Genomic DNA, 40,947 nt, shown 5'->3' on the forward strand with positions numbered 1-40,947 from the left:
GGAGGACGAAGTCCTCGCTAAAGCTTGACGAMTGCTGCGCAGCCGGACGCAGCCTCGCAGGCTCGGCAGCTGCTACAGGGGTGAATCAGGARTCRCGGCGCAGATCCGGYGGAATTTTTGCAGAGGATTGAAACAGAGGATTGATTGGGGGGGGGTGTTGTAGCAGCTGCCGAGCCCGCGAGGCTGCGTTCGAGGACGAAGTCCTCGCTAAAGCTTGACGACTGCTGCGCAGCCGGACGCAGCCTCGCAAGCTCGGCAGCTGCTACAGGGGTGAATCAGGAATCGCGGCGCAGATCCGGTGGAATCGGCAAATCATCCTTGAGCGGCTCAGGCCGCTTGCCTTGGCCCGCACGGTGCTGGCGGATCTGGTAGACGTAAGCCAACACCTGAGCGACTGCCAGATACAACCCACCGGGAATTTCCTGCTCCAGCTCAGTGGAGTAATAGATCGAACGCGCCAGCGATGGCGATTCGAGCAGCAGCACGTCATTGGCCACGGCGATCTCACGGATTTTCAAGGCCAGGAAATCACTACCCTTGGCCAACAACACCGGCGCGCTGCCTTTGTCGGGGTCGTATTTGAGGGCGACGGCATAGTGCGTCGGGTTGGTGATGACCACGTCAGCCTCGGGAATCGCCGCCATCATCCGCCGCTGCGACATATCGCGCTGCAACTGGCGAATGCGCTGTTTGACCTCGGGGCGCCCTTCCTGATCCTTGTGCTCGTCGCGTACTTCCTGCTTGGTCATCAGCAGTTTCTTGTGGCTCTCCCACAGCTGCACCGGCACGTCGACGGCGGCGATGATGATCAGCCCGCAGGCCATCCACAAGGTGCTCCAGCCGACCACTTGCAGGCTGTGAATGATCGCCATCTCCAACGGCTCGTGCGCGATTCGCATCAAGTCGTCGATGTCGGAAGACAATACCGCCAGCGCAACGAACAGCACGATCAGAAACTTCGCCAACGCCTTGAGCAGCTCGACGATAGCTTTGGCCGAGAACATTCGCTTGAGTCCCGCACCGGGGTTCATGCGACTGAATTTCGGCGCCATCGAGCCCGCCGCGAACATCCAGCCACCGAGTGAAATCGGGCCGATCAACGCGGCCAGCAGCAAGGTAATCATCACCGGCTGAATCGCCACCAACGCCATTTGGCCCGAATGCATCAGGAAAATGCCCATGTTGCGCTGATCCAGAATCACTTCTCGCGAGAGCGTGAAGTTCATGCGCATCAGCTCCATCATCTCCTGCGCAAGGGCACCGCCGAAAATCAGCAGCGCGCCTGCGCCGGCAAGCATGATCGCCAGGGTGTTGAGTTCCTTGGAGCGCGCGATCTCGCCCTTGTCCCGGGAGTCCTTTTTGCGTTTCTCCGTGGGGTCTTCTGTTTTGTCCTGACCGCTTTCGCTCTCAGCCATGACTCAGCGCGCCCGTGCCAGTTCGCGTAAAAACTGCAAGGCCTCGGACGCCAGCGGCTGATACTGATTGATGATGTCCGCCAGCCCGACCCAGACGATAAACAGCCCGAGCACCAGGGTCAGCGGGAAACCGATAGAGAAAATGTTCAACTGCGGCGCGGCCCGGGTCATCACGCCAAACGCAATGTTGACCACCAACAGCGCCGTGATTGCCGGCAGCACCAGCAACAATGCGGCACCCAGCACCCAGCCGAGCTTGCCGGCCAGCTCCCAGAAATGATTGACCATCAACCCGCTACCGACCGGCATGGTGGTGAAGCTTTCAGTGAGGACCTCGAAAACCACCAAATGCCCGTTCATGGACAGAAATAGCAGCGTCACCAGCATGGTGAAGAACTGCCCGATCACCGCCACGGAAACGCCGTTGGTGGGGTCGACCATCGAAGCGAAGCCCATGCCCATCTGAATGGAGACGATCTGCCCGGCGACCACGAAGGCCTGAAAGAACAGCTGCAAGGAAAAGCCCAGCACYGCGCCAATCAGGATCTGCTCGGCAATCAGCAACAGCGCACTCAAGTCCAGCGCATTGACCGGTGGCATCGGCGGCAGGCCCGGCGCAATCACTACGGTGATCGCCAGCGCGAAGTACAAACGCACGCGCTTGGGCACCAGGGTCGTGCCGAACACTGGCATGACCATCAGCAACGCGCCGATGCGAAACAGCGGCAACATGAACGTCGCCACCCAGGTACTGATCTGGGTGTCGGTCAGCTGCAACAGCGACGGCATGATTTAGCCGATGACCTGAGGAATACTGCCGTACAGCTGCAGGATGTATTCCATGAACGTCTGCACCAGCCACGGGCCAGCAACGATCAGTGTCACCAACATGACCAGCAGGCGCGGCAGGAAGCTCAGGGTCTGTTCGTTGATCTGCGTGGCGGCCTGGAACATCGCCACCAACAGGCCGACCAACAGGCTGGGAATCACCAGCACGGCGACCATCATGGTGGTCAGCCACAGCGCTTCGCGAAAAATGTCTACCGCCACTTCCGGCGTCATGGCGACACACCGCCGAAGCTGCTCGCCAATGTACCGATGATCAACGCCCAGCCATCCACCAGCACGAACAGCATGATCTTGAACGGCAGGGAAATGATCAGGGGCGAGAGCATCATCATGCCCATCGCCATCAGCACACTGGCGACGACCAGGTCGATGATCAGAAACGGAATGAAGATCATGAAGCCGATCTGGAACGCGGTTTTCAGTTCGGAGGTGACAAACGCCGGGACCAGGATGGTCAGCGGCGCCTGATCCGGCGAGGCGATGTCGGTTCGCTTGGACAGGCGCATGAACAGTTCAAGATCGCTGCTGCGCGTCTGCGCCAGCATGAAGTCCTTGATCGGCACTTGAGCCTTGGCGACGGCATCCTGAGCGGTGAGTTTTTCCGCCAGATACGGTTGCAAGGCGTCCTGATTCACCCGGTCAAACACCGGCGCCATGATGAACAGCGTCAGAAACAGCGCCATGCCCGTGAGGATCTGGTTCGACGGCGTCTGCTGCAGGCCCAGGGCCTGACGCAGGATCGAGAAGACGATGATGATCCGGGTGAAACTGGTCATCAGCATGACGAACGCCGGGATGAAACTCAGCGCCGTCATGATCAGCAGGATTTGCAGGCTGACCGAATATTCCTGAGCGCCATCGGCATTGGTGCCCAGAGTGATCGCCGGGATCGACAACGGATCGGCGGCGAACGCCAGCGGCGCGGCCAGCATCAGGGCCAGCGTCAAGACGATGCGTAACGCACCCATTACTTCTTATCCTTCTGATCCTTGCCGAGCATCTCCAAAAGACGCTGAGCAAACTCCGGAGTCGCTTTTTCGGTCGCGCCCGGCACTTGCACCGGCTCCTTGAGCACATGCAGCGCGGTGATGGAGCCTGGGCTAAGGCCGAGCAAGATCTGCTCGTTGCCGACCTGCACCAGCATCAAACGGTCGCGAGGGCCCAGCGCACGGGAGCCGATCAGTTCTATCACCTGCCCTTTGCCGGCCGGCCCGGCCTGTTGGACCCGACGCAACAGCCAGGCGAGGAAGAAGATCAACCCCAGCACCAGCAGCAAGCCGAACACCAACTGCGTCAATTGCCCGGCCACACCACTGCTGACCGCCGGCGCGGCAGCCGCAGTAGCGGTCGCTATCGGCTCGGCAGCCAGCACACTGAACGGCATCGACAGCACAACCCCCAGAACCTTTTTCACTTAGCGCAGCTTCTTGATGCGTTCGCTTGGGCTGATCACGTCGGTCAGGCGGATGCCGAACTTCTCGTTGACCACCACCACTTCGCCATGAGCGATCAGCGTACCGTTGACCAGCACGTCCAACGGCTCCCCGGCCAGACGATCCAGCTCGATCACCGACCCCTGGTTGAGTTGCAGCAGGTTACGGATGTTGATGTCAGTGCTTCCCACTTCCATCGAAATCGATACCGGGATATCGAGGATCACATCCAGGTTCGGACCTTCCAGGCTGACCGGTTGGTTGCTTTTCGCCACGCTGCCGAACTCTTCCATCGGCAGACGGTTGGAGGACGAGCGAGCGCTATCGGCCGCCAGCAAGGCATCGATATCGTCCTGATCGGCGTTACCGCTTTCTTCCAGGGCAGCAGCCCATTCATCTGCCAGTGCCTGGTCGTCCTGAGCGTTCATATCGTCGTTCATCATTTGTCCTCGGCGGGCAACTATTCAATCAAGAGCAGTCAGTTAAAAGGGAGGTGGAGCGCCGGTCAGCGGCGCTCGATCGGCTCGATCACTTGCAACGCGAGGTTGCCTTTGTGCGAGCCCATCTTGACCTTGAAGGCAGGCACGCCGTTGGCGCGCATGATCAATTCTTCCGGCATCTCGACCGGAATAATGTCCCCCGGCTGCATGTGCAGAATGTCGCGCAGGCGCAACTGGCGACGGGCAACCGTGGCACTGATCGGCACGTCGACGTCCAGCACGTCCTGACGCAGGGCGTTGACCCAGCGCTCGTCCTGATCGTCGAGGTCCGACTGGAAACCGGCGTCGAGCATTTCACGCACAGGCTCGATCATCGAGTACGGCATGGTCACGTGCAGGTCACCGCCACCGCCATCGAGTTCGATGTGGAACGTGGACACCACAACGGCTTCGCTCGGGCCGACGATGTTGGCCATGGCCGGGTTCACTTCCGAGTTGATGTACTCGAAGTTCACTTCCATGATCGCCTGCCAGGCTTCCTTCAAATCGACGAAGGCCTGCTCCAGCACCATGCGCACAACACGCAGTTCGGTGGGGGTGAATTCACGCCCCTCGATCTTGGCGTGACGGCCGTCGCCGCCGAAGAAGTTGTCCACCAGCTTGAACACCAGCTTGGCGTCGAGGATGAACAGCGCGGTACCGCGCAATGGTTTGATCTTCACCAGATTGAGGCTGGTCGGAACATACAGCGAGTGCACGTATTCGCCGAACTTCATCACCTGCACACCACCGACGGCAACGTCCGCCGAGCGACGCAGCAGGTTGAACATGCTGATGCGGGTGTAACGGGCAAAACGCTCGTTGATCATCTCCAGGGTCGGCATGCGCCCACGGACGATGCGATCCTGGCTGGTCAGGTCATAGCTTTTGACGCTGCCGGGTTCAGCAACGTTATCGGTCTCTACCAGACCATCGTCGACACCATGCAACAGCGCATCGATCTCATCCTGGGATAGCAGGTCCTGCACGGCCATGTCGGGTTCCTACTGCAGTACGAAATTAGTGAATAGCAACTGTTCGATCACCACTTTGCCGAGCTCTTTCTGCGCCACTTCCTGCACGCTGGCCGTGGCCCTCTGACGCAACATTTCCTGGCCAATCGGCGTGGCCAAGGTGGTGAAATCCTGACCGGAGAACAGCATGACCAGGTTGTTGCGGATCACTGGCATGTGCACTTTGAGTGCTTCCAGATCGGCCTGATCGCGGCCCTGCAGGGTGATGCTCACCTGCATGTAGCGCTGACGGCCATTCTGGTTGAAGTTGGCCACGAAGGCCGGGGCCATAGGTTCGAAAATCGCGGGCTGCTTGACGACCACTGCGGCTTGCGCGGGTGCAGGTTTGCTCTGGGCGTTATGCATGAAGAACCAGGTTGCCCCCACAGACGTGCCGATCGCCAGCAGCAAGGCCACCACGATCAAAATGATCAGCTTGAGCTTGCCTTTGCTAGCGGGGTCTTTTACTGCTGCTTCGCTCTTCGCCATGCCAATAATCCGTCACTATTCGGGTTTTCACAGTCGCACGGCAAGGCAAGAGCAAGTGTTATGCCAGAAGTGTCGGGAGGGTGTTGGACGAGGACTTACGGGGCATTACAGAACAATTGTGGGAGCTAGCCTGGAATTTGAGCATGCGATAAATCTGCCCCCGGAAAAAGGGACCGCTTCACGCTCCAACGGGGGCAAGCCCCCTCACCACAAAGGCTCGCTCCCACAGGGGGTTTTGCGTTTTATCAGGCGTAGTAGTCGACCGCGCTGGAGCCGATCACGCTGGTAGCGGTTTCTGCCACTTCAGCCACAGTCGGCGCGAGGCCTTCATCCATCGAGTCGACGCGACCACCACTGGCGCCGGCACGACCACCCTGCCCCTGTTGCGCCTGATCCTGCCCCTGTCCTTGCCAGCCGCGAGACTGATCGGACACGTTGACGTCGACCTGCCCCATGCCCTGCTGCGTGAACATGTCACGCAAGCGATGCATTTGGCTGTCCAGCGCTTCGCGAACGCTTGGATGGGCACTCAGGAAGGTGACTTGGGTCTGCTGGTCCGGAACCATGTTCACCCGAATGTCGAGGCGCCCCAGCTCGGCCGGTTGCAACTGGATATCGGCCGCCTTGAGGTTGGCGCTGGAGAGGTACATGACGCGGTTGACCACTTCTTCGGTCCAGCCACTCTGATGCATGGCGATCGGCTGATTCACCGGCAACGCGTTGGCCGTTTTAGGTGTGGCCGCTTGAGTCAAAGCCGCCAGACGGTTGGCGAAGTCATCGACACGAGTATCACTGCTGGCGGATTTCAGGTCTTTCAGGCCGTCATCGATCAGACCGCTGAACGCGTTCTCGCCACCTTGGCTGGTGCTGTCTTTGTCGACTTGTACCTCGAGCATACTCGCCATGCCGGCGGCAAAGTTCTGCGCCGAGGACGGTTCGCCGTCAGCCTGGATCGGGGACGCTTTTGGCTGGGCCTGGCTGGAAGCAGAAACGTGACCACTTTGCTCCATGGCCAAACGCACGGCTGGCAGTGCATCGAGCGGATCGGCTTCAGGATCGAAATCACTGTCGGTGATTGCAGTGGCTTGCGCAGAAGCTGGAGCTGAAGGCACCGCTTCCTCCGGTTGCGCTGCTGCTATCAAGGCTGGGTCAAGAGGCGGATCCATTGGGGTGGTATCGATCGCCGGCGTCTCGCTGATATCCGGCGCAACCTCGACCGGCGCCGGTTTTTCGGCGGGCAAGGAATTGCCGCTATCGGCAATTGCAGGTTCTGGGGCGGCAGCGCTATCGCTAATGACGTCGGATTTTGCGGTGTCTTGCACTCCGGCGTCAGTTGTCTTAGCCCCCAACTTATTCCCGCCCACAGCAGGCTTTTCCTGAGCCTGATTGGCATAAACCGCAGCGAAGCCGGAAGCCTTGCCCCGAGGCTCAACAGCCACCGACGGGGTATTGGCGGAGGCGGCAAGCGTCTTGGCCGCTGGATTGGCCTGAAGAAGTGAATTGGGGGTAACGGGCATAAAACGGTCTCCGCTGCACTGGGATCTGGGCACAGTTGAGTGAGTTGATTGCAAGGGTCGGGCCAGCATGGCCAAAATGGTGTTAACAACACCGAATTGTCAGATTACTCGGAGAGAGAGCGCTGTCTTTCTGCCTCATAAAGCGGTCGGATGATAGCGAATTCGCTGTCGATTTTTTTAACCAGTTTTTCAATGTCCGCCAATTTTCTTTCCTTGGCGCATTGCTCCAGTTCATGGCACAGCTCAGCCAAGCGAGCGGCGCCCATATTACTGCTGCTGCCCTTGAAACTATGGGCCGCATTCATGAGTTGAACGGCATCTTCGGCCTTTCGCAAGACGCACAATCGCTCTTCGGAATCGGACAGGAAGGTATCCAGCAATACGGGATACTCATTTCCCATGACCTCTTGCAGCATGGTCAGCAGATCGCGGTCCAGATGTATGTCAGCCACTTGCTCGCTCCCTGATCAAGAATGCGTGGATTATGCCAGAGCCTCCCAGAAAAACTCCACGCGCGCACTGCGCCCCTCGTCAGACCAGCTCGCATTCCGGCCCAACTGGCGGATGAGGTTGATACCACGGCCCGACAGACGAACCCCATCAAGCGGTCGCTCCAGCACCCGTGCCACGTCAAAACCACTGCCACTGTCTTCAACCCCGACAATCAGACAACCGCCCTTGCCTTCTGGCATGACCTGCAAATGCACCCGCACATACCCGTTCTGCAGTGCATCCAGCCGCTCATTGCGCTGAAGATAATAGCGCGCAAAGCCTGCGGCATCGCGCTTGAGGCTTGAATCCAGACCCAGCACRCCGTGTTCCAGCGCATTGGAATACAGCTCGGCGAGCACACTGTAGAGCGCGCTGCTTTGAGCCCGCAACCCGTGAACCTCAAGCAGTAGCTGCAACAGGTAGGGCAGCGGATTGAAACGCTTGAGGGTCGCGGCGCGGAATTCAAAACTGGCCGACCAGTCCAGCGGGCAGGATTGGCCGCTGTCGGAGTACACCAGCGCAGGCGGGCTCAATTGCGCCGCCTCCAGCAGACTGACCTCGACCATGCTCACGTCGTCGCGGGCTTCGCCACCAAAATCCCGCAAGGCCCGCTCGATTTCTTCGAACAGTGAGTCTGGCTGACGATTGGCCGCAAACACCTGATGCAACCGCTCCACGCCAAACAATTGTTCGTCACCATCACACGTGTCGATGACCCCGTCGGAAAGCAGGAACACTCGATCCCCGACAGCCATCGGGAACACTTCAGTACGATCGTCGAAGGTTTGCGGGCTCAACACGCCCAAGGGCAGGTGACGCGCTGTCAGCGGCTTGCGTTCATCCGTGGCGATGGTGTGCAGATAGCCATCCGGCATTCCGCCATTCCAGACCTCCACCGAGCGCCGCTGAAAGCTCAAACACAGCAAGGTGGCACAGCAGAACATGTCCACCGGCAGGATGCGTTTGAGCTTGGCGTTCATCTCTCGCAGGGTTTCAGGCAAGCCGTAGCCCTTGGCCGTCATGCCGTAGAAAACTTCCGCCAATGGCATGGCGCCCACGGCCGCTGGCAAACCATGGCCGGTGAAATCCCCCAACAACACGTGCATGTCGCCGGCCGGGGTGAAGGCAGCCAACAACAGATCACCATTGAACAGCGCATAAGGCGATTGCAGGTAGCGGATGTTCGGCGCACTCAGACAGCCGGAGTGCGCAACCTTGTCGAACACCGCCTTGGCCACTCGCTGCTCATTGAGCAAGTATTCGTGATGCTTGGCGATCAGGTCACGCTGCTGCAGCACGGTGGCTTGCAAGCGGCGCAAGCGATCCATCGCCTTGATCTTGGCCGCCAGAATCACCGGGTTGTAGGGCTTTGCCAGAAAGTCGTCACCGCCAGCCTCCAGGCACCGGGCCAGCGCTTCGCTTTCGCTGAGCGAGGTCAGGAAGATGATCGGCACCAAGGTTTCACCGGCCAGCAACTTGATCTGCCGCGCGGCCTCGAAACCGTCCATCACCGGCATCATGGCGTCCATCAGCACCAGGTGGGGGCGTTGCTGAAGAAACGACTCGACCGCCTCGACACCATTGGCGGCGGTCAGCACTTCATGGCCCTGGCGGCGGACGATATGCGACAGCAGCATGCGATCAGCCGCACTGTCTTCGGCGATGAGTATCGTCAGGGATTCGAGTGACGGCATACCGGTCAACTGATGTCGAACAGCTTGTCGAAATTGGAAATGGCGAGGATATTCCTCACGTCCAGACTGCAGTTGACCACGCGAATATCGGAATCGTCGCCACCGGCGTGATCCCGCAGCAGGAGCAACATGCCCAACGCCGAGCTGTCGAGGTAGGTCGCTTCTTTCAAGTCGACGATGACCGGCGAGAGCTCCTTATCACCGTAAGACTCACGAAATTCCTGGTGCTTGGCGTAATCGAATCGTCCCTTTACCGAAATCGTAAGTATTTTCCCGTCCAGGGATAGTTCTGCTTTGACTGTCATTTAACGGCTTCCTTGTCATAGGCTAGCGTGCTGCACAAGGTTTAGCACTTGGCAGGGATAGGAGCAAGACTGGTAAGTTGCGGGGTCTTCGAGTGCGCCTCGCGGGCAAGCCACGCGAAGTACGATGACACGAAACCTGACTCAATACGCATCATGCCTGGGCAAGCGCTGCGACAACTCATCCAGCAATTTCTGTTCGCGCTTGTCTTCCAACCGCTGCGCTTCATCCCGGTAACGCTGTACCAGTTTTCGCAAGCCTTCAACCCGCGCGAACGCCTGTTGCCAGGTGTCGCGCGCCTTGTTCAGGTTGTTCTGGTGCCAATTCAGGCTCTGTCGTTGCTGATCGATGGCCGTGCCCAGTTGTGCGAGAAAGCCCTGATACCCCAATAACCACTGACCTGAAACGCCACTGCTACCGCGCACGATCCATTGTTCCTGGTATTCGAGGCGGAAGGCTTCAAGGTCGGCGAGCTTGCTTTGCGCCACTCGCACCTGGCCCTGAAAATGCCCGAGGCGCAGGACCGCGGTTTTCTCGGCCTTTTCGGCCATGTCCACCACCGGCGCCAGGCGCGCAGCTCGACTGACGGCCATGTCGATTAGCCGCCCGCTGCCGGAGCGAAGATCGAAGCAAGATGGTTGACGCTGGCGCCCATGCCGATGTTGTCGTTCAACCCCTGGCGCAGGTAAGCGACCATGGCCGGCTGGAGGGAAATCGCGGTGTCGGTATCACRATCACCGCCCGGTACATAAGCACCGACGCTGATCAAATCGCGACTCTGCTGATAGCGTGACCAGTACTGCTTGAACATCTGCGCGCGGGCCATGTGTTCCGGGCTGACCACCGACGGCATGACCCGGCTGATGGACGCTTCGATATCGATGGCCGGGTAATGCCCCTCTTCAGCCAGTCGACGGGACAACACGATGTGCCCGTCGAGCACCCCGCGCGCGGCATCGGCAATCGGGTCCTGCTGATCATCACCTTCGGACAACACGGTGTAGAACGCCGTGATCGAACCTCCGCCCTTCTCGGCATTACCGGCGCGCTCCACCAGTTTTGGCAACTTGGCGAATACCGACGGCGGATAGCCCTTGGTGGCTGGCGGCTCGCCGATGGCCAGGGCGATTTCGCGCTGGGCCTGGGCAAAACGAGTCAGGGAATCCATGAGCAACAGGACGTTCTTGCCCTTGTCGCGAAAATACTCGGCGATGCGCGTGCAATACATCGCCGCGCGCAGACGCATCAGCGGCGCATCGTCCGCCGGCGACGCCACGACCACGGAACGCTTGAGCCCTTCTTCACCGAGGCTGTGCTCGATGAATTCCTTGACTTCGCGACCCCGCTCACCGATCAGCCCGACGACGATAATGTCGGCCTCGGTGAAGCGCGTCATCATGCCCAGCAGCACCGATTTACCCACACCGGTACCGGCGAACAGCCCGAGCCGCTGGCCACGTCCGACCGTCAACAATCCATTGATGGTGCGAATACCCACATCCAGCGGTTCGCTGATCGGTTCACGCTTGAGCGGGTTGATGGTGGGACCGTCCATCGACACCCAGTCTTCGGCTTTCATCCCGCCTTTGCCGTCCAGCGCACGACCGGCGCCATCGAGCACCCGACCCAGCATGCTCATGCCCATCGGCAAGCGACCGGTATCGGCCAGCGGAACCACACGGGCACCGGGCGCAATGCCAGCAACGCTGCCGACAGGCATCAGAAAGATTTTGCTGCCGGAGAAACCCATGACCTCGGCTTCGACCTGCACCGGGTGATAGCTGTCGTCGTTGATGACGATGCAGCGGCTGCCCATGGCAGCGCGCAAGCCTTCGGCTTCGAGGGTCAGGCCGACCATGCGCAACAAGCGGCCTTCCAGAACCGGCGCGCCGGCAAGCTGCGTGACCTCGGCGTATCCGCTCAGGCGCTTGGCGAAACTGGTGCGATCAAGGCGCATCCGGGTCATCCGATTGCACTTCGATCGGAGTCACAGCGGGCATTTCGGCGACCGGCAGGTCAAGGTGCAGATCCGCTGCGGACGGGTGCAATGCCTGATCGTGCAACTGATCGAGCAGCTTGACCATGACTTGGGCGACGCGGGTTTCGACGGTGGCGTCGATGCGGCTGTGTTCCGTTTCAACCCGGCAACCGCCGGGCAACAACGACTCGTCTTCGACGATGCGCCAGGTTTCTTCATGGCGTTCGCGCAACGCTTTGATTTGTTCGAAGTCCTGCGGATTGATGTACAAGCGCACATTGCCCGCGCCGAGCGGCAGGAGTTTGAGCGCTTCACGCATGACGTGTTCGATCTGCGTCGAGTCGATGACCAGTTCGCGCTGGATCACTTGTCTGGTGATGTGCTGCACGAGGTCAACCATGGACCTTTCAATGAAAGTGTCCTGCTCCGCGATAGGCTCGAACAGGTTGGCCATCAGTTGCTCAAGACCGGCAATCCTTGGCGTCAGCGCCGCTTTGGCTTCCTGACGAAGCTTGAGCGTGGTGCTGTGAAAACCTTCTTTCTCGCCCACGGCGAAGCCTTCGTTGTAGGCCTCCTGGCGAATCGCTTCGAGCTCTTCGAGGGTCAGCGGCTGGACTTCATCCAGCGGCACTTCTTCCATCTGCGGTGGCTCGGGTTCAGGTTCAGGCTCGGGCTCTGGCACAAAAGGGTCGAAACTGGGCAGCGCCCAGACGTCGAAAGCGGCAACTTGATTGCCGCGAATCAGGTCGGTCTGGGACTCATCATGTTTAGACGACATAGTGACCTTAGATCATCTCTTCGCCGCCCTTCCCGCCGAGAACGATTTCTCCGGCTTCGGCCATACGGCGGGCAATGGTGAGGATTTCTTTCTGCGCGGTTTCCACATCGCTGACGCGCACCGGGCCTTTGGCCTCGAGGTCGTCGCGCAACAATTCGGCCGCCCGTTTGGACATGTTCTTGAAGATCTTCTCTTTGACACTTTCGTCCGACCCCTTGAGGGCCAACACCAGCACGTCGGAGGACACTTCGCGCAGCAGCGCCTGAATCCCGCGGTCGTCGACATCGGACAGGTTGTTGAACACGAACATGAGGTCTTCGATCTGGCCGGACAGGTCTTCGTCGACTTCGCGGATCGAGTCCATCAGCTGTCCTTCGATCGAGCTGTCGAGGAAGTTCATGATGTCGGCCGCGCGCTTGATACCACCCAGGTTGGTGCGCGAGGCATTCGAATTACCGGAGAACTGCTTCTCGAGAATCTGGTTGAGCTCCTTCAAGGCCGCTGGCTGAACGGTGTTCAGCGAGGACACCCGCAGAATAATGTCCAGTCGAACCTTGTGGTCGAAGTTAGCGAGTACTTCACCGGCTTGATCCGGGTCGAGATACGCCACCACGATCGCCTGGATCTGTGGGTGCTCATAACGGATCACGTCGGCGACGGCGCGCGGCTCCATCCACTTCAGGCTGTCGAGGCCACTGGTGTTGCCACCCAGCAGGATGCGGTCGATCAGGCCGTTGGCCTTGTCTTCACCCAATGCCTGGATGAGCATTTTGCGCACGTAGTCGTCGGAGCCAATGCCCAGGCTGGTCTGGTCGCCGACGATGTCGACGAACTCTCTCATGACCTGCTCGACTTGCTCGCGGTGCACATTACCCATCTGGGCCATCGCTACGCCCACGCGCTGGACCTCTTTAGGCCCCATGTGACGCAATACCTGGGCAGCATCGGTCGAACCGAGGGACAGCAGCAGAATCGCGGCTTTGTCGACCTTGGACAGTTTGGCGGCAACGGCTCGGTTATCACTCATCTGCGTTAATCCACTCTTTCACAACCTGGGCCACGCGACCCGGGTCTTCTGCCACCAGACTCTTGATTGCATTCAACTGTGCGTCATAGCCTTCGCTCGGGCTTGGCAACAGGATGCTTTGCGGGCCGCCAAGGCTGACGCGGTCGTTGGCCAGTTCGCCGTCCAGGCCGCCCATGCCACCCAACTCGACGTCGCTGCCGACCAGCTGTTTGTCTTTGCCGCCACCGGTGATGTTGTTGAGCACCGGACGCAGCACGCCGAACACCAGCACCAGGATGAACAAGACACCCAGCAATTGCTTGACGATGTCCCAGAACCACGGCTGCGAGTAGAACGGAATATCGGCAATCACTTCACCGCGTTCTGCGGAGAACGGCATGTTGATCACGCTGACGCTGTCGCCACGACTGGCATCGAAACCGACCGCGTCCTGCACCAGGCGGGTGAAGCGCGCCAATTCATCGGCAGTCCACGGCGCGCGGGTAGTTTCGCCGTTGGCGGCGTTAATCTTGACCTGATCGTCCACCACCACTGACACCGACAGTCGATTGAGTCGGCCCTGCTGTTGCTTGGTGTGGCTGATGGAACGGTCGAGTTCGAAGTTCTTGGTGGATTGCTGACGCTTGTCTGCCGGGTATGGCGCCAGCATCGGCTGACCGGTGGCAGGGTCCATGATTTGTTGACCGTTGGCATCAATCAATGGCTGACCTGGCTGCACCATGCCGGCCGGCGCGGCAGTGCCACCGGTGGATTGCGGTGCCGAGGCTGGCGACGGCGGCTGGTTGCTCAAGGCACCCGGCACACCTTGCGGGCCATTGCTGGCGGTGCGTTGTTCGTTGACCGACTGCTCGCTGCGCAACGCCGGTTGATCCGGGTTGAACTGCTCGGAGGTCGACTCGACGGCGCTGAAGTCGATGTCGGCAGATACTTCGGCTTTATAGCGATCGTTACCCAGCACCGGTTGCAGGATGTTGTGCACCCGCTGGGTCAGCATGGATTCCATGCGGCGGCTGTAATCGAATTGCTTGCCGGCCATGGTCAGTTCGGAGTTTTCCGCCTGATCCGACAGCAAGTTGCCCTTCTGGTCGACGACGGTGATCTGCGATTTGCTCAGTTCAGGAACACTGGTCGCGACCAGGTTGATGATCGCTATCACCTGGCCCGGTTCCAGCGAACGACCGGAATACAGTTCAATCAGAACCGAAGCGCTGGGCTTGCGTTCGTCACGCACGAACACCGAACTTTTCGGAATGGCCAGGTGCACGCGGGCACCCTTGACGTTGTTCAGGCTGGAAATGGTACGCGCCAGTTCGCCTTCGAGGCCGCGACGATAACGGGTCGCTTCCATGAATTGGCTGGTCCCGAGGCCTTGGTCCTTGTCGAGGATTTCAAAGCCGATGTTGCCGTCGCTGGGAGTGACACCAGCCGCTGCGAGCTTCAGTCGCGCGCGAGACAAATCATCGGCCTTGACCAGCAATGCGCCCGAGTTCGGTTCAACGGTGTAAGGAATATCAGCGGAGGCCAGGGTCTCCATGACCTGCTTGGCGTCCATACCGGCAAGGCTGCCATACAGAGGCCGGTAGTCCGGCTGCTGGGACCACAACACCACGGCAAAACCAATCGCCACGCTCGCAGCCAGGCCAACCAACAGGCCCACTTGGCGCAACATGGTCATCTCGGAGAGGTTTTCCAGGAAGGACAACCCAAACAGCGGCGGTTTGCCGTCTATTGAAGTGACCTTCGCCGGAATGTTATCGGCGCCTGCTTCTGCCATGACTCAATTCGTCCTTAAACCGGCATCTGCATGATGTCTTGGTAAGCCTGAACCAGCTTGTTACGCACTTGCGTCAACGCCTGGAAAGAGACACTGGCCTTCTGCGAGGAAATCATGACGTCGGTCAGGTCGACACCGCTCTTGCCGATCTCGAAAGCACTGGMCAATTGAGTGGACGCCTGCTGAGTGTCGTTCACTTTATTGACGGCTTGACCAAGCATGTCGGAAAAGCTGCTGCCACCCAGCTCAGGGACAGCGGCAGTCGATTTAGGCGCAGACATGGCATCCATTTGCATGGAACGCATATCCAGCATCAACCGATTAAATTCAATACCTTGGCTCATGATCTACTCTCGTTGGCGACCCGCATTTTTTTGACACTCACTCGGCGGGTAGTGAGGTGTTAGCAACAAGGGTGCCAGCTCTGTCATAGCTCGGAACAAAAGCCCTCCCCAGTTCTGTCCATAACGCACTATGTAGCAGCTGGCGAAGCCTGCGTCCGGCTGCGCAGCAGACGTAAAACCTGAGTACTCGGTTTTTCTGAAATACCGCATTGATGGATTTTACGACTGCTGTGCAGCCGGACGCAGGCTTCGCCAGCTGCTACAGGGATCAGGTGGAGAATAGATAGGCTTCCACGTCCATTCCGGCGTCGCGCATTTGCGCCAGCTTGTAGCGCAAGGTGCGCGGGCTTATGCCCAGTCGCTCGGCAGTTTCCTTGCGACGGCCGCGCTCGGCACGCAAGGTATCGATGATCATCTGGAATTCGCGACGCCGCAGGTCATCGCCCAGAGCGCCAGCCGATTCAGCGTCAACTTCGACGGCGCGTACCGGCGCGGCTACCAATGTCGGCAACGGCGCACACGCCACCGGTCCGGACAGACAGAAATCCTGCGGTTGGATCAAGCCACCTTGCTGCAGGATCAAAGCGCGCTGGATCGCATTGTCCAGTTCACGCACATTGCCCGGCCATGGGTAACCGATCAGGCACGCCCGCGCCTCGGGAGACAGTCGCGCCGCTGCATGCTTCATTTTATTGACGTGCTTGGCCAACAACCGCTCGGCCAGCGGCAGGATGTCGGCCGTGCGCTCGCGCAGCGGACGCCAGGCCAGCGGAAACACCGACAGTCGATAGTAAAGGTCTTCACGAAAACGCCCCGCTGACACTTCGCCAGCCAGATCGCGGTTGGTGGTGGCCACGACCCGAATGTCCAGCGTGATCGTTTTACGTGCGCCCACCCGCTCGACTTCACGCTCCTGCAAAACGCGCAGCAACTTGGCCTGGAGACCGAGGGGCATTTCGGAGATTTCGTCGAGCAGAATCGTGCCGCCGTTGGCTTGTTCGAACTTGCCGGCCTGCGCTGAAATGGCGCCGGTGAACGAACCCTTTTCGTGACCGAACAACGTGGCTTCAAGCATGTTGTCGGGGATCGCTGCGCAGTTGATTGCAATAAACGGCTGACTGGCGCGATGGGAATGCTGGTGAATGTAGCGCGCCAATACTTCTTTGCCGGTACCGGACTCGCCCGAGATCAATACCGTGGAATCACTGCGTGCCACTCTGGCGGCCAACTCCAGCAATTGCGCGCTGGCCGGTTCGAACGCGATCGGCCCTTCGCCCTCGACCGTGCCGAGACTGCCCAACGCGTGACGCGCCACCAAATCAAGCAAAGCCTTGGGTTCGAACGGCTTGACCAGATAATCCGCCGCACCCTGGCGCATCGCATCAACCGCCCGCTCGACTGCACCATGGGCCGTCATCAGCAACACCGGCAATTGCGGCTGACGCGCCCGCAATAATCCGAGCAATTGGTGCCCGTCCATGCCAGGCATATTGACGTCACTGATCACCAGACTGAACGCCTCGACGGCCACCACCGCCAACGCATCCTCTGCCGAACCGACCGCCTTGAAGTCGTGGCCCGCCAACATCAGCGTATCGGCCAATGCTTCGCGTAGCGCGCGGTCATCCTCGACCAGTAAAACCTTGATTCCCATGCCGTTCATTCCGCTCCCTGGGTACTGGGCTTTTCACTCGAAAAAAGCGGCAGAACCACTTGCGCACACGTGCCGCGACCCGGTCGCGAGCGCAGCTGCAATTCGCCCTGATGCGCACGCGCCACTGCCTTGACTACGGTCAGACCCAAGCCGGTCCCGGTGGTTTTGGTGGTGAAAAACGGCTCACCCAGACGCGCCAGCACGTGACGATCGATGCCACTGCCGCTGTCGCTGACGCACACGCGCARGGTGTTATCACGGGTGTAAAAGTGAACCTTCAAGCGGACATTACCGGCACTCGCCTGAATCGCATTCTCGATCAGATTCAGGATCGCCCCGACCAGCGTGTCGCGATTACACAGCAACTCGCCAGCGTGACTGTCGCACTGCCAACGCATTGGTAGGTCTTGAACATGCGTCAGTGCGGCCGCTTGCAGCGACTGCATCAGCTGTTTCGGCGTGATGCGGTCGGTCAGCGGCAGCTCGCCGCGAGCGAACACCAGCATGTCGCGAACCTGATGTTCCAACTCATGCAAACGCTCTTTCAGGCGACCGGCAAAACGCYGCTGCGTGGCGACTGGCAGCTCTTGCTCAGTCAAGTGACTGGCATAAAGCAAAGCAGCCGACAACGGCGTACGAATCTGATGAGCCAGCGAGGCGACCATACGACCCAGGGAAGACAAGCGTTCATGACGGGCCAGCTGATCTTGCAAGTGACGAGTTTCAGTCAGGTCGGTCAGCAGCACCAACTGCCCCGGTTCAGCGTCCAGCGAACGAGTGGCAATCGACAGACGCCGACTGTCCTTGAGTGAGACTTCGTGACCGTCGTCTTTGCGAGGCGCGAAGCAACGGGCGATGACCTGGCGCCAGAGCTCACCTTCGAGCGGCAGACCGAGCAACTCGCACGCCGCCGGGTTGGCTTCGCGCACAATGCCTTGGGCATCGATAACGATGACGCCGCCAGGTAATAGATCGAGGAGATTTTGCAGACGATTAGCCAGGCGTTCTTTTTCCGCCAGCTCTTGCATGCGTTGAGCGCTGACCACCGCCAACTCACCCTTGAGCTCGCTCACCCGGGCTTCAAGCAGACTGTAGGAATCGGTCAATTGGCTCGACATCTGACTGAACAGCGCAAACGCCTGCTCAAGACCAAGCCGGCTTGCCTGCTCTACGGACGACGGCTGTCCCGAAGCGTCAGGGACAGGAGACAACTGGGCGGCTTGGGGCATTGTGTTCTCTCGCTTGGCTGACCGTCAGTTAAACGGAACGTTGCGAGAGACTTAGCAATACCCGTGCCTAAAAAAAACTGCCCAAAAATGAAGAACTTGAAAAACAGGCGTCAATCATCTGCCTGTTCATCACCGTCGCGACGGCTCATGCCGTACTTGCGCATCTTCTCCACCAGCGTGGTGCGTCGAATACGCAGGCGTTCAGCAGCGCGCGCCACAATGCCATTGGCATCATCCAGCGCTTGCTGAATCAGGCCCTGCTCCAGACCACCGAGGTAGTCCTTCAGGTCCAGGCCCTCCGGGGGCAGCATGGCAGTGGTGGTGAAGTCCTGGGCGTGCCCATTGATGGCCACCCGCTCTTCAAGATCACTGCGCAGGCTGTCGGCCAACTGCTCATCTTCGTCATCGACGTAGCGGAATTTCTTCGGCAACTCGACGACACCGATTACACCATAGGGGTGCATGATCGCCATGCGCTCCACCAGGTTGGCGAGTTCCCGAACGTTGCCCGGCCATCCGTGACGGCACAGCGACATGATCGCGGCGGAGTTGAAACGGATCGAACCGCGCTTCTCGTGCTCCATGCGCGAGATCAACTCATTCATCAGCAACGGGATGTCTTCGACACGTTCGCGCAGGGGTGCCATCTCGATCGGGAATACGTTCAGGCGGTAGTACAAGTCTTCGCGGAACGTGCCGACCTCGATCATGCTTTCGAGATTCTTGTGGGTCGCCGCTATGATGCGCACGTCGACGCTTTGAGTCTTGTTACTGCCCACGCGCTCGAAAGTACGTTCCTGCAGGACACGCAGCAACTTGACCTGCATCGGCAGCGGCATGTCGCCGATTTCATCAAGAAACAGGGTACCGCCGTTGGCCAGCTCGAAACGCCCGGCACGGCTGGTGATCGCCCCGGTGAAGGCGCCCTTCTCGTGACCGAACAATTCGCTTTCCAGCAACTCGGCCGGGATCGCCCCGCAGTTGACCGGAACGAACGGCGCGTCGCGACGCCTGGAGTGATAGTGYAGGTTGCGCGCAACCACTTCCTTGCCGGTGCCGGACTCGCCAAGGATCAGTACGCTGGCGTCTGTATCGGCCACTTGCTGCATCATCTGACGGACGTGTTGAATCGCCCGGCTGGTGCCGACAAGGCTGCGGAACAGATTGGGCTCACGGTGACGACCGCGCTCACGGGCCTGGTCATACATCTCGCGATAGACCTGGGCACGGTGCAGGGAGTCGAGCAGTTTGCTGTAGCTGGGAGGCATTTCGAGGGTCGACAGCACACGACGACGCTGGTCTTCAGGCAAGTCAACGGAAGAATTATCGCCCATTAACAAAACCGGAAGGAACTCATCCCAGGTTGCGAGTGTCTTTAGCAAGCCCATAAGTGCGCCAGGAGCATTGACYGTCCCGATGAGGACACAGATCACTTCACGACTTGAAGACAAAGAGCCGACAGCCTGCTGCCAGTCATGGCTACCACAGGGTAAATTTTCCTCACCGAGAAAATTTAAAATCACCGCCAAATCGCGGCGGCGGACGCTATCGTCATCAATCAGCAGAATTTTGGTTTCACGCCACATGCAATAGCAACTTCCCTAGTCAACCCAATGCCCAAAATGCTGGGGCAAGCTAAACGCTTGCAGGCCTGAAATGCCTGAAGACGACTGAAATCTGGAACCAGCCATAGTTAAGTCAAAAAACCGTGCACAGTCAAATTTATGGCGCACTATCGTTGGATTAACTGAGGATTATTAACCGAACAGATGGTAAACCTTTGCGGCGCTCTTCGCATGATTGATCTGAGCCATTTCGTTGACTATCGCCTGACGCTCGCCCATCGTCGCGTTCAGTAACTCCTTATAGACGGCTAGCAACCCTTCCAGATTAGTCCGCAACGCTTCTTCGTCGACAGGCGCCTCGCTTAGCACCTCGTCAACGCACTCACGACAGGCCACATCCAGTACGCCAATGGCGTCCCAGTTGCGCGCCGCCAAGGCGTCGACCAAGGCTTCACGGGTTTCTTCGATCCGCTGCAGTGCTTGACTCATGGCGCTCTCCTCAAGCTATCCGGCTTGTTGATCGGCAATCGCATCCCAGCCGCTTTTGACCGTAACCAACAACCCCATCACTTCGTCGATGATTTTCGGATCATTGCGCACATTGGCAGTTGTCAGGCTTTGAACCATATAGGCGTAGAGGCTATCGAGGCGTTGAAGGGATTCATCTTCCTTGGCCTTCTCTGGATCTATACCTTCGCGCAACCCACCAATGATATCGACGGCCTTGCCGATCATCAGGCCCTTTTGCGCAATGTCACCACGATCCAGAGCACCTCTGGCCTGGGCCATGCGGTCAAGACCGCCTTCCATCAGCATTTGCACCAGACGATGAGGGCTCGCCTCGGATATCTGCGCATGGGAGTTGACCTTCTGATACTGACGAAGGGCTTTCATTGGGTTCATGTTTCTACCTCGTTCTCGCTCAAATAGTAGTGGGTATCGACGCCTATCTGTTATGTCGACCCCGTCACAAAAAACTTTAGAACCCCAATACCCCATCACGACGACCCGGAGCACGTTCAGAACAGACCACGCCCTGAATATTAATCATCTTTTCTATTGTTCATGGCATTAAGCGTGGTCATTACGCTGGAGCTGGTGGCGTTGAGTTGGGCAACCAAGGTATCCATTGCGTTGTACTTGGCAGAAAGCGTGGTAGTGAGCGATTCGATACGCCGATCGAGCGCTTCCTGCTGATCGGTCAAGTCGGTCAATTTTGCGTTCAGACTGGTGGCTCGCGAGGCCAGGATCCCCGCCGTTCCCGCATAGGCATCAGTGGCCTTGGTCATACGCTTGATCAGGCCATTATCACCCGTGAAGACCTTGGCGATATCTGCGGGGTTTTTGGCAACAGCCTTGTCCCACTTGGCACTGTCAAGCTCGAGCAAACCGGTGGTTTGTATGGTATTGATGCCCATCTGCGAGAGCATGGTCACACTGCCGGAGCCTGAACTTCTAACCAGCTCGTTACGCACCGATGTCACCAGCGCCCGCATGGAGGCATCCCCCGTCAGCGCAGCCCCTTTAGTGGTACTGGCATCTCCGCTCGAACTCACCTTGGTCTGGGTGTTAATTGCCGTCATCAGGGCGTTATAGGCGCTGACAAACGACTGCACCGAAGTCTTCAAAGTGTCGGAATTGGTCCCCACAGTGAGCGTCGATTTGCCCACGGTGAGCAGTTCCATATTGACGCCACTGACCGCCGACGTAACGGTATTACTGGTCGATTCCAGCGCAAAACCATCAATAGTGTATTTGGCGTTCTGCGCCGCAGGACCCGGCGTAGAATTTGTTGCCAGGGCCGAGTCGCCTCCCAGAGTAATGTCAGTGCCTGCGCCAGTGGTCTGAGAACTGATCACCAGACGCGAACCCTTGGCGTCGGTCAGAATGTTGGCGCTGATACCCTTGGAGTTGAGCTGGGCATTGATGGCATCTCGCGACTGTTGCAGCGTCGCTCCTGCTGCAATGCTGACGTTGTATTCAGTGAGTGACTGAGTAATTTTCAGCGTTTGCGTTTCAGAACTGGTGTTGACGCTCGAAGAGGCGCCACCAACAAAAACATCCGACGTCACTTTGGAGGACGTCGCCAGTTGCGTCACGTCCAGGGCATATTTGCCGGCGGAAGCGGTGGCGTCCACAGTGGTCTTGATGACCTTTTCATCAGAAGAAGTACCGGACAAACCATTGAAGGCCGATGCCATGTTTAATTTGGCAATGGCAGAACGGTAGGTATCCAGCGCATTTTTGATCATGCCGACGGCTGAAATCTGGGTCGTTGTAGTCGACTGCTGGGTAGTGATCTGCGTCTGTTTCGGGGCCTTTTCCGCGTTGATCAAGGCCTTGACGATCGACTGCGTATCAACACCGGAACCAATACCACTGACCGTTGAACTCGCCATCGCTTTTCTCCTTTATCGGTGGCTGCCACTTTCTTGACGAATCAGGCGCCAAGTGCCAACAGCAACAAAACTCGTGCCAGCTTCRAGCCTTGCCATCAAACAGCAGGTTGCTGGCATCGCTCAAACTCTGGGCCAACTTCAAGGCCGCTTCCGAGGGAAGCTGCCGGACCACTTCGCCACTGTCCGTGGCAATGACCTTGACCACGACCAGACCGGTCGAATCATCGATCGTAAAATTCAGTTGACGCTGTGTGGAGGTTACAAATTCCTGAATATCCTTGACCGCTTTTTCCAGCTCAGCCCGCTGAGGCTCCGAGACCTTGTCAACTGGCCGGACAGCGGGAACTTCCGGGGTGTTGCCGGCAGGTTTACCCTGAATGGCAACGGCGGGGTAAGACAGGTTCAGTTTGACACTCATGTCCATGCTGACGACCTCCCATAATCAAAAAAACGGAAGGGCATGTCGCCACGCCATTCCGTCATTCAGCTGACGCCGGAATTACTGAAGCAGTTTCAGTACCGAGGACGACAGTTGGTTGGCCTGGGACAGGATCGCGGTGGACGCCTGTTGCAGGGTTTGTTGCTTGCTCAGCTCAGCGGTTTCAGCGGCGAAGTCAGCATCCTGTACACGGCTACGGGCTGCGGTGGAGTTTTCCGAGATGGACTGCAGGTTGGCTACGGTGCTGTCGAAACGGTTTTGTACGGCACCCAGTTGCGAGCGCTGGGAGTCGAGATCTTGCATTGCACCGTCCAGTACCTGGATGGCTTGTTGAGCGCTAGCGCCATCCAGAATATTCAAGTTGGCGACGGTGCTTTCCATCTGCACAGCAGAAGTGGTGCCAGCCTTCAGACCCAATGCAAGTAAGCCACTACCGCTGCTGCCATCGGCAATGGTGATGTCTTGATCGGCGAACAGGGACAGGCCACTGCTGCCGTTAGTAGTCACTTTGCTGGCAGACACACCGGTGCTGGCGGCATTGATGCTGGCAGCGATGCTGTCCATATCGTCGCCTTTCTTGAATTTGACTTCGACGCCGTTCAGGGTCACCGAAGTGTCAGCTTGCAGGCCGGCTTTAGTTGTACCGGCATTCAGACCCAGTGCAGCCAGTGCGCCAGCGCCGGTTGTACCGGCGCCATTGTCCAGCTTGATGTTTTTGCTGTCGGCAGAGGTCAGCACCAGACGACCGTTGTCATTCTTGGCAGTAACGCCAGTCAGAGCAGTACCTTCGCCAGTAGCACCTGCACCGTTGTTGTTGATATTTTTGACAACAGCGTCCAGGTCATCGCCTTGGGCGAAGTTGAAAATAGTGCCGTTGATATCGATCTTGGCCGCGGCAGCCAGACCAGTGGTCTGAGGAGCGATGGCAACGGTGCCTGCTGTCAGCCCCAGACCGGTAAGCGTACCGGCAGTACCAGAGATGGCGAAACCAGCAGCGGAGTTCAGTTTCAGCTGACCGGTAGCGTTATCAACCGATGCGCTGACGCCAGTGGTACCGCTCTGAGCGTTAACCTTGTCAATGACGGAAGACAGGGTGTCAGTCGTAGTCAGGGCGATGTTTGTCGAACCGAGGGTCAAGTTACCAGCGGTAGACAGGGTGCCATCGCGCAGGTTCGCGGTCGCTGCACCGGTCTTGGACAACTGCGCACCACCAGCTTCTGCGAGACCCAGTTTGGCGCTCAAGAGGTCATCAGTAGCTGCGTCAACGGTGAAGGCTTGAGTACCATCCAGCTTCAGCGCACCAGTGGCGCTGTCGATGCTGGCGGTAACGCCAGTTTTCGCGGTTTCAATGTTGATCTTGGTGACAACATCAGACAGCTTGTCAGCTGCCGCTGCAACGATTGTAGTAGTGGAGGTACCAACGTTGAGAACCAGGTTACCTGCAGCGGCACCAATGGTTGGCGCGTTGAATACGCCCGCAGCTGCGACACCCACTGCCGTTGCAGAAGTGCTGCCTGCGTTGTTGGTACCGAACTTGCCGGCCGCACCGGTCACGCTCGCCTGCAGGGTAGCTAGGCCGCCAACAGCGCTAGCTTCGTTATAGCTGCCCTTCATAGCAGTGGAGCTAACGTCTTTCATGCCAAACGAAATGCTTTCGTTCGAGTTCGCGCCCACTTGGAAGCTACCGCCGGAGAAGGAGCCATCCAGCAGGTTACGACCACCGAAGGTGGTGGTATTGGCGATACGGGTCAGTTCGCCGGACAGCGCGGTGAATTCCTGCTGCATGGAGGTACGGTCGTCATCGCTGTTCGAACCGTTGGCCGATTGCAGGGCCAGTTCACGCATACGCTGCATGATGTTACCGGAGGTCGCCATGGCGCCTTCAGCGGTTTGCGCGATGGAGATACCGTCGTTGGCGTTCTTGACCGCAACGCTCAAGCCCTTGATCTGAGTGGTCAGACGGTTGGAGATCTGCAGGCCGGCGGCGTCGTCTTTGGCGCTGTTGATTTTCAGGCCGGAAGACAGGCGACCCATTGTGGTGCCCAGGGCATCGGAAGCCTTGTTCAGGTTTTTCTGAACCGAAAGAGAGGTAATGTTGGTATTAACGGTTAACGACATGACGAATTCCTCGTGGGTTGGGTGCTGCGGCTTCCGGCCCTGGCAACCGCCGGGTGTGGCCTAGAGAACCTTCGTAATAGTTATCGTCGTGAACGCAGGTTGCTTGAGGGCTTTTTTTGATTTTTTTTACTAGCACCGTGCCACCCCTCGGATTTCAAGGCGTTGAATCCCCACCCGCAAAACGCAAAACGCCCATGACCTTTCGGCCATGGGCGTTTTTTAGGCGTTATTAAAACTGGCGGATCAGCGGCGATGGATAATCGCCGAACCCCAAGACAAACCTACGCCGAAACCACTGATCGCGACCCGTCTCCAGGTTGAGTCGAACATGTGCTTTTCCAGCAGCAGCGGAATGCTCGAAGACACGGTGTTGCCGGTCTCGACCATGTCCTTGACGAACTTCTCCGGCTCGTCTTCGAAACGCCGCGCCACGGCGTCGACGATGGCCGCACTGCCCTGGTGAATGCAGAAGGCATCGATGTCCCGGGATGTGAGATCGGACTCCTCGAGCAACTGATGCAGATGCGCCGGCACTTTGAGCAGGGCAAAGTTGAATACCTGCCGGCCGTTCATGAAGAACACACCATCCGTCACCTTCAGATGGGGAGCGCCGGAACCATCGGTGCCAAACTTGGCTTTATCCAGCTTCCAGACGGCGTCTTCGCTCATCCAGGTCGCGGTGGCAGCGTCGCCAAACAACATGGTGGTGTTGCGGTCTTCGGGGTCGACGATTTTCGAGTAAGGGTCGGCGGTCACCAACAGGCCGTTTTTCAGCCCGGCTGCTTCCATGAAGCCCTTCAGGGCATAGATGCCGTATACATAACCGGAACAGCCCAGGGAAATGTCGAAGGCCGCAACAGTCGTCGGCAGACCCAGCTTGTCCTGAACGATGGCCGACGTGTGGGGCAGCCCTTCTTCATCGCCGTTCTGGGTCACAACAATCAGCGCATCGATGGATTCGCGTTTGAGCTCAGGGTTGTTGGCGAACAACGCATTGACCGCCTCGACACACAGGTCGGAGGTTTCCTGGGCCGCATCCTTGCGCGGCAGGAACGCCGAACCGATTTTCCCGAGGATGAACTCTTCATCCTTCTCGAACTTCGCGCCCTGAACATAGTTATCCAGCCCGCTCGCTGGCACGTAGCTGGCAATGCTTTTTATGCCAATCATTGTGGCTTCCCAATACTCAATAGCTGGAGATCACCGCTCGCAAGACCGAGAGGTATGACAATACTGGATTTCACCGAGCGAAAAAATACGGCGCAGACGCTCCAGAACCCTGAAAACACGCCCGGCAAGGGTCGACCCCCTGCCCATCCTTTTTTACACAATACAGTGAAGATGCGCTTTATGACTCTCAAGTCACGCATTATGAGTGGCTTGCATTAAACGTCCAGCCACAAACAAGCGATCCAGCGCACATTGGCAGACAAAAAAGTCGACGGAGAGAAAATCTGACGTAACGGACAAACCAGACAGTGCCGATATCGTAGATACCGGCACTCAGGGGATCAGAGCTTGTTGAACAGGCTCAACTGGGCAATTTTCACGAAAGCCAATTGCGAGGCTTGTAGCAGCGATTGCTGGAACGCCAGGTCGATCGAGGCCGTTGCGACATCGGTATCGCCGATTGCGGACTGCGTACTGGTGTTCACCAAGCCCATGCTGACGTTCTCGGCGCTCTGGATGTCGATGGCGTTCAATCGCGCACCTATCCCTCCACGAACGTTGTCCACCCGCTCACTGGCATTGGACAGGTTGCCGATCGCCGCATTCACCGCATCTTTTAGTTTGATTTGTGCCAGATCATTGCCATCGGACGGAGTTTCCAACACTTGGCGCAGCTGACTCAGGGTATCCAGAGCACTTTGCGTCTGGTGGCTGCTGGCACCCACCACGAACTGATCGTCTGGCCCGGGCGCACCGGTGAAATCAAGTGTCACTCCCGCCACGGTGATCGAACCACCCGCGTACGAGCCATCAGCAATCGACTTGCTGTCTGAACCCATCGGCTGGGCATACACCTTGTAACTGGTGGCGTCGGTAAATTTGATGACCACGCCACTATTGGGGAACCCGCTGACATAAGCGGCCTGGTCAGTGACACCGGAGCCGGTGATCTGAGCGGTCGATCCATTGCTCGGCGTCCGTGAGGTATTGAAGCTGTCAGGCTTGGTACCCAGTGAGAAAATATGGTCCTTGACCTCTTCGTCAGGGGTCATCGCCAGGTTGGTCACGGGATCAACGGGCGCCTTGAGTCGCAAGGCGATATCGAAGTCCACCCCCCGCAGACTGATGGTCGAACCACCCTCTTTACTTGAGTCGAAAGTACCGTTACCCGACACCTCGGCGGTGATGTCGTTACCATCCTTGTCCGCGAGAGTGAAGTGAGTACTGTCTACGAACTTCAGCTCGTAGGGTTCACCCGTGGCAAAGTTTTTGGTGTAAGCCGCTCCCGAAGCCAATATTCCGGCAGATACCGAGACAGTCCCGTCATTGGGTTTCGACGGATCGAGGATCGCCTGAGTCCGCCCCGAGTTGACCGCCGATTCAAGGACACTTTTACCAGTGTCGTTGGTGGCGATGGACAAGGTGTCCGATACCTGCAGACTCAACTGGGTATCGTCACCCTGATAGCTGTAGGTGCCGTCATTGTTACGCACATAGGGGGGCGTCGAGGTTTTCGAACCGGCGAACAAGTAGTTGCCTGCCGAGTCCTTGCTGTTCAGCAACCCTAATACCTGCTGTTCAATCTCGCCGATTTCGCTGGCGATGGATTTTCGATCAGCATCACTGTAACCACCATTACCCGCCTGAAGCGCCAACTCGCGAGCACGCTGCAGCGCGGTATTAACGCTATCCAACACGCTTTCTTCATTGGCCAGCGTATTTTTCATACTGCCCATATTGGCACTGTACTGCCCCAACATGTCCTTCTGCTGCTGCAACATCAGCAACTGCGCAGCACCAACAGGATCATCACCGGCACTCTGAATCCGCACGCCGGAAGTGATCTGCTCCTGAGTCTTCACAATCGAGGAGAAGTTGTTCTGGTACTTGGCCGCACTTGTCTCAAAGTACTGGGCTGTAGAAATTCGCATCGTCGAAGACTCCCTTAAAGACTGTTGATCAGCGTGCTGAACGTTTCTTGCGCGGCCTTGATGATCTGCGACGACGCGGTGTAGTACTGCTGGAACTTGACCAGGTCGGCGGCCTCATCGTCCAGGTTGACCTGGGAAACCGAGGCGACCTCCGATTTGGCGCGAGACAGAATCGCCCCGGTGGCGGAGCTGTCGCCCAAGGCCTGGCTGGCTTTAGCGCCCACCTGTTCGACCAGACGACTGTAGGCGGTGGTCATGCTCATGCCGGCGTTGCCACCGGTCACGCCCACGGTTGCCTTGGTCTGCAAACCCAACAGTTCGTTGGCGTTGCGGTTGTCTTTCTTGCCATCGACGTTGAACGCGACTTCGTATTTGTCATTCTTCGAAGGCGAGCCGCTGACCGTCGTGTTGAACGAAAACGATTTGCCGGCGATCGGTGCGCCGGACGCGTCAAGCATCGGAACGTTGATCGTCAGGTCATTGCTCTGGCCTGGCACGATGGTGCCCGTGCCGATGCTCTGCCCTTTGGAGTCGAACACTTCATAGGCTTGGCTGCCACCCACCGCCTCTTTGAAGGCGAGTGTCACCGGCATGGAGTTCTTGATGCCCGCTTGCCGGTCGGCCAGGTCGGCACCGCCATAGATATCCATCGGAATGGACAGCGCCGGAGCGGTCAACGTACCGGTTCCACCATTGCTCGTACTGCTGTTGGCAACCAGTGGCCCGGCAAAGGCAAGCTTGTTCGAGTCGGTCATCTGAGTGGTGATGGCACTCGCGGCCCCACGGGTCGGGATCACTTTGAAGGAGTCACCCGCCTGCAGACCGCCACCATTGAGATCCAGCTTGAAGCCATCGATTTCTGCCGCCGGGGTCAGGCCGAAAGAGCCCATGTCCTTGCCGTCGGAACGCTTGACGGTGTACTTGTCCGCCGCAGTAAACGTCACCGCGTAATCGAAGGTGGTCAGTGCACTGGAGTTGGTGATGGTGACGTCAAGATTGCCCGAACCGGCACTGTTGTTCGACGACGCCAGGCTGCGCTGGCTGATCGCAGTGGCGCTGTTGATATTGGAGAACAGTGAAGCACCAAATTCGCCATTGGCGTCGAGTCCCTGGCCCAACTGGCTATTGATCTTGTCAGCCACCACCAGGGCGGTGCGGCCCAGGTCATTCATTGCCGGCACCAGCACGTCTTCGCGATAACGCAGCAGGCCTCCGATCTTGCCGCCACTTATGACCGAGGTTGCGTCAATGGCGCCAGACGACGAGTTGACCACGATACTCAACTGGCTCTTGTCGATCCCCGTTCGGACAGTGGAAAGCGTATTCGACGTGTTGCCCATTACCAACGACTGACCGCTGCCCAGGGAGACGTTGTAACTGCCATTCTGGTCCTGGACCGTCACCCCGACCAACTCGTTGAGCGTACGAACGGCTTCGTTTCGAGCATCAAGCAGGTTGCTCGGACCGCTGCCCGTTGAACTGCTGGCCTGGGAAATCTGCTGGTTCAACGATGCGATCGACGACGTCAGCTGATTGACCTTGTCGGTCAGCGTCGTCAACTGACTGTTGATCCCTTCGCTCTGCTGTTGCATCTGCGACGAGAGGGCGTTGAATCGGTTGCTCAAGGTTTGCGCGTTRGTCAGCAGCAACTGCCGGGAAGCGGTGTCACTCGGAGTGCCTGCGGACGTTTGAACCGCAGCGAAGAAGCTGCTCAACACCGCGCTGATTCCCGTGGTCTTGTCGGAAAAGAGCTTGTCGAGCGGATTGACCTGCTCAAGGTAGGCATTGGCATCGCTATTGAGCGATGTGCTGGTTTGCAATTGATTATCGAGATAAGCGTTATAGACCCGACGCACATCGGCCAAGGTCGTACCGCTGCCGATAAATACACCGCCACTCAGGTGCGACGCATTGCTACCCTGAATGGTTTGCTGTCGTGAGTAGCCGGCCGTGTTGGCGTTGGCAATGTTGTTGCCGACAGTCGCCAACGACACCTGACTGGCGTTAAGCCCGGACATTCCGATGTTGAGCAAACTCATGGTTCAAACCTTATAAATTCGTTGGAGCGCCCGCCGCAGCGTAGTTTTGGTAACTCGTCATCTGCTTGGCTATCTGCGAGATCTTGCTTGCGTAATCCGGGTCGGTTGCATAACCGGCCTTCTGCAACTCGCGTACAAACTGTTCTGGGTTATCGGCAGACTTCACGACATCTTGATAGCGATTATTGGTTTGCAGCAAAGTCACCAGGTCATGGAAGCTGTCTTTGTACGAGTCATAGGAACGGAACTCGGCCGTCTCCTTGACCATCTCGCCATTCCTGAACTCACTGGTGATTGCCCGCGCTGAATCACCCTGCCAACTGCTGCCGGCCTTGATGCCGAACAGGTTGTGGCTACTGCTGCCATCCTGGGCGCGCATGACCGATTTACCMCAACCGGTTTCCAGGGCGGCCTGAGCCACCAGGTAACGCGGATCGACGCCAATGCGCTCGGCCGCTTCCTTGGCCATCGGCAGCATGGTGTTGACAAATTCGTCGGCGGAACCGAAGGCTTTCTTCGGCGGTGCCAAAGGAATCTGCGCCATCGCACGGCCGTAGATCTGCAGACGTCCGCTGGATTTGGTGTCGGTTTGTGTGGCCAGCCAATCGCCGTTGAACAGCGGACCGGCACCGGTCGCTACCGCCGGCGTCGTGGTGCTTCGCTCGGGCAACAGGGGTTTGCTGGCGGTCGCGGCGGTCTTGGCCGAAGGCACCAGACCGGCGAGCAAGCGATCCGCCAGTTTCGGCGGCAAGGCCAGACGGCGCTGGTTGATCAGCGCCATGTCATTGTGATGCGTGCCCTCGCCTGTCGGCGCTTTCACCGAACGCGATGCCCATAACGGACGCTGGCCATTGAGCCGCGACAGCGGCCCCTCGGTGGCCACAGTGCCTGCCGCGATCGGCGTCGACACTGCCGCTTTCGCCGCTTCCTGCTTGGCGGCAGACAGGGCCGCCGCTTCACCGGGCGCCAGCGGTTTGTTCTTCGACATCTGGCGCATCAGCACGTCCGCCAGACCAATACCACCGCCTTCGCGGGACATGGAAACGGCCAACTGCTGGTCGTACATTTCCTGGTATTGCTTGGCTGCCGGGGTGTTGAGCGGGTTGTCCTGGCCCAGCGCTTCAGTGGCCGAACGCATGGACTTGAGCATCTCTCCAAGGAACAGCGATTCGAACTCCTGCGCCACCTTGCGCATGTTGCCGTCGCTGTCCTTGTCGCCCACCTTGAGCTGGTTCAAGCGATTCAAGTCCGAATAGGAACCGGAGTCGCTGCTGCTGACCAGACCGCTCTTGCGCATATCCATGACGGTCGCCCTTAGATCACGATCAGGTCGGCTTGCAATGCGCCAGCCTGTTTCAACGCTTCGAGGATCGCCATCAAGTCACCCGGCGCCGCGCCGACCTGGTTCACCGCACGGACGATTTCGTCGAGGGTGGTGCCCGGGCCGAACTTGAACATAGGCTTGGCTTCCTGCTCCGCGTTTACCCGCGAGCGCGGCACCACGGCCGTCTGACCGTTGGAAAAAGCGCCAGGCTGGCTGACAATCGGGTCTTCGGTAATCGTCACGGTCAGGCTGCCGTGAGTCACTGCGGCTGGCGAAACCTTGACGTTCTGGCCAATCACGATGGTGCCGGTGCGCGAATTTATGATGACTTTCGCCACCGCCTGACCCGGATCGACTTCAAGGTTTTCCAGGATCGACAGGTAGTCGACGCGCTGGCTTGGATCAAGGGGGGCGCTGACGCGAATCGAACCACCATCGATGGCCTGGGCAACGCCTGGGCCCAGCAGGTTGTTGATCTTGTCGACGATGCGCTTGGCGGTGGTGAAGTCTGACCGGTTGAGGTTCAGCGTCAGGCTATTGCCCTGGTTGAAACCACTCGGCACTGAACGCTCGACCGACGCACCACCGGGGATACGACCTGCCGACGGAACGTTGACGGTGATCTTCGAACCGTCACGCCCTTCCGCATCAAAACCGCCCACCACCAGGTTGCCCTGAGCGATGGCGTAGACGTTGCCGTCGATACCTTTGAGCGGCGTCAGCAACAAGGTGCCGCCGCGCAAGCTCTTGGAGTTACCGATGGAAGAGACGGTGATATCGACCTGCTGGCCCGGCTTGGCAAACGCTGGCAGTTCCGCACTGATCGATACCGCGGCAACGTTCTTCAGCTGCACGTTGCCCGAGTTCGGCGGCACCTTGATGCCGAACTGCGAGAGCATGTTGTTGAAGGTCTGCAGAGTGAAAGGCGTCTGCGTCGTCTGGTCACCCGTGCCATTAAGCCCGACCACCAGACCGTAGCCGATCAATTGGTTGGTGCGCACGCCGGAAATACTGGCGATATCCTTCAGCCGCTCAGCCTGCGCGTTAAACGCGGCGGACAGCATCAAGGCGCCCACCATCAGGTGTTTGAAATTCAACGTAGCCACCTAGAAAGGAAACAGCGGGCTGAGGAAGAAACGGTCGAACCAGCCTGGCTGACTCGCATCGGCAAACGAACCGGTGCCCGAGTAGGTGATGCGTGCATCGGCAACACGGGTCGACGAAACAGTGTTGTCGGTCGATATGTCATCGGAGCGCACCAGCCCGGCAATCCGCACCAGCTCATCGCCGGTGTTGAGGGTCATCCATTTCTCGCCACGTACCGCGATGATGCCGTTGGGCAATACATCCGCGACGGTGACCGTGATCGAGCCGACGAGGGTGTTGCCCTGGGCTGCCTTGCTGTCGCCCTTGGTCGCGCGGTCGCCTTCATAGGCGGCGTCCAGGCTCAGGTCGCCACTGCCAAACGGATTGTTGGTGCTTGGGGTGGTGCCGAACAACGAGGTCAGGCCGATGCTGGCCTTGCTGTTCTTGCCAATTTGCGAGTTGGCGTTTTTGCTGGCCTGGGTCTTCTCGTTCAGGGTAATGGTGATGATGTCACCCACCCGGAACGCCTTGCGGTCGGTGTACAGGTTCTGTTCAAAACCGGCCTGGTAAATCGAGCCATTGTTCGCGGCCGCCGGCAACGGCGTGCGCGGCAACACCGGCGCGTAATAAGGGTCATTGGGCTTGGGCGTCGTGGGGACGCAGCCCGCGAGCACAACAGCCCCACTCAGTGCCAGAACAGATACAAAGCGATTCATGACCCTACCTCACGGTGTTGCAGGCGACCTCATGGCCGCCACATAGACTTGATTACAGATTCTGCGTTACGAACGAGAGCATCTGGTCGGCAGTGGAGATCACCTTGGAGTTCATCTCGTAAGCGCGCTGAGTGGTGATCATGTTGACCATCTCTTCAACGGTGCTGACGTTGGACGTTTCCAGGGTGGCCTGCAGCGTGGTACCGAAACCGTTCAGGCCCGGTGTACCGACTTGCGGTGCACCGCTGGCCGCGGTTTCCAGGAACAGGTTGTTGCCCACGGCTTGCAGACCGGCCGGGTTGATGAAGTCAGCGGTTTGCAGATTGCCGATCACCTGGCTGGCCGGGTTACCCGCAACGGTGATGGACACGGTGCCGTCACGACCGACCGTGAAGCTCTGTGCTTCATTGGGAATAACGATGGCCGGCTCCAGGGCGAAGCCACTGGCGGTGACGACCTGACCGTTGGAGTCGAGGTGGAACGTACCGTCACGGGTGTAAGACGTGGTGCCGTCCGGCTGCAGAATCTGGAAGAAACCGCGACCGTCGATGGCCATGTCCAACGGCTGCTCGGTGGTTTGCAGGCTGCCGGCGGTGAAGTTTTTCTGGGTGCCGACGATGCGCACACCGGTACCCACTTGCAGACCCGTCGGCAGTTCGCTGTCCTGGGTCGACTGGGCGCCCGGCTGGCGTTTGATCTGATAGAGCAAGTCCTGGAACTCGGCGCGGTCACGTTTGAAACCCGTGGTCGACACGTTGGCCAGGTTGTTGGAAATGGTGGTCAGGTTAGTGTCCTGGGCGGACAGACCTGTTTTGGCAACCCATAGAGCCGGAAGCATTCGATTCTCCTCGTGCGCCTGTTTTACGGCGCGACGTTCTGGTAATTAGCTGATCTGCAAGACCCGAGCCATGGCCTGGTCATCGTCTTTGGCGGTGTTCATCATCTTGATGTGCAGTTCGAACTGCTTGGCCAGCGCCAGCACCGAGGTCATTTCTTCCACAGCGTTGACGTTGCTCGACTCCAGGAACCCGGACACCAGTTTGACGCCGGAGTCGGCTTGCGCCGGCTTGCCGTCCTTGGTGTGGATCGAACCGTCGAGGCCTTTGGTCATGTTCCTCAGGTCAGGGTTGACCAGCTTGATGCGGTCGACTTCAGCCATCACGCGCGGGCCTTCGCCCATCGCACGGATGCTGATGGTGCCGTCCTCACCCACTTCGATTTTCTGCTCCGGCGGCACGGCGATGGGTCCGCCGTTGCCCATCACCGGCATGCCGTTGCCGGCACGCAGCACACCCAGGGCGTCCACGTTCAGGCTGCCAGTGCGTACGTAGCTTTCTGTGCCATCGGGGGTCTGCACGGCGATCCAACCGTTGCCTTGCACAGCGACATCGAGGTCGCGACCGGTTTCAACCATCGAACCAGGGGAGAAATCGGTGGCCGGGCGCTCGGTCATGGCAAACGCACGCGCCGGAAAGCTGTCACCAAACACCGGCATCGAACGGGCCTGTTCCAGGTCCTTTTGAAAACCGTTGGTGGAGATGTTTGCCAGGTTGTTGGCATGAGCCTTCTGCGCCAGTGCATTCTGGCTGGCGCCGGTCATTGCCACATAAAGGTACTTGTCCACGCTCTTTCCTCTGCATGCCGGACGTTTGCCGCCCACCGCTGTACGGTTGAGCGTCAAGCAATTTGCAGACCAACTTGCGGGCAGAGGTTTCAAGCCCTTTAAACACTGGACTTGGGGGTTATCGCAGAGGAATGAAGGATTGTGTCAAAGTCGAAAAACCGGCGCGGTTATGCCGCTTGACGGCAACACGCTGGAAGGCCGGGCCGGGATCGGCTACCAGCCTTTGACCCCGCTCATGTCAGGCAACTTGTGGGCGATGCCCTTATGGCAGTCGATACAGGTGGCCTGCCCGCTGGCCAGTGCCGTGGAGTGCATATTGGCGGCGCGTTTGCCCTGACGGGTAAAGTCCATGAATTCAAAATTATGGCAATTGCGGCACTCTCGGGAGTCGTTTGCCTTGAGCCGCCCCCATTCGTGTTCGGCCAGTTCACGCCGCATACCGAGAAACTTTTCACGGGTATCGATCGTTCCGAACACCTTGCCCCACACCTCTTTGGAAGCCTGCATCTTGCGGGCAATCTTGTGCGTCCACTCATGCGGAACGTGGCAGTCCGGACAAGTGGCGCGTACGCCGGAGCGATTGGTGTAGTGAATGGTGTCCTGCAACTCGACAAACACGTTGTCGCGCATTTCATGGCAGGAAATGCAGAACTTCTCGGTATTGGTCGCCTCCAGCGCGGTGTTGAAACCACCCCAGAAAATCACCCCGGCGATGAACCCGCCGAGCGTCAGAAAGCCCAGGCTGTAATGCACGCTGGGGCGACGCAGAATGCCCCAATAGTCTTTGAGCAGCGCACGCAAGGATTTCATGGCCTCTCCTTAAGGTTTCTGCTGGCCGTTGATTTCGTCTTGCAGCACCTGGTCAATGTTCTTGAAGTTGTTGCCCACCAGAGGCTTTACGTCTTTCTGTGGCACGTGACACTGCGTGCAGAAATACCGACGCGGCGAAATAGCGGCCAGCGCCTGACCATCACGGTCCATGTAGTGGGTGATGCTGATCATCGGCGCCTGAGTACGTGCGCTATTGGCTCGACTGTGACAGGACAGGCATTTATTACTGTTCTTGTCGATCTGATACCCGCGAATACTGTGCGGGATGGTGGGCGGCTGTTCCGGATAATTGCGCTCGCGCTTGAGGTCCTTGTTCTCGTCATCAGCCATCGGCGGTGCCGGAAACTCCTGGGTCAAGGTCCCTCCGGGTCGCYGGCCATCCGGCGCTGGAGCATCGAGCGGGTAATCGGGCTGCGCCGCGAATGCCAGTGGCATCCACAGCAACAGAGCCGCAAGCAAAGACAGCGAATGACTCTTCATCTGAGCGCTCCTTATGCCGTCTTGATCAACTCAATCCTGATCGCACATTTTTTATAATCAGTCTGCTTGGAGATGGGATCCGTCGCATCGAGTGTGACCTTGTTGATCAACTTGTTGGCATCGAAGAACGGCACAAAGACCAAGCCTTGTGGTGGTTTGTTACGCCCTCGGGTTTCGATGCGCGCACGCATCTCACCGCGTCGACTGATCAGTTTCACTTCGCTGCCTCGACGGGCATTCAAGGCTTGGGCATCGGCCGGGTGCATGTAGACCAACGCGTCAGGGACTGCCTTATGAAGTTCCTCGACACGCTGAGTCATCGACCCGGTGTGCCAGTGTTCTAGCACTCGTCCGGTGCTCAACCAGAATGGGAACTCCGCGTCGGGGGATTCCGCCGGGGGCTCATAGGGCAGCGCGAAGATAATCGCCTTCTTGTCGGGGTAACCGTAGAACTGCACACCGCTGCCCTTCTCCACGTAAGGGTCATAGCCTTCGCGGAAACGCCAGCGGGTTTCCTTGCCCTCGACCACGGGCCATCGCAATCCACGCTCGGTGTGATAGAGATCGAACGGGGCGAGGTCATGACCGTGTCCACGGCCAAATTGGGCATATTCTTCGAACAGTCCTTTTTGCAGGTAAAAACCAAAATCCCGGGCCTCGTCGTTTTTGTAGCCTGCCGCCATCTGATCAAGCGGAAATTGATCGACCTGTCCGTTCTTGAACAACACCTCGTACAGGGTTTTGCCCTTGTACTGCGGTGAGGCAGACAATAATTCCTCGGACCAGACCTCATCGGTTTTAAAGCGCTTGGAAAACTCGACCAGTTGCCAGAGATCCGACTTGGCGTCACCCGGTGCCGAAACCAATTGGTGCCAGAACTGCGTACGTCGTTCCGCGTTGCCGTAAGCCCCCTCTTTCTCGACCCACATCGCGGTGGGCAGAATCAGATCGGCCGCTTGGGCCGAGACGGTGGGATACACATCCGAGACAATCACGAAGTTCTCGGGGTTGCGCCAACCCGGCAGCACTTCCTGCATGATGTTGGGGCCGGCCTGCATGTTGTTGCTGGCCATCGTCCAATACACATTGAGCACGCCGTCCTTGAGCATCCGGCTCTGCTGCACGGCATGGAACCCGACTTTTTCATTGATGGTGCCCGGCGGCAATTTCCAGATTTTCTCCGCCGTGGCGCGATGCTTGGGATTGGTGACCACCAGATCAGCGGGCAAGCGATGGGAGAACGTTCCCACTTCGCGCGCCGTGCCGCAGGCCGAGGGCTGGCCCGTCAGGGAAAAAGGACTGTTGCCCGGCTCGCTGATTTTTCCGGTCAGCAGGTGGATGTTGTAAATCAGGTTATTCGCCCAGACGCCCCGCGTGTGCTGGTTAAAGCCCATGGTCCAGAAGGAAACCACCTTGCGCTTCGGGTCGGCATACAGCTCAGCCAAGGCCTTGAGACGCTCGGCCGGCACGCCGGTTTCCTTGGCGGTGCGCTCAAGGGTGTAAGGTTTTACGAATGCCGCGAATTGCTCAAAGTCGATGTCACTCCAGGTGTTCGCCTTGGCCGCATTTTGGGCCTTCATCTCCAGCGGGTTATCGGAACGCAGGCCGTAGCCGATGTCATCCGTACCTTTGGCAAACTTGGTGTGTTTGCTGACAAAGTCTTTGTTGACCGAGCCGCTTTCAATGATGTGGTTGGCAATGTAGTTAAGGATGAACAGGTCTGTCTGTGGCTTGAACACCATGGGAATGTCGGCCAACTCAAAACTGCGATGCTCGAACGTCGACAGTACGGCGACCTTGACGTTGGGCTGACTCAATCGGCGATCCGCCACCCGACTCCAAAGTATCGGGTGCATCTCCGCCATGTTTGAACCCCACAGCACGAACGCATCGGTGACTTCTATATCGTCATAACACCCCATCGGCTCATCCATACCGAACGTGCGCATAAAGCCCATGACCGCCGAGGCCATGCAATGACGCGCATTGGGGTCAATGTTATTGGAGCGAAATCCAGCCTTCATCAACTTGTTGGCCGCGTACCCTTCCCAGACGGTCCACTGACCTGATCCGAACATGGCGATGGACTCGGACCCTTTGTTTTTTATCGCTTCCTTGAACTTCAACTCCATGACATCAAACGCCTGATCCCAGGACACCGGTTGAAACTCGCCTTGCTTGTCATACTGCCCATTGGTCATGCGCAATAGCGGTTGGGTCAGGCGATCAACGCCGTACATAATCTTCGACAAGAAGTAGCCTTTGACGCAGTTCAGCCCGCGATTGACCTCGGCTTTCACATCACCATGAGTGGCGACCACCCGATTGTCCTTGGTCGCTACCATGACGCTGCACCCGGTACCGCAAAATCGACAAGGTGCTTTATTCCAGTCCAGGGCCACCCGGTCTTCTTCGGTGATCAGGTTGCTGGCGGATGTAAACACCGGGAGCCCCGCCGCCGCTGCGGCGATCCCGGCAGCCTGGGCTTTGACAAACTCGCGTCGAGTCATAGGCATGTGCTTTCTCCCGTCACATCGAGAATCTCGTGATAAACGAGGGCGGCATTGAGCACGCCCGGCAAGCCGTTGATCTCACTGATGCGTTGGGAAATCTCACTTTCTTCCTCCATCTCCAGCACTACCACCAGCTTGCCGGCGGAACTTTCCTGGTGCAGTTCAACGCCTTCGAGCAAGCGCAAGTTGGCTTTCACTGCCTCGAACAATTCAGGGTGGGCAAGCACCACCAGGCTGGCAATATGCAGCGTCTTTTCCATGACCCGTACTCCCCGTCTTTTGCTAAAGATGGACAACGATCAATGAGGTGAACCAGGAGGGCCGAGCAGCATTTGCAGAAACCAGACAAAGAAACCGTAACCACCCACTATCGACACCGACAGCAGTGGGAAGAGAACGACAATCAGGAAAAAGAACAGACGGGTTTCTTTGCGCGCTTGCTGGGTAGTGTCATCCGCTGATGGCATGGTTATCGCTCCTGCCAAACTTTGAGCTTCAGCCTAGATGACTTGCTTGGCGAAATCCATGATTCAGATCAACGGCGGGGTGGTAGCGCTTCAATTAACATTTCGAAGCGCCGGAGAATGATTAACAATAACTTACCATTCTTGTTTATCAGATCAGTTAACGCTCAAGTTTTGCCAATTTCATAGTCACGCAACTTGTTGGCAATAGTGGTGTGAGAGACCCCCAAGCGCTTACCCAGCAACCGACTGCTGGAATGCTCGGAATACAACCGCTCCAACACTGCTTTCTCGAAACGCCCGACGATTTCGTCGAGCCCGCCCTCCAGCGAAAAATCGCCAAGCGGCTGACGCACACCGTATTCCGGCAGACGAATATGTTCGGCCTTGACCGTCCCGCCCTCACACAATGAAACCGCCTGGAACAACACGTTTTCCAATTGCCGGACATTGCCCGGCCAGTTGTAATGACTGAGCCGTTCCATCGCCGCCGGCGCCAGTTTCGGCAACGGGCAACCGATCTGCCGACTGGCTTGATCGAGGAAGTGCTCCACCAACGGCGTCAAACCATCGAGGCATTCACGCAGTGGCGGAATGTGCAGCGAAAGTACGTTCAACCGGTGATACAAATCCTGGCGAAACTCGCCACGCGCGCATAGTTCGGACAAGTCCACCTGGGTCGCGCAGATCACCCGCACATCCAGATAAACCTCTTCATCGCTGCCTACACGACGGAAGCAACCGTCCTGCAGAAAGCGCAGCAATTTCACCTGCAAGCGCGGGCTCATTTCCCCCACGCCATCGAGAAACAGCGTACCGCCCGCCGTCAGCTCCAGCAGCCCCAACTTACCTTCAGCGCGCGCACCTTCGAAGGCGCCGGGGCCGTAGCCGAACAACTCGGTCTCAGCCATCGACTCCGGCAAGCCAGCGCAGTTGAGTGCCATCAATGGAGATTGCCCGCGCGGGCTGGCCAAGTGACAGGCGCGCGCCAGCAACTCTTTACCGGTGCCGGTTTCGCCTTCGATCAAAAGCGGAGCATCCAGCGGCGCCATGCGCCGGGCTTCGCGCACCACCGCAGCCATCACTTTCGAGCTTTGGAAAATGCTGTCGAACCCGCGCAGCTCCTGCTTGCGCACGTTGTAGATGCGCTCACCCACCCGGTCGGCGCGGTGCAGCGTCAGTACCGCACCGGCCATGGCTTCGCTGTCGTCATGCTCCGATTGCAGCGGCGCGATGTCGGCCAGAAACACGTCGCCCTTGACCTTGACCCGCAGCCCGTTGATGCGCGACTTGTTGGCCCGCACCAGTTCCGGCAAATCGAAATCCTCGGCGTAACGCGACAGCGGAATCCCCGGCACCTCATCCACCCGTACCCCGAGCAACTGCGCCGCCGCCCGATTTGCCGCGACGATGGAGCCGCCCATGTCGATCGACAACACCGGAAACTCCAAGGCGCCGAGCAAGGCATTGAGCTCCATGTGCCGACGCTCGCTGGGCATCAGCCCTACACGCTTGACGCCAAATACCCCGGCAATCGATTCGAACTTCGGTCGCAGGGCCTGGAACTGAATGTTGATCAGGTTCGGGCAATGCAGGTAGATCGCATTGCCATGCTCACCGCCGACCTCGCCACGGGCGACGTTGATCCCGTATTCCACCAGCAAGTTGAGAATGTCGCGCAGGATACCGATGCGGTTCTGGCAGTGGACTTTGATACGCATATAAATGGCCCGAAAAACGATAAATGAGGTCAATGCCTGTGTGCACTCACTGTAGGAGC

At 58.3% G+C, this 40,947-nt stretch carries 39 protein-coding genes and 1 pseudogene; all 40 read right to left on the reverse strand.

Features of this window, described 5'->3' with window-relative positions; all coding sequences use genetic code 11:
* Window positions 1–275: 275 nt before the first annotated feature.
* Window positions 276–1,415, reverse strand: coding sequence for a flagellar biosynthesis protein FlhB (flhB, locus tag AC1DRJ_RS02270; RefSeq protein WP_477800626.1), 1,140 nt, complete (start codon window positions 1,413–1,415; stop codon window positions 276–278).
* Between the two features lie 3 nt (window positions 1,416–1,418).
* Window positions 1,419–2,204 carry a flagellar biosynthetic protein FliR gene (gene fliR / locus AC1DRJ_RS02275; RefSeq protein WP_477800627.1) on the reverse strand — a complete coding sequence of 262 codons (786 nt, stop codon included), beginning with the start codon at window positions 2,202–2,204 and terminating at the stop codon, window positions 1,419–1,421.
* A 3-nt stretch (window positions 2,205–2,207) separates the two neighbouring features.
* A complete protein-coding gene (gene fliQ, locus AC1DRJ_RS02280) occupies window positions 2,208–2,477 on the reverse strand; it encodes a flagellar biosynthesis protein FliQ (RefSeq protein ID WP_007948918.1) in 270 nt (89 codons plus the stop codon).
* A complete protein-coding gene (gene fliP / locus AC1DRJ_RS02285; RefSeq protein ID WP_007948917.1) occupies window positions 2,474–3,232 on the reverse strand; it encodes a flagellar type III secretion system pore protein FliP in 759 nt (252 codons plus the stop codon). The genes fliQ and fliP overlap by 4 nt, the downstream gene beginning before the upstream one ends.
* Window positions 3,232–3,678, reverse strand: coding sequence for a flagellar biosynthetic protein FliO (gene fliO, locus AC1DRJ_RS02290; RefSeq protein ID WP_477800628.1), 447 nt, complete (start codon window positions 3,676–3,678; stop codon window positions 3,232–3,234). The genes fliP and fliO overlap by 1 nt, the downstream gene beginning before the upstream one ends.
* Complete coding sequence (fliN, locus tag AC1DRJ_RS02295) at window positions 3,679–4,137, reverse strand: flagellar motor switch protein FliN (protein WP_477800659.1); 459 nt, start codon at window positions 4,135–4,137, stop codon at window positions 3,679–3,681.
* Window positions 4,138–4,202: 65 nt separating this feature from the next.
* Window positions 4,203–5,171, reverse strand: a complete 969-nt coding sequence (fliM, locus tag AC1DRJ_RS02300; protein ID WP_477800629.1) for a flagellar motor switch protein FliM — start codon at window positions 5,169–5,171, stop codon at window positions 4,203–4,205.
* Window positions 5,172–5,180: 9 nt separating this feature from the next.
* Window positions 5,181–5,678: a flagellar basal body-associated protein FliL gene (gene fliL / locus AC1DRJ_RS02305; RefSeq protein ID WP_477800630.1), complete on the reverse strand. Its 498-nt coding sequence runs from the start codon at window positions 5,676–5,678 to the stop codon at window positions 5,181–5,183.
* A gap of 245 nt (window positions 5,679–5,923) precedes the next feature.
* The gene (locus AC1DRJ_RS02310; RefSeq protein WP_477800631.1) at window positions 5,924–7,195 is read right to left on the reverse strand and encodes a flagellar hook-length control protein FliK; all 1,272 of its coding nucleotides are present in this window, start codon (window positions 7,193–7,195) and stop codon (window positions 5,924–5,926) included.
* A gap of 104 nt (window positions 7,196–7,299) precedes the next feature.
* Complete coding sequence (locus AC1DRJ_RS02315) at window positions 7,300–7,647, reverse strand: Hpt domain-containing protein (protein ID WP_477800632.1); 348 nt, start codon at window positions 7,645–7,647, stop codon at window positions 7,300–7,302.
* Between the two features lie 30 nt (window positions 7,648–7,677).
* Window positions 7,678–9,381 carry an ATP-binding SpoIIE family protein phosphatase gene (locus AC1DRJ_RS02320; protein WP_477800633.1) on the reverse strand — a complete coding sequence of 568 codons (1,704 nt, stop codon included), beginning with the start codon at window positions 9,379–9,381 and terminating at the stop codon, window positions 7,678–7,680.
* Between the two features lie 5 nt (window positions 9,382–9,386).
* On the reverse strand, window positions 9,387–9,686 hold the full coding sequence (locus AC1DRJ_RS02325; protein ID WP_477800634.1) for an STAS domain-containing protein: 300 nt from the start codon (window positions 9,684–9,686) through the stop codon (window positions 9,387–9,389).
* A gap of 141 nt (window positions 9,687–9,827) precedes the next feature.
* Window positions 9,828–10,277: a flagellar export protein FliJ gene (gene fliJ, locus AC1DRJ_RS02330; protein WP_477800635.1), complete on the reverse strand. Its 450-nt coding sequence runs from the start codon at window positions 10,275–10,277 to the stop codon at window positions 9,828–9,830.
* A 5-nt stretch (window positions 10,278–10,282) separates the two neighbouring features.
* Window positions 10,283–11,641, reverse strand: coding sequence for a flagellar protein export ATPase FliI (gene fliI / locus AC1DRJ_RS02335; RefSeq protein ID WP_477800636.1), 1,359 nt, complete (start codon window positions 11,639–11,641; stop codon window positions 10,283–10,285).
* Window positions 11,631–12,440, reverse strand: coding sequence for a flagellar assembly protein FliH (fliH, locus tag AC1DRJ_RS02340; protein WP_477800637.1), 810 nt, complete (start codon window positions 12,438–12,440; stop codon window positions 11,631–11,633). Before fliH ends, fliI begins: the two co-directional genes overlap by 11 nt.
* A 7-nt stretch (window positions 12,441–12,447) precedes the next feature.
* The gene (gene fliG, locus AC1DRJ_RS02345) at window positions 12,448–13,467 is read right to left on the reverse strand and encodes a flagellar motor switch protein FliG (RefSeq protein WP_477800638.1); all 1,020 of its coding nucleotides are present in this window, start codon (window positions 13,465–13,467) and stop codon (window positions 12,448–12,450) included.
* Window positions 13,460–15,241 carry a flagellar basal-body MS-ring/collar protein FliF gene (gene fliF, locus AC1DRJ_RS02350; RefSeq protein WP_477800639.1) on the reverse strand — a complete coding sequence of 594 codons (1,782 nt, stop codon included), beginning with the start codon at window positions 15,239–15,241 and terminating at the stop codon, window positions 13,460–13,462. The genes fliG and fliF overlap by 8 nt, the downstream gene beginning before the upstream one ends.
* Before the next feature lie 14 nt (window positions 15,242–15,255).
* Window positions 15,256–15,585: a flagellar hook-basal body complex protein FliE gene (gene fliE, locus AC1DRJ_RS02355; RefSeq protein ID WP_477800640.1), complete on the reverse strand. Its 330-nt coding sequence runs from the start codon at window positions 15,583–15,585 to the stop codon at window positions 15,256–15,258.
* Between the two features lie 268 nt (window positions 15,586–15,853).
* Window positions 15,854–17,239 (reverse strand): sigma-54-dependent transcriptional regulator, encoded by a 1,386-nt coding sequence (locus tag AC1DRJ_RS02360; protein ID WP_477800641.1) that lies wholly within the window; start codon window positions 17,237–17,239, stop codon window positions 15,854–15,856.
* A gap of 5 nt (window positions 17,240–17,244) precedes the next feature.
* Entirely contained in the window at window positions 17,245–18,468 is a 1,224-nt protein-coding gene (locus AC1DRJ_RS02365; RefSeq protein WP_477800642.1) for a sensor histidine kinase, read from the reverse strand.
* A gap of 110 nt (window positions 18,469–18,578) precedes the next feature.
* The gene (locus AC1DRJ_RS02370) at window positions 18,579–20,054 is read right to left on the reverse strand and encodes a sigma-54 dependent transcriptional regulator (protein WP_477800643.1); all 1,476 of its coding nucleotides are present in this window, start codon (window positions 20,052–20,054) and stop codon (window positions 18,579–18,581) included.
* Between the two features lie 171 nt (window positions 20,055–20,225).
* Window positions 20,226–20,522, reverse strand: coding sequence for a flagellar protein FliT (gene fliT / locus AC1DRJ_RS02375; RefSeq protein WP_477800644.1), 297 nt, complete (start codon window positions 20,520–20,522; stop codon window positions 20,226–20,228).
* 15 nt (window positions 20,523–20,537) lie between these two features.
* Window positions 20,538–20,936, reverse strand: a complete 399-nt coding sequence (gene fliS, locus AC1DRJ_RS02380) for a flagellar export chaperone FliS (RefSeq protein WP_477800645.1) — start codon at window positions 20,934–20,936, stop codon at window positions 20,538–20,540.
* 140 nt (window positions 20,937–21,076) lie between these two features.
* Window positions 21,077–22,432 (reverse strand): flagellar filament capping protein FliD, encoded by a 1,356-nt coding sequence (gene fliD / locus AC1DRJ_RS02385; protein ID WP_477800646.1) that lies wholly within the window; start codon window positions 22,430–22,432, stop codon window positions 21,077–21,079.
* 85 nt (window positions 22,433–22,517) lie between these two features.
* A pseudogene (locus AC1DRJ_RS02390) lies at window positions 22,518–22,856 on the reverse strand (flagellar protein FlaG); the annotation flags it as partial.
* A gap of 75 nt (window positions 22,857–22,931) precedes the next feature.
* Complete coding sequence (locus AC1DRJ_RS02395; RefSeq protein WP_477800647.1) at window positions 22,932–24,989, reverse strand: flagellin N-terminal helical domain-containing protein; 2,058 nt, start codon at window positions 24,987–24,989, stop codon at window positions 22,932–22,934.
* 243 nt (window positions 24,990–25,232) lie between these two features.
* Window positions 25,233–26,159 carry a ketoacyl-ACP synthase III gene (locus tag AC1DRJ_RS02400; protein WP_477800648.1) on the reverse strand — a complete coding sequence of 309 codons (927 nt, stop codon included), beginning with the start codon at window positions 26,157–26,159 and terminating at the stop codon, window positions 25,233–25,235.
* Between the two features lie 341 nt (window positions 26,160–26,500).
* A complete protein-coding gene (locus tag AC1DRJ_RS02405) occupies window positions 26,501–28,090 on the reverse strand; it encodes a flagellar hook-associated protein 3 (protein WP_477800649.1) in 1,590 nt (529 codons plus the stop codon).
* Window positions 28,091–28,104: 14 nt separating this feature from the next.
* Entirely contained in the window at window positions 28,105–30,129 is a 2,025-nt protein-coding gene (gene flgK, locus AC1DRJ_RS02410; protein ID WP_477800650.1) for a flagellar hook-associated protein FlgK, read from the reverse strand.
* A 10-nt stretch (window positions 30,130–30,139) separates the two neighbouring features.
* Window positions 30,140–31,432, reverse strand: coding sequence for a flagellar assembly peptidoglycan hydrolase FlgJ (gene flgJ / locus AC1DRJ_RS02415; protein ID WP_477800651.1), 1,293 nt, complete (start codon window positions 31,430–31,432; stop codon window positions 30,140–30,142).
* An 11-nt stretch (window positions 31,433–31,443) separates the two neighbouring features.
* Entirely contained in the window at window positions 31,444–32,532 is a 1,089-nt protein-coding gene (locus tag AC1DRJ_RS02420; protein ID WP_477800660.1) for a flagellar basal body P-ring protein FlgI, read from the reverse strand.
* Between the two features lie 27 nt (window positions 32,533–32,559).
* Window positions 32,560–33,255, reverse strand: coding sequence for a flagellar basal body L-ring protein FlgH (gene flgH, locus AC1DRJ_RS02425; RefSeq protein ID WP_477800652.1), 696 nt, complete (start codon window positions 33,253–33,255; stop codon window positions 32,560–32,562).
* A gap of 52 nt (window positions 33,256–33,307) precedes the next feature.
* Window positions 33,308–34,093, reverse strand: coding sequence for a flagellar basal-body rod protein FlgG (flgG, locus tag AC1DRJ_RS02430; RefSeq protein WP_477800653.1), 786 nt, complete (start codon window positions 34,091–34,093; stop codon window positions 33,308–33,310).
* Between the two features lie 45 nt (window positions 34,094–34,138).
* Window positions 34,139–34,879, reverse strand: a complete 741-nt coding sequence (locus tag AC1DRJ_RS02435) for a flagellar basal body rod protein FlgF (RefSeq protein WP_477800654.1) — start codon at window positions 34,877–34,879, stop codon at window positions 34,139–34,141.
* A gap of 213 nt (window positions 34,880–35,092) precedes the next feature.
* Entirely contained in the window at window positions 35,093–35,689 is a 597-nt protein-coding gene (locus AC1DRJ_RS02440; protein WP_007943094.1) for a cytochrome c3 family protein, read from the reverse strand.
* A 9-nt stretch (window positions 35,690–35,698) separates the two neighbouring features.
* Window positions 35,699–36,190: a nitrate reductase cytochrome c-type subunit gene (locus tag AC1DRJ_RS02445; RefSeq protein WP_477800655.1), complete on the reverse strand. Its 492-nt coding sequence runs from the start codon at window positions 36,188–36,190 to the stop codon at window positions 35,699–35,701.
* An 11-nt stretch (window positions 36,191–36,201) separates the two neighbouring features.
* A complete protein-coding gene (napA, locus tag AC1DRJ_RS02450; protein WP_477800656.1) occupies window positions 36,202–38,706 on the reverse strand; it encodes a nitrate reductase catalytic subunit NapA in 2,505 nt (834 codons plus the stop codon).
* Window positions 38,697–38,963, reverse strand: a complete 267-nt coding sequence (locus AC1DRJ_RS02455) for a chaperone NapD (RefSeq protein ID WP_477800657.1) — start codon at window positions 38,961–38,963, stop codon at window positions 38,697–38,699. Before AC1DRJ_RS02455 ends, napA begins: the two co-directional genes overlap by 10 nt.
* Window positions 38,964–39,002: 39 nt before the next feature.
* Window positions 39,003–39,170, reverse strand: a complete 168-nt coding sequence (locus AC1DRJ_RS02460; RefSeq protein ID WP_477800658.1) for a periplasmic nitrate reductase, NapE protein — start codon at window positions 39,168–39,170, stop codon at window positions 39,003–39,005.
* A 164-nt stretch (window positions 39,171–39,334) separates the two neighbouring features.
* Complete coding sequence (locus AC1DRJ_RS02465; RefSeq protein WP_477800661.1) at window positions 39,335–40,888, reverse strand: sigma-54-dependent transcriptional regulator; 1,554 nt, start codon at window positions 40,886–40,888, stop codon at window positions 39,335–39,337.
* Window positions 40,889–40,947 lie beyond the last annotated feature (59 nt).

The sequence above is a fragment of the Pseudomonas sp. P5_B2 genome (genome assembly GCF_056400445.1).

What these genes read in the sequence shown, in the direction of transcription:
- napA (WP_477800656.1), bottom strand. Translation starts at nt 38,706, where the DNA reads ATGCCTATGACTCGACGCGAGTTTGTCAAAGCCCAGGCTGCCGGGATC.
- AC1DRJ_RS02405 (WP_477800649.1), bottom strand. Translation starts at nt 28,090, where the DNA reads ATGCGAATTTCTACAGCCCAGTACTTTGAGACAAGTGCGGCCAAGTAC.
- fliQ (WP_007948918.1), bottom strand. Translation starts at nt 2,477, where the DNA reads ATGACGCCGGAAGTGGCGGTAGACATTTTTCGCGAAGCGCTGTGGCTG.
- AC1DRJ_RS02400 (WP_477800648.1), bottom strand. Translation starts at nt 26,159, where the DNA reads ATGATTGGCATAAAAAGCATTGCCAGCTACGTGCCAGCGAGCGGGCTG.
- flgH (WP_477800652.1), bottom strand. Translation starts at nt 33,255, where the DNA reads ATGAATCGCTTTGTATCTGTTCTGGCACTGAGTGGGGCTGTTGTGCTC.
- AC1DRJ_RS02325 (WP_477800634.1), bottom strand. Translation starts at nt 9,686, where the DNA reads ATGACAGTCAAAGCAGAACTATCCCTGGACGGGAAAATACTTACGATT.
- AC1DRJ_RS02395 (WP_477800647.1), bottom strand. Translation starts at nt 24,989, where the DNA reads ATGTCGTTAACCGTTAATACCAACATTACCTCTCTTTCGGTTCAGAAA.
- AC1DRJ_RS02310 (WP_477800631.1), bottom strand. Translation starts at nt 7,195, where the DNA reads ATGCCCGTTACCCCCAATTCACTTCTTCAGGCCAATCCAGCGGCCAAG.
- AC1DRJ_RS02440 (WP_007943094.1), bottom strand. Translation starts at nt 35,689, where the DNA reads ATGAAATCCTTGCGTGCGCTGCTCAAAGACTATTGGGGCATTCTGCGT.
- AC1DRJ_RS02455 (WP_477800657.1), bottom strand. Translation starts at nt 38,963, where the DNA reads ATGGAAAAGACGCTGCATATTGCCAGCCTGGTGGTGCTTGCCCACCCT.
- flgG (WP_477800653.1), bottom strand. Translation starts at nt 34,093, where the DNA reads ATGCTTCCGGCTCTATGGGTTGCCAAAACAGGTCTGTCCGCCCAGGAC.
- fliD (WP_477800646.1), bottom strand. Translation starts at nt 22,432, where the DNA reads ATGGCGAGTTCAACGGTCAGTGGTATTGGTTCCGGTGTTGATACGCAG.
- flhB (WP_477800626.1), bottom strand. Translation starts at nt 1,415, where the DNA reads ATGGCTGAGAGCGAAAGCGGTCAGGACAAAACAGAAGACCCCACGGAG.
- fliM (WP_477800629.1), bottom strand. Translation starts at nt 5,171, where the DNA reads ATGGCCGTGCAGGACCTGCTATCCCAGGATGAGATCGATGCGCTGTTG.
- AC1DRJ_RS02465 (WP_477800661.1), bottom strand. Translation starts at nt 40,888, where the DNA reads ATGCGTATCAAAGTCCACTGCCAGAACCGCATCGGTATCCTGCGCGAC.
- AC1DRJ_RS02460 (WP_477800658.1), bottom strand. Translation starts at nt 39,170, where the DNA reads ATGCCATCAGCGGATGACACTACCCAGCAAGCGCGCAAAGAAACCCGT.
- fliP (WP_007948917.1), bottom strand. Translation starts at nt 3,232, where the DNA reads ATGGGTGCGTTACGCATCGTCTTGACGCTGGCCCTGATGCTGGCCGCG.
- fliL (WP_477800630.1), bottom strand. Translation starts at nt 5,678, where the DNA reads ATGGCGAAGAGCGAAGCAGCAGTAAAAGACCCCGCTAGCAAAGGCAAG.
- AC1DRJ_RS02360 (WP_477800641.1), bottom strand. Translation starts at nt 17,239, where the DNA reads ATGGGAATCAAGGTTTTACTGGTCGAGGATGACCGCGCGCTACGCGAA.
- fliS (WP_477800645.1), bottom strand. Translation starts at nt 20,936, where the DNA reads ATGAACCCAATGAAAGCCCTTCGTCAGTATCAGAAGGTCAACTCCCAT.
- fliF (WP_477800639.1), bottom strand. Translation starts at nt 15,241, where the DNA reads ATGGCAGAAGCAGGCGCCGATAACATTCCGGCGAAGGTCACTTCAATA.
- fliJ (WP_477800635.1), bottom strand. Translation starts at nt 10,277, where the DNA reads ATGGCCGTCAGTCGAGCTGCGCGCCTGGCGCCGGTGGTGGACATGGCC.
- AC1DRJ_RS02420 (WP_477800660.1), bottom strand. Translation starts at nt 32,532, where the DNA reads ATGGTGGGCGCCTTGATGCTGTCCGCCGCGTTTAACGCGCAGGCTGAG.
- fliT (WP_477800644.1), bottom strand. Translation starts at nt 20,522, where the DNA reads ATGAGTCAAGCACTGCAGCGGATCGAAGAAACCCGTGAAGCCTTGGTC.
- fliG (WP_477800638.1), bottom strand. Translation starts at nt 13,467, where the DNA reads ATGAGTGATAACCGAGCCGTTGCCGCCAAACTGTCCAAGGTCGACAAA.
- fliN (WP_477800659.1), bottom strand. Translation starts at nt 4,137, where the DNA reads ATGAACGACGATATGAACGCTCAGGACGACCAGGCACTGGCAGATGAA.
- fliH (WP_477800637.1), bottom strand. Translation starts at nt 12,440, where the DNA reads ATGTCGTCTAAACATGATGAGTCCCAGACCGACCTGATTCGCGGCAAT.